General features: G+C 68.7%; 47 protein-coding genes, 1 tRNA gene and 1 pseudogene (1 of these 49 only partly in view). 15 read left to right on the forward strand and 34 right to left on the reverse strand.

Annotation, left to right across the window (positions count from 1 at the left end):
- The 6 genes and pseudogenes from C8263_RS15465 to ilvA form a co-directional block, all read right to left on the reverse strand.
- Nucleotides 1-383 (reverse strand): annotated as a pseudogene (locus tag C8263_RS15465) (recombinase RecA); the annotation flags it as partial.
- Nucleotides 380-1,051 carry an RNA 2',3'-cyclic phosphodiesterase gene (thpR, locus tag C8263_RS15470; RefSeq protein ID WP_107139038.1) on the reverse strand — a complete coding sequence of 224 codons (672 nt, stop codon included), beginning with the start codon at nt 1,049-1,051 and terminating at the stop codon, nt 380-382. The pseudogene C8263_RS15465 and the gene thpR, both read right to left, overlap by 4 nt.
- Complete coding sequence (locus tag C8263_RS15475) at nt 1,039-2,259, reverse strand: CinA family nicotinamide mononucleotide deamidase-related protein (RefSeq protein WP_107139039.1); 1,221 nt, start codon at nt 2,257-2,259, stop codon at nt 1,039-1,041. Before C8263_RS15475 ends, thpR begins: the two co-directional genes overlap by 13 nt.
- 433 nt (nt 2,260-2,692) lie before the next feature.
- Complete coding sequence (locus C8263_RS15480; RefSeq protein WP_233218849.1) at nt 2,693-3,166, reverse strand: GNAT family N-acetyltransferase; 474 nt, start codon at nt 3,164-3,166, stop codon at nt 2,693-2,695.
- Nucleotides 3,167-3,230: 64 nt separating this feature from the next.
- Nucleotides 3,231-3,551 (reverse strand): hypothetical protein, encoded by a 321-nt coding sequence (locus C8263_RS15485; RefSeq protein WP_146160720.1) that lies wholly within the window; start codon nt 3,549-3,551, stop codon nt 3,231-3,233.
- A gap of 154 nt (nt 3,552-3,705) precedes the next feature.
- Entirely contained in the window at nt 3,706-5,250 is a 1,545-nt protein-coding gene (ilvA, locus tag C8263_RS15490) for a threonine ammonia-lyase, biosynthetic (RefSeq protein ID WP_107139041.1), read from the reverse strand.
- Nucleotides 5,251-5,417: 167 nt separating this feature from the next.
- Here ilvA and C8263_RS15495 point away from each other — a divergent pair, with 167 nt between their 5' ends.
- Complete coding sequence (locus C8263_RS15495; protein WP_107139042.1) at nt 5,418-5,813, forward strand: hypothetical protein; 396 nt, start codon at nt 5,418-5,420, stop codon at nt 5,811-5,813.
- Here C8263_RS15495 and C8263_RS15500 read toward each other — a convergent pair.
- From C8263_RS15500 to C8263_RS15530, 7 genes are all read right to left on the reverse strand, one after another.
- Nucleotides 5,810-6,658: an HpcH/HpaI aldolase/citrate lyase family protein gene (locus tag C8263_RS15500; protein WP_233218850.1), complete on the reverse strand. Its 849-nt coding sequence runs from the start codon at nt 6,656-6,658 to the stop codon at nt 5,810-5,812. The two genes, C8263_RS15495 and C8263_RS15500, sit on opposite strands and share 4 nt — an antisense overlap.
- Before the next feature lie 170 nt (nt 6,659-6,828).
- The gene (locus C8263_RS15505; protein ID WP_107139043.1) at nt 6,829-7,725 is read right to left on the reverse strand and encodes an RIO1 family regulatory kinase/ATPase domain-containing protein; all 897 of its coding nucleotides are present in this window, start codon (nt 7,723-7,725) and stop codon (nt 6,829-6,831) included.
- Nucleotides 7,726-8,029: 304 nt separating this feature from the next.
- A complete protein-coding gene (locus C8263_RS15510; protein ID WP_107139044.1) occupies nt 8,030-8,977 on the reverse strand; it encodes an ABC transporter substrate-binding protein in 948 nt (315 codons plus the stop codon).
- 50 nt (nt 8,978-9,027) lie between these two features.
- Nucleotides 9,028-10,107, reverse strand: a complete 1,080-nt coding sequence (locus C8263_RS15515) for an HD domain-containing phosphohydrolase (RefSeq protein WP_107139045.1) — start codon at nt 10,105-10,107, stop codon at nt 9,028-9,030.
- Between the two features lie 98 nt (nt 10,108-10,205).
- Nucleotides 10,206-11,435: a serine hydroxymethyltransferase gene (gene glyA, locus C8263_RS15520; RefSeq protein ID WP_107139046.1), complete on the reverse strand. Its 1,230-nt coding sequence runs from the start codon at nt 11,433-11,435 to the stop codon at nt 10,206-10,208.
- Between the two features lie 188 nt (nt 11,436-11,623).
- Nucleotides 11,624-13,084, reverse strand: a complete 1,461-nt coding sequence (locus tag C8263_RS15525; RefSeq protein WP_107139047.1) for a potassium/proton antiporter — start codon at nt 13,082-13,084, stop codon at nt 11,624-11,626.
- Between the two features lie 127 nt (nt 13,085-13,211).
- Nucleotides 13,212-14,546, reverse strand: a complete 1,335-nt coding sequence (locus C8263_RS15530) for a Gldg family protein (protein ID WP_107139048.1) — start codon at nt 14,544-14,546, stop codon at nt 13,212-13,214.
- Nucleotides 14,547-14,793: 247 nt separating this feature from the next.
- Here C8263_RS15530 and pheS point away from each other — a divergent pair, with 247 nt between their 5' ends.
- The 4 genes from pheS to C8263_RS15545 all read left to right on the forward strand — a co-directional run bounded on the left by pheS (nt 14,794) and on the right by C8263_RS15545 (nt 19,415).
- A complete protein-coding gene (pheS, locus tag C8263_RS15535) occupies nt 14,794-15,813 on the forward strand; it encodes a phenylalanine--tRNA ligase subunit alpha (RefSeq protein WP_107139049.1) in 1,020 nt (339 codons plus the stop codon).
- Between the two features lie 92 nt (nt 15,814-15,905).
- On the forward strand, nt 15,906-16,268 hold the full coding sequence (locus C8263_RS19025; protein ID WP_146160721.1) for a hypothetical protein: 363 nt from the start codon (nt 15,906-15,908) through the stop codon (nt 16,266-16,268).
- Nucleotides 16,265-16,669, forward strand: coding sequence for an NUDIX domain-containing protein (locus C8263_RS15540; protein ID WP_107139050.1), 405 nt, complete (start codon nt 16,265-16,267; stop codon nt 16,667-16,669). Before C8263_RS19025 ends, C8263_RS15540 begins: the two co-directional genes overlap by 4 nt.
- Nucleotides 16,670-16,958: 289 nt before the next feature.
- Nucleotides 16,959-19,415 (forward strand): phenylalanine--tRNA ligase subunit beta, encoded by a 2,457-nt coding sequence (locus C8263_RS15545; RefSeq protein WP_107139051.1) that lies wholly within the window; start codon nt 16,959-16,961, stop codon nt 19,413-19,415.
- A 211-nt stretch (nt 19,416-19,626) separates the two neighbouring features.
- On the opposite strand, the gene C8263_RS15550 is transcribed toward C8263_RS15545, so the two are convergent.
- A complete protein-coding gene (locus C8263_RS15550) occupies nt 19,627-21,012 on the reverse strand; it encodes a nicotinate phosphoribosyltransferase (protein ID WP_107139052.1) in 1,386 nt (461 codons plus the stop codon).
- Nucleotides 21,013-21,210: 198 nt separating this feature from the next.
- Here C8263_RS15550 and C8263_RS15555 point away from each other — a divergent pair, with 198 nt between their 5' ends.
- A complete protein-coding gene (locus C8263_RS15555) occupies nt 21,211-23,727 on the forward strand; it encodes a G8 domain-containing protein (protein ID WP_107139053.1) in 2,517 nt (838 codons plus the stop codon).
- Between the two features lie 51 nt (nt 23,728-23,778).
- On the opposite strand, the gene C8263_RS15560 is transcribed toward C8263_RS15555, so the two are convergent.
- The 3 genes from C8263_RS15560 to C8263_RS15570 form a co-directional block, all read right to left on the reverse strand.
- Nucleotides 23,779-24,720, reverse strand: coding sequence for a leucine-rich repeat domain-containing protein (locus C8263_RS15560; protein ID WP_107139054.1), 942 nt, complete (start codon nt 24,718-24,720; stop codon nt 23,779-23,781).
- Nucleotides 24,721-24,789: 69 nt separating this feature from the next.
- The gene (locus tag C8263_RS15565; protein WP_107139055.1) at nt 24,790-25,632 is read right to left on the reverse strand and encodes an SDR family oxidoreductase; all 843 of its coding nucleotides are present in this window, start codon (nt 25,630-25,632) and stop codon (nt 24,790-24,792) included.
- A gap of 152 nt (nt 25,633-25,784) precedes the next feature.
- Nucleotides 25,785-26,534 (reverse strand): enoyl-CoA hydratase-related protein, encoded by a 750-nt coding sequence (locus tag C8263_RS15570; protein WP_107139056.1) that lies wholly within the window; start codon nt 26,532-26,534, stop codon nt 25,785-25,787.
- A 238-nt stretch (nt 26,535-26,772) separates the two neighbouring features.
- Between C8263_RS15570 and C8263_RS15575 the strand changes: the two genes are divergently transcribed.
- Entirely contained in the window at nt 26,773-28,299 is a 1,527-nt protein-coding gene (locus tag C8263_RS15575) for a sensor histidine kinase (protein ID WP_233218851.1), read from the forward strand.
- A 95-nt stretch (nt 28,300-28,394) separates the two neighbouring features.
- Here C8263_RS15575 and C8263_RS15580 read toward each other — a convergent pair whose 3' ends face one another.
- The 4 genes from C8263_RS15580 to C8263_RS15595 all read right to left on the reverse strand — a co-directional run bounded on the left by C8263_RS15580 (nt 28,395) and on the right by C8263_RS15595 (nt 33,023).
- Complete coding sequence (locus C8263_RS15580) at nt 28,395-28,991, reverse strand: hypothetical protein (protein WP_107139057.1); 597 nt, start codon at nt 28,989-28,991, stop codon at nt 28,395-28,397.
- Between the two features lie 300 nt (nt 28,992-29,291).
- A complete protein-coding gene (gene pdxY, locus C8263_RS15585) occupies nt 29,292-30,179 on the reverse strand; it encodes a pyridoxal kinase PdxY (RefSeq protein ID WP_107139058.1) in 888 nt (295 codons plus the stop codon).
- 154 nt (nt 30,180-30,333) lie between these two features.
- Complete coding sequence (locus tag C8263_RS15590; protein WP_107139059.1) at nt 30,334-31,857, reverse strand: Ppx/GppA phosphatase family protein; 1,524 nt, start codon at nt 31,855-31,857, stop codon at nt 30,334-30,336.
- A 134-nt stretch (nt 31,858-31,991) separates the two neighbouring features.
- Complete coding sequence (locus tag C8263_RS15595) at nt 31,992-33,023, reverse strand: GNAT family N-acetyltransferase (RefSeq protein WP_107139060.1); 1,032 nt, start codon at nt 33,021-33,023, stop codon at nt 31,992-31,994.
- Between the two features lie 123 nt (nt 33,024-33,146).
- Here C8263_RS15595 and C8263_RS15600 point away from each other — a divergent pair, with 123 nt between their 5' ends.
- Complete coding sequence (locus C8263_RS15600) at nt 33,147-33,701, forward strand: endonuclease dU (RefSeq protein ID WP_233218852.1); 555 nt, start codon at nt 33,147-33,149, stop codon at nt 33,699-33,701.
- Between the two features lie 276 nt (nt 33,702-33,977).
- Nucleotides 33,978-35,078: a DUF4384 domain-containing protein gene (locus C8263_RS15605; protein WP_107139062.1), complete on the forward strand. Its 1,101-nt coding sequence runs from the start codon at nt 33,978-33,980 to the stop codon at nt 35,076-35,078.
- Nucleotides 35,079-35,153: 75 nt separating this feature from the next.
- Here the strand turns inward: C8263_RS15605 and C8263_RS15610 are convergent, their stop codons facing one another.
- The 7 genes from C8263_RS15610 to C8263_RS15640 form a co-directional block, all read right to left on the reverse strand.
- Nucleotides 35,154-36,875: a M3 family oligoendopeptidase gene (locus tag C8263_RS15610; protein ID WP_107139063.1), complete on the reverse strand. Its 1,722-nt coding sequence runs from the start codon at nt 36,873-36,875 to the stop codon at nt 35,154-35,156.
- 244 nt (nt 36,876-37,119) lie between these two features.
- Nucleotides 37,120-37,989 (reverse strand): PSP1 domain-containing protein, encoded by an 870-nt coding sequence (locus C8263_RS15615; RefSeq protein WP_107139064.1) that lies wholly within the window; start codon nt 37,987-37,989, stop codon nt 37,120-37,122.
- A 125-nt stretch (nt 37,990-38,114) separates the two neighbouring features.
- Nucleotides 38,115-38,492: a RidA family protein gene (locus C8263_RS15620; protein ID WP_107139065.1), complete on the reverse strand. Its 378-nt coding sequence runs from the start codon at nt 38,490-38,492 to the stop codon at nt 38,115-38,117.
- A gap of 32 nt (nt 38,493-38,524) precedes the next feature.
- Complete coding sequence (locus tag C8263_RS15625; RefSeq protein WP_107139066.1) at nt 38,525-39,577, reverse strand: PP2C family protein-serine/threonine phosphatase; 1,053 nt, start codon at nt 39,575-39,577, stop codon at nt 38,525-38,527.
- Nucleotides 39,578-39,738: 161 nt separating this feature from the next.
- Nucleotides 39,739-40,146, reverse strand: coding sequence for a methylglyoxal synthase (gene mgsA, locus C8263_RS15630; protein WP_107139067.1), 408 nt, complete (start codon nt 40,144-40,146; stop codon nt 39,739-39,741).
- A 105-nt stretch (nt 40,147-40,251) separates the two neighbouring features.
- Nucleotides 40,252-41,139: a DUF1206 domain-containing protein gene (locus tag C8263_RS15635; protein WP_107139068.1), complete on the reverse strand. Its 888-nt coding sequence runs from the start codon at nt 41,137-41,139 to the stop codon at nt 40,252-40,254.
- 226 nt (nt 41,140-41,365) lie between these two features.
- Nucleotides 41,366-41,854, reverse strand: a complete 489-nt coding sequence (locus tag C8263_RS15640) for a YbjN domain-containing protein (protein WP_107139069.1) — start codon at nt 41,852-41,854, stop codon at nt 41,366-41,368.
- A gap of 98 nt (nt 41,855-41,952) precedes the next feature.
- Here C8263_RS15640 and C8263_RS15645 point away from each other — a divergent pair, with 98 nt between their 5' ends.
- Nucleotides 41,953-42,996, forward strand: a complete 1,044-nt coding sequence (locus tag C8263_RS15645; protein WP_233218853.1) for a bifunctional nicotinamide-nucleotide adenylyltransferase/Nudix hydroxylase — start codon at nt 41,953-41,955, stop codon at nt 42,994-42,996.
- 189 nt (nt 42,997-43,185) lie between these two features.
- Here the strand turns inward: C8263_RS15645 and C8263_RS19030 are convergent, their stop codons facing one another.
- On the reverse strand, nt 43,186-45,669 hold the full coding sequence (locus C8263_RS19030; protein ID WP_146160722.1) for a hypothetical protein: 2,484 nt from the start codon (nt 45,667-45,669) through the stop codon (nt 43,186-43,188).
- A gap of 205 nt (nt 45,670-45,874) precedes the next feature.
- On the opposite strand from C8263_RS19030, the gene C8263_RS15655 reads away from it, so the two are divergent.
- From C8263_RS15655 to C8263_RS15665, 3 genes are all read left to right on the forward strand, one after another.
- A complete protein-coding gene (locus C8263_RS15655; RefSeq protein WP_107139072.1) occupies nt 45,875-48,514 on the forward strand; it encodes a DEAD/DEAH box helicase in 2,640 nt (879 codons plus the stop codon).
- Between the two features lie 64 nt (nt 48,515-48,578).
- Nucleotides 48,579-48,652, forward strand: a tRNA-Gln gene (locus tag C8263_RS15660).
- 237 nt (nt 48,653-48,889) lie between these two features.
- Nucleotides 48,890-49,480 carry a DUF4384 domain-containing protein gene (locus C8263_RS15665; RefSeq protein ID WP_107139073.1) on the forward strand — a complete coding sequence of 197 codons (591 nt, stop codon included), beginning with the start codon at nt 48,890-48,892 and terminating at the stop codon, nt 49,478-49,480.
- 28 nt (nt 49,481-49,508) lie between these two features.
- Here the strand turns inward: C8263_RS15665 and C8263_RS15670 are convergent, their stop codons facing one another.
- The 3 genes from C8263_RS15670 to C8263_RS15680 are packed head-to-tail and all read right to left on the reverse strand — an operon-like array spanning nt 49,509 to nt 51,453.
- The gene (locus C8263_RS15670; protein ID WP_107139074.1) at nt 49,509-49,895 is read right to left on the reverse strand and encodes a hotdog fold thioesterase; all 387 of its coding nucleotides are present in this window, start codon (nt 49,893-49,895) and stop codon (nt 49,509-49,511) included.
- A gap of 28 nt (nt 49,896-49,923) precedes the next feature.
- The gene (locus tag C8263_RS15675; protein WP_107139075.1) at nt 49,924-50,760 is read right to left on the reverse strand and encodes a MerR family transcriptional regulator; all 837 of its coding nucleotides are present in this window, start codon (nt 50,758-50,760) and stop codon (nt 49,924-49,926) included.
- A gap of 54 nt (nt 50,761-50,814) precedes the next feature.
- Nucleotides 50,815-51,453, reverse strand: coding sequence for a DUF2268 domain-containing putative Zn-dependent protease (locus C8263_RS15680; protein WP_199188422.1), 639 nt, complete (start codon nt 51,451-51,453; stop codon nt 50,815-50,817).
- Nucleotides 51,454-51,491: 38 nt separating this feature from the next.
- Here C8263_RS15680 and C8263_RS15685 point away from each other — a divergent pair, with 38 nt between their 5' ends.
- On the forward strand, nt 51,492-52,175 hold the full coding sequence (locus tag C8263_RS15685) for a glycerophosphodiester phosphodiesterase (RefSeq protein WP_107139076.1): 684 nt from the start codon (nt 51,492-51,494) through the stop codon (nt 52,173-52,175).
- 46 nt (nt 52,176-52,221) lie between these two features.
- Nucleotides 52,222-54,447 carry an esterase-like activity of phytase family protein gene (locus C8263_RS15690; protein WP_107139077.1) on the forward strand — a complete coding sequence of 742 codons (2,226 nt, stop codon included), beginning with the start codon at nt 52,222-52,224 and terminating at the stop codon, nt 54,445-54,447.
- A gap of 199 nt (nt 54,448-54,646) precedes the next feature.
- On the opposite strand, the gene C8263_RS15695 is transcribed toward C8263_RS15690, so the two are convergent.
- Nucleotides 54,647-55,444, reverse strand: a complete 798-nt coding sequence (locus tag C8263_RS15695; protein ID WP_107139078.1) for a YDG/SRA domain-containing protein — start codon at nt 55,442-55,444, stop codon at nt 54,647-54,649.
- Between the two features lie 2 nt (nt 55,445-55,446).
- On the reverse strand, nt 55,447-56,757 hold the 3' portion of the coding sequence (locus C8263_RS15700) for a carboxypeptidase M32 (protein ID WP_107139079.1). It continues 186 nt past the right edge of the window; only the last 1,311 of its 1,497 coding nucleotides appear in the window; its start codon lies off the right edge, out of view; the stop codon is at nt 55,447-55,449.

Below are 56,757 nucleotides of genomic sequence, written 5' to 3' on the forward strand. Positions count from 1 at the left end.
ACGAGCAGTTCGTCGGTGTTGACCCCCAGGCTGCGGGCGTACACCGGGTCCAGGGCGTGCTCGGCGTCAATAAAGGCGCAGGTGCCGCCGGCCTTCTGGGACTGGGCGACGATGGAGAGAGCCAGGGTGGTCTTGCCGCCGGACTCGGGGCCGTAGATCTCGGTGATGCGGCCCTTGGGCACGCCGCCGATCCCCAGCGCGAGGTCCAGACTGAGGCTGCCGGTGGACACGGCCTGCACGTCGAGCTTGCTCTCGGCGCCCAGCTTCATGATTGAGCCCTTGCCAAAGGCCTTTTCAATCTGGCTCATCGCCGTTTCGATCGCCTTCGCCCGCTCTTTGGCGTCGGCGGGGGCAGTGGTGTTCAGCTCTTTTTCTTTGCTCATAGGGTCTCCTGGGCACGGGGGGCAGGGGCAGAGGGGGCGGCATCGGGTGCGGGCGCAGGAGCGCCGCGCAGACGGAAGGTGCTGACCGTGTCGTGAATGGGGCCGGTCTTGCGCAGAATGGAGCGGAACAGCGTGACCTGCGCAGCCTGCCAGCCCTGCGGGAACAGCAGGGGCGGCACGCGCGGCGCCGGGCCCTTCTTGCGCGCCAGGGTCACGTGGGCCTTGAAGGGCAGGTCGTCGGTCTTCACGCCCAGCTCGTTCAGGCCCTCGCGCAGGGCGGCGGCCAGCTCGTTCAGGCCCTCGCCCTCCACCTTCACAAACCACACGCGGGGGCTGCCTTCGTTGGGAAAGTAGCCGGTGCCGCGCAGCTTCAGGTGCAGTGGGGCAAGGCCCTGGGTCAGCCGGGTCCCCAGACGCTTCAGGTCATCCACGCGTTCGGGCGGCACTGCTGGCAGGTACGCCAGGGTCACATGAAACTGATCGGCGGGCACCGCGCGCCAGTTGCCGCGCAGCTTACCCTGGGCGCCTTGCAGGGCCGGGGCCAGATCGGCGGGCACCTTCAGGGCGTAGAACAGACGCAGGGTGCTGGGCTTGTGGGCGGCGGGCGGAGCAGTGTCCCGGGGGGGCGCCGGGCGGCGGGGGGCAGCTTTGACCTTCACGCCGACCATCCTCCGGGCCGCAGGCCCCGCAGGGCAAGCCCCAGGGCCCAGACTGCCGCCCGGTCGCGCACCTGCGCCGCGTCGCCGGGCCAGTTCAGGCTAAAGGTGCGCGCCTCGCCCTCGCCGGTGTCCAGCGCCGCGTGGGTCTGTCCGGTGCCCTCGCCAGCGGTGCAGGCCACCACCGCCAGCCCCACCTGGGCACCCAGGTGTTCACGGGCGCCCGCCGCCAGTTCCCGCGCGGCCTGCTCGCTGTACAGGCCCTGATCGTGCAGGGTGACCGGGGTCAGGCCCAGCGTGATCAGGCGGCGGTGGTCCTGGGTGACAGCGGCGTCCAGAAAACCGCGCTGGTCGGCCAGCAGGGTACACAGCACGCCGCCGCTGCCCGCTTCAATGACGCCCAGCGTGCGGCTGCCCAGGGCGGCCTGCACCGCGCCCGGCAGGGTCTGGTCGTCCTCGCCCCAGGTCCACTTTTTCAGCGCCGCGCGCACCTGCTCGCGCACAGGGTTCAGCAGGGCCTGGGCCTGGGCTTCGGTGGGGGCGCTGGCGGCCACGCGCACGTCCACGCCAGTGCGGCGGGCATAGGTGGCCACGCTGGGGTTGGCCTGCCGGGTCAGGTCGCCCAGCAGCTCCGCCACGTTGCTTTCGCCAATTCCCTGGGTATGAAGGGTGGTGTGCAGCAGCGCGGCGCCCGGCAGCGGCAGACGGGGCAGCACCTGCTCGCGCCACATCCTGTGCATCTCCCGGGGTGGGCCGGGCAGGGCCACGATCAGCCGGTCTTTGCCCTCCCAGACGGTGCGGACAAACCAGCCCGGCGCGGTGCCCACCGGGTTGGGCAGGGCCTCGGCCGAGGGAATCAGCCACGCCTGCTTGCGGTTGATCTCGGGCATGGCGCGGCCACGCGACTCGAACAGCCCGCGCAGCGTGGCCAGGAGGTGGGGGTCGACTTCGGGGGTTTCCTGCAGCGCGGCGGCAATCGCCTCGCGCGTCAGGTCGTCGTCGGTGGGGCCCAGGCCGCCGCCCAGCAGCAGCAGGTCAGCGCGGCCCAGGGCCGTGTGAATGGCGTCTTTGAGGCGGTGCAGGTTGTCGCCCAGCACAGACTTGCGGTGCAGGGTCACGCCGCGCCCGGCCAGTTCACGGGCCAGGAACGCCGCGTTGCTGTCAACAATTTCGCCGAACAGCAGTTCTGTTCCTACACTGATAATTTCTGCTATAGGCATAACAACCTCGGGGCAGTATAGGCGAAAGCGAAACACGAGTCCAGTGTGGATGGCTATGGTTTTGTCAATGGATTGGGGGCGCCAGGAGACTGGGCGGCCAACCTGCCGGTGCTGTCGCCACCAGGGCTGCGCTTGCCACTGGCCCCCTTCACGCACCTGAAACCTGGTGGCACAAAGGGTCTGTCCGCTGCACTCGCCAGCAGTTGTGACTGCGGTTGGCTGGGCGGCCCCTCTGCTCCACGGGTCCGGTTCATCAACGTGGCTGGCCACGGCCCCAGCCCTCAAGCTTGCGTAAGGGCCCACGCGCTTTTTATCCAGCTTCGTGCCCAAAGGCAGGTGAGCCTCTGTCACAGAGTCAAAGGGCGCGAGGGGTGCGCCCCGGAAGGTACTCCGCCTGAACAGATCAGGCGCAGGGGCGCTCAGCCAGCCTCTCTCAGGTGTCCTGCAGCGGCAGCTCGTAGCACAGGCTGTTGTCCATGCCCTCGTAGTAGCCGAAGTTGGGAATACGGCGAAAGCCCGCGCGCTCGTACAGGGCCAGTGCGGCGGCCTGCTGATCGCCAGTTTCCAGCACCAGGCGGCGGTAACCCGCCGCGCGGCCCCGGGCAATCAGTTCGTGCAGCAGCGCCCGCCCCAGGCCGCACCCCCGCGCTCCGGGCACGGTGTACATGCGTTTGACCTCGGCCGAGTCCCTGTCCCAGCGTTTCAGCGCCCCGCAGGCCAGCAGCTTTCCGCCTTCCTCGGCGGCCAGCAGCACGCAGCCCTCGCCGCTCAGGGTCAGGGGGTCAAAGGGCTCGGTGCGCTCATCGGTGTCCTGGTACAGCTCGCGCAGTTCGCGCTGCTGGGCGTTCATCAGGGCCTGCACGCGCGGGTCGGTGGGCGGAAGGTCCAGCAGGTGAGGGGTGGGCATGGGCCAGCGTAGGCGCAGCTCCCCACCGCGCGCAAGGCCAGGTCCCGCTTCAGGCCCCCCCGTTTCAGGAGGAGACGAGTTCGGCCACCCAGTCGCCGGAGGGCACGCGGTCATCGCGGCTGTGGCCCGTGGCGCTGGGGTGCTGGGTGAAACGGGCCACGGTCCAGGTGTGTTCCCCCGCACTCAGCAGGTAACTGCCGTGCTCGCCAGGGCCGCTGACCCGGCGGGCGCTGGTGTGAAAGGTGACCTCTACAGCCGTGCCCACCGGAAGCGCTTCCAGATTGGAGGTGGCAACCTCGCCCCGGAAGGTGCGCTGGGGGTCAGTGGCCTCACCCTGCCACGCGCCACTCAGGCCCAGGGTCTGCGTTGTGCGGGTCTCTGCCATGCGCTTCATCTGGCCACGCCGGCCCCTGCGCGGGGTGAGTGGGGCCGCAGCACCCCTTCATGTGTGACCGGGCGTCCAGACAGCTCCAGCGTCACTGGCCAACCACCCTAAGCCGGGCGGGGTGCCAGCGGAGCAGGCTCAAGCACACCCGCGCTCAGGTCAGAAACAGGCGGTAGGCGGGATTGGCGGTCATGTCGGTGGCGGGGTAGCCCACGCCGGCCAGGAAGGCCCCGAAGGCCGCCTCGTCGTCCGGGGGCACCTGCAGGCCCGCCAGCACCCGGCCGTGGGCGCTGCCGTGGTTGCGGTAGTGAAAGAGGCTGATGTTCCAGCGGCCGTGCAGCTGGGTCAGAAAATCCAGCAGGGCGCCGGGGCGTTCGGGAAAGGTGAACGAATAGACGCGCTCAAACGCCGCCTCGGGTGCCCGCCCGCCCACCATGTGCCGCACATGCACCTTGGCCAGTTCGTCGCCGGTGAGGTCCAGCACCGGGTAGCCGCGCGCTTCCAGGTCGCCGCGCAGGGCGGCGCGTTCGTGGGCGCCGGCCAGCTGCACCCCCACGAAAATCTGTGCCTGGGCGCGGGGCGCGTAGCGGTAGTTGAATTCGGTGATGGCCCGCTTGCCCACCACCTCAATAAAGGCCCGGAAGGCGCCGGGCTGCTCGGGAATGGTCACGGCCAGGATGGCCTCGCGCTGCTCGCCGATCTCGGCGCGCTCGGCCACGTGGCGCAGGCGGTCAAAGTTCACGTTGGCGCCGCAGGTCAGGGCCACCAGGGTGTGCCCGCGCAGTTCGTGCTGTGCGGCGAAGCGTTTGAGCCCCGCCACCGCCAGCGCCCCGGCCGGCTCCATCACAGCGCGGGTGTCGTCGAACACGTCCTTGATGGCCGCGCACACCTCGTCGGTGGTCACGCGCACCCAGTCGTGCACGTGGCGCCGCGCCAGTTCAAAGGTGTAGGCGCCCACCTGCTTGACTGCCACGCCATCCACGAAAATGCCCACCTCCGAGAGCCGCACCCGCTCGCCTGCCTGCACCGACTGGTACATGGCGTCGCTGTCTTCGGGCTCCACCCCCACCACCCGGATGTCCGGGCGCAGGGCCGCCAGCACGCCCGCCACCCCGGCAATCAAGCCGCCGCCGCCCACCGGCACAAAGACCGTCACCGGCCCCTCGGTGTCCAGCTGCCGCAGCAGTTCCAGGGCCACCGTGCCCTGGCCAGCCAGCACCAGGGGATCGTCGTAGGGGTGCACGAAGGTCAGGCCGCGCGCCGCCTGCAGGGCGTAGGCGTGGGTTTCAGCGTCGCTAAAGGAGTCTCCGAACAGCACCACCTCGGCGCCGCGGGCGCGGCAGGCGGCCACCTTGATCTCCGGCGTGGTGGCGGGCATCACGATCACCGCCCGCAGGCCCAGCTGCTGCGCGGCGTAGGCCACTCCCTGCGCGTGGTTGCCCGCCGAGGCGCAGATCACGCCCTGCTGGCGCTCGGCGGCACTCAGCTGCGCCATCTTGTTGTAGGCCCCGCGCAGCTTGAAGGAAAAGATGGGCTGCTGATCCTCACGCTTGAGCAGCACGCGGCTGCCGGTACGCGCACTCAGGCGCGGGGCCTCGCTCAGGGGGGTCTCAATGGCCGCGCCGTACACCTTGCCGGTCAGGGCGAGGCGCAGCACGTCGCTGGCGGTCAGGTCTTGGGGTTGGGGGGCTCTGGTCATGTGGTCTCCCAAAGAAAGGGCCCCCGAGTGTGAAGCTCGGGGGCCACAGGACAGCGCGCGGGCCGTCAGGTCTGAGCCCCTGACCACCGGAGAATTCGCGCCGTCTTCATGGAGCGAGCATAGGCCGGGGCTGGAATGTCCGCCTCCGCCAGGGGTAGACAAGAGCCATGACCCACCTGGGTAAAGCTCTGGCGCCCCGAGGGCTGACGGTACGACTGCTGTCGGCCCGGCGCCGCCGCCTGCGGCCGTTCGTGGATCTGGGGCCCTTTTTTCTGTTCTTCGGGATTTCCGGGGTAGACCACGGACGCGAGGCGCGGCTTGAGCGCCGCTTCGAGGAGGAATACTACCCGCATCTGGTGACGCTCAGGCCCTCTGGTTCACTGCCGCCGGGCCGCTACAGTTTTGCCGGCCTGCCCGCCGACGCCAACCGGCGCGGCTGGGCGGTGGAAGAGGGCGGCCTCGCCCAGGGCGAACTGAGTGAGGACGGCTGGGCCGCCCTGCAGGCGTGGCTGGCGCAGGGTGGGGGAGAGGGCGCGGTGCAGCCTCAGGTGCTGGACGCCTAGCGCTTTCCCTGCGCCGCCCAGAGCGCCAGCGTCTCCTGGGCCTCGTCCACATGCATCTGCTCCACCAGGGCCCCCTGAAAGGTGGCCACGCTCTGGCCGGCGGCGCGGGCCACGTTCCAGGCGGCAACAAGCGCGCGGGCGGTGTCGGCCTCGGCCTCGCCCACCCCGTAGGCGGCGTGGGCAGGCTCAATCTGGCCGGGGTGAATCACGGTTTTGCCCGCAAAGCCCAGGGCGCGGCCCTGCGCGCACTCCCGCGCGAAGCCTTCGGGGTCGCGCACGTCGTTGTACACCGCGTCCAGGGGCACCCGGCCGCAGGCGCGGGCGGCCAGCACCACCGCGCTCAGGGCGTGCAGCAGTGGCGCCCGGCCAGGGTGGGGCCGGGTGCGCAGGGCGCGGGCCAGATCATTCGCTCCGGCGATCAGGCCGGCCACCCCGGGCGCGGCGGCAATCGCGGCGGCGTTCAGCACCCCCAGGGGCGTTTCGATCATGGCCCAGACAGGGTGCAAGACAGGCTGCGGCCCGGCCAGTGTGGGCGGCGCCTCCACCTTGGGCAGCACCACGCCTCCAAGGGCCGGGTGCGCGGCCAGGGCCAGATCGTCCTCGTGCCAGGGGGTGCCAGGGGCATTCAGGCGCAGCAGCACCGGCACCGGCCAGGGCTGGGCCAGAGCGGCGCGCACGTGCTCGCGGGCGCTGGCCTTGTGTTCGGGGGCCACAGCGTCTTCCAGGTCCAGGATCACGGCGTCGGCTCCCAGGGTCCGGGCCTTGTCCAGGGCGCGCGGCTTGTCGCCCGGCACATACAGCACCGAGCGCCAGGGGCGCGCAGCGAGAGGGGCCTCAGCGCTCACGGCGCTCCGGGCGAGTGCGGCGGGCGGCGCTGCTGCCCAGCAGGAAGGGCAGCAGGACCAGCAGGAAGGTCAGGGGGCGTGGCATAGGGGCAGTATGAAACAGGGGCCTCCAGGTCAGACACAAAAAACCCACTTCACCAAGGAAGTGGGTCCGGCGCGGCGCGTGGCCTTCACGGCAGCAGCAGCCGGGGAGTCGGCGCCGGGCCCAGGGCGCGGCGCTGCACCTCGCGCAGGGTGCTCTGGGCGTCGGCCTGAATGCCGTGCTTGCGGAAGCTGGTCACGAGGCTCTGGGCGTCTCTGGCCAGCAGGTCGTGAAAATGGGGGTTCTGGCGCGTGGTGAGCTGGGGAAAATCGATGATGGTCACGGTGTCCTCCCACCAGAGAAGGTTGTAGGTGCTGTAGTCGCCGTGGGCGTACCCCAGCCGCAGCAGATCGGCCATACCACGCACGCTCTGGTCCCAGGCGCTCTGGGCTTGCTGGGGGCTCAGGGCAGCGTCACTCAGGCGCGGGGCAATCTGGTCTTCGGTGCCAATCAGACGCATCAACACGGCGGGGGTGGTCTGGGCGTACTCGAAGGGATGCGGCCCCACCAGGGGTTCGGGGACCGGCAGGCCCGCGTGCCACAGCTGCCACAGGTGGGCGTACTCGGCGTTCACCCAGCCCTCTTGCAGCATGGCCAGGCCCTTGCGGGTGCGGCCTTCCATGGCCCGCTTGGCGCGGGCGTCCAGAATCACCTGCCCGGCGCGGTACACGGCGTCGTTCTTGAAAGAGCGGGCTTCCAGGTCGCGGTAGAGCTTGAGCAGCACGCTGCCCCGGGGGCCGCGCGCCACGTAGGCGGTGGCTTCCTTGCCGCTTTTGAGCTCGGCCACCACTTCGGTGATGTGGCCCAGGTCTTTCAGGCGGCGAATGATGTCGTCTTGCAGGTCGCTGTCTTCGGCCGTCAGGTCGGCCAGGGCGCGGCGGCCCGCCGGCTTCTTGCGGGGGCGGCGAATGCGGTCTTGCGGCTCGTTGGCATCGTCCCAGAAATCATCCTGGGTCATCCACGGTGTCTGTCGCTGGGCGCTCATGGGCGCCCCCGTGGGTTACAAGGCTTGGGTGCGCCCGAAGGCAGAGGCGGCCACGGTTGGTGAAACAAAATCACTCCTGTACGCAGGGACGAAGACTCGGTGGGCAGCGGTCCAGGTGGTTGTGATGTCGGTCATAGGCAGCACCTCCTTTCGGTGATGGGGTCAGCGTAGCAGGCAAATGCGGCGCCTGTCACGAAGATCTGCGGCGCTAGGCCATCACGCCTAGGGGCCATGACAGATGCAAGGCCGGGCGCAGAACACAACAAAACCGCGCCCAGGACGGGCGCGGCTCTTCTCGGCAGGTTTACTTCAGCGTTTTGCTGATGAAGGTGTTGGTGTAGTAATCGGTGGCCCTGGCGCTGGCGGGCAGCTTGCCCTGCTTGACCAGCGCCGCCACCGCCTTGGTCCACGCCGCTGGATTCATGGCCCCAATGCCGTTGCTCTGCGTATACGGCCCGGTCATCAGCGGCACGCTGGCGCGCAGCACGTCCAGGCTGCCGCTGCTGCCAAACACCGGCTGCGCCAGCCGGAAGGCGCGCGCGGGGTCGGCCACCGTGAATTTCAGGCCACGCTGCGCGGCGCGGACCACCTTCCGGGCGAGGTCGCCCTGCAGGCTCTTGCCGCTGCCAATCAGGCCCACGCCCACCATGGGGTAGGCGCCCGTGACATCCAGGGTGTACACGCGCCGGCCGCTGGTGCGGGCCAGTTGCAGCACGTCGTTGTTGGCGTAGCCCACGGCGGCGTCTACCCGCCCGGCGCGCACGGCGTCCACCTGGGTAAAGCCGATGCTGCTCAGGCGCACGTCCCTGCCTTCCTGCAGGTCCGCGCTGTCCAGCAGGGCCTGAATGGCGTGGTAGGAACTGCCGAAGGGGCCGGGCAGGCCAACCGTCAGGCCCCTGAGGTCCTGCACCGTATTCAGCGGCTTCAGGCTGAACACCGTCACCGGGTTTTTCTGGTACATGGTCATCACGTAGCGCACGTCCGCGCCCTGGTTGCGCGCGAAGATGGCGTCTTCGGGGTCGCCCACCACGAAATCCAGCTTGCCCTGCAGCAGCAGGGGCAGTAGCTGCGAAACGTAGCCGTGTTGGTAGGTCACCTTCAGGCCCTCGGCCCCGAAATAGCCCAGTTTGTCGGCCACGTAAAAGGGCGTGAACTGCACGTCGGGGTTGTAGCCCAGCCCAATGTTCACCGTGCGCTGCGCGGCGGCAGAGCTGGCCAGCAGGCCCAGCAGCAGGAAGGCGGCGCGTCTCATGAGGGCGAGTATAGGGGCGCGGCGTGACGGGTCTGTGACGGGGAACGCCCTTACGCCTGCGCCCGGCCCAGCACGCCGGTCAGCGCGCGCACCACCCGGGGGTCAAAGTGGGTGCCGCTGGCCGCCTGAATAAAACTCAGCGCCTCGTCGGCGCGCCAGGCGGCCTTGTAGCTGCGGCTGCTGGTCAGGGCGTCAAAGACATCGCACACGGCAAAAATGCGTGCGGTCAGTGGAATAGCCTCGCCGCCCACGCCGCGGGGATAGCCGGTGCCGTCCCAGCGTTCGTGATGGGCGGCCACCACGTTCAGGGCCTCGCCGGGCAGAAACGGCAGTTGCCGGGCCAGATTCACCCCCTCGTCCACATGGCGGCGCATGCGCCCGCGCATCTCGTCGGTCAGGGGACCGGGGCAGTGCAGAATCTCGTCGGGCAGGCTCAGCTTTCCAATGTCGTGCAGGTACGCCCCCCAGCGCAGCGCGCACAGATCTGCGTCGCTGAGGTGCAGGGCTTGCCCCAGCTGCGTGGCCAGCCGGGTCACGCGGTCGGTGTGGCCGTGGGTCTCGGCGCTGCGGGCTTCCAGGCACAGCCCCAGGGCGCGCAGGGCGTGTTCGTGGGCGGCACGTTCGCGTTCCTCGGCGTCCAGGCGGGCAGCCAGCAGGGCAATCAGGCCCGTGACGCTGCGCACCAGGGCCGGGGCCCCGGCGGGCCAGGGCTGCGGGGTAAAGCCCAGCAGCAGCAGCGCGCCAATCAGGGTGCCTTCGCGGTCGTGCACGGGCGCGGCGATCATGGCGTGCAGCCCCGGCCACGCGAAGCTGCGCGCCGCCGGGTGGGCGCGCACATCGGGAATGAACAGCGGTTCGGCCGAGCCGTGCAGGGCCTGCACCAGCGGCAGCCCCGGCGCCAGCCCGCGCAGGGGCAGCGTGGAGGGCCGGGTGCCACTTTCGGCGCGCACCCGGTACACCTGATCCTGCGCCCACCACTGGTAGTAACCGGCCACCTGGGCGCCCGCGCCCGAGAGCAGCGCGTCCAGCACCGGCTGCATGGCGCTGCCCAGGTCCGGGGCCGTCAGCCCCAGTCGCGTGAGCCGCAGGGTCAGCTCAGCGAAGTTCCCGGAAACGTCTGCCATCGTCATGGTGCCTGTCCACTATGACACACCAAATGAGGAAAATCTCACAAAAAAGAAAAGGGGTGCCCGCAGCACCCCCAGTGGCTGGTGTGGCCGGGACGGGCTCAGGGCAGGGGAAAGCGCCCGGCGAAGGCGTGGACTTCCGCCTTCACATCCTCGCCCTTCAGCGCGCGGTCAATCAGGGCGGCGATGGTGGGCATATCGCTCTCCACCATGCCGCGCGTGGTGACGGCCGGCGTGCCGATCCGGATGCCGCCGCCATGCAGAATCTTTTCCGTGTCGTAGGGCAGGGTGGATTTGGAGATGGTAATAAAGTTGGCGTCCAGCCGCCGGGTGGCCTTGGTGCCGTTCAGGCCCTGGGGGCGCAGGTCCAGCACCAGCAGGTGGTTGTCGGTGCCGCCCGAAACCACGCGGTAGCCCTGCTCCTGAAAGGCGGCGGCCAGCGCCTGCGCGTTCCTGATGACCTGCGCGGCGTAGGTTTTGAATTCGGGCTGCAGCGCCTCGCCAAAGGCCACGGCCTTGGCGGCGATCACGTGCTCCAGCGGGCCGCCCTGGTAGCCGGGGAACACGGCGCGGTCAATCCTGGCGCCCAGTTCGGGGTCGTTGCTGAGAATGATGCCGCCGCGCGGACCACGCAGGGTCTTGTGGGTGGTGCTGGCCACCACATGCGCGTGGGGCAGCGCATTGGGGTGCACCCCGGCGGCGATCAGGCCCGCAATGTGGGCGATGTCGGCAAACAGAATGGCGCCCACCTCGTCGGCCACGGCGCGGAAGGCCGCGAAGTCAATGGTGCGGCTGTAGGCGCTGGCGCCCGCAATGATCATCTTGGGCTGGTGCTCGTGGGCCAGGCGGCGCACCTCGTCCATGTCAATGAGTTCGGTTTCGGGGTTCACCTTGTAGCCCACGATCTGGTAACGCAGCCCCGAGAAGTTCACCGGGTTGCCGTGCGTGAGGTGCCCGCCGTGCGAGAGGTCCATGCCCAGCACGGTGCTGCCGGGTTCAATCAGGGCGTTGTACACGGCGAGGTTGGCGCTGGACCCCGAGTGCGGCTGCACGTTGGCCCACGCGGCGCCAAACAGCGCTTTGACGCGGTCAATGGCCAATTGCTCCACCTGATCCACAACCTCGCAGCCGCCGTACCAGCGCTTGCCGGGGTAGCCCTCGGCGTACTTGTTGGTCAGCAGCGAGCCCTGGGCCTCGCGCACCGCCGCCGAGGTGAAGTTCTCCGAGGCGATCAGTTCCAGCCCCAGGCGCTGGCGCTCGCCCTCCTGGGCAATCAGGTCAAAGATGGCCGTGTCACGGGCCGGGGTGGACTGCGGGGCGATGCTGGTCATACGGTCACGGTAACACTGCTGTCTGAGGGGGCCGCGCGGCGTGTCTTTGCAGGGCAGACGTGGGGGGTGGCCGATGGCGGAGAGCAAATGGCGGATGGCACATGGGGCAGCAGGTCAAGGGGCCGGGCGGGCACAGTGCCCAGCGCTCATGGCCCATGGCCCATGGCTCGTGACTCAGCGCCCCTGGCTTATGGCCGCCCCAGCATCTGCCGCACGGCCTGCAGTTCCTCGTCACCCGCCAGCACCAGTACGCTGTCGCCGGCCAGCAGCTGGGTGGCGCCTTTGGGAATCAGGAATTCGCCGGCGCGGTGCACCAGAATCACCAGGGCCTCGGGGGGCAGGTGCAGGTCCACGATGCGGCCGCCGTCGGCGCGGCTGCCGGGCGCCACTTCCACCTCCACCATCTCGTTCTTGTTGTGGCCGGTGGGCGTGTAGGAAATGGGGTAGTTGGCGCGTTCGGGGATGGCCTCGCGCACGTGCAGCCAGCGGGCCACCAGGGTCAGGGTGGTGCCCTGCAGCAGCACACTGGTCAGCACAATAAAAAAGACGATGTTAAAGAGGGTACGCGCTTCCGGGATGCCCGCCACCAGCGGAAAGGTGGCCAGCACGATGGGCACCGCGCCGCGCAGGCCCACCCAGGCCACCATGCTTTTCTCGTTCAGCGGCATGCGGGCGTTCGCCAGCGACAGGTACACGCTGATGGGCCGGGCCACGAACACCAGCACCAGCGAGCAGGCCAGGGCCAGCCCTGCGGTGGGGAGCAGTTCATGCGGATTGACCAGCAGCCCCAGTGTCAGGAACATGCCCACCTGCATCAGCCACGACAGGCCGTCGTGAAAGTTGATCAGGGAGCGCTTGTGAATAAAGTCGGCGTTGCCCAGCAGCACGCCTGCAATGTAGATGGCCAGAAAGCCGCTGCCGCCCAGCACGGCCGTGCCCGCGAAGATAATCAGGGCCAGCGCCAGCATCAGCACCGAGTACAGTCCTTCAAACTGCAACTGCACGCGGTTGAGCAGCCACAGCGCCGCGCGCCCCAGCCCCAGGCCCAGCAGCGCGCCCAGCGCCATTTCCTTGAGAAACAGCGGCGCGATGCTCAGCACGCCCTGCCCCGGGTGCGCCATGAGTTCCAGGATGCCCACGGTCAGAAACACGGCCATGGGGTCGTTGCCGCCGGATTCGAATTCCAGTAGCGGGTCAATGTCGCCCTTCAGGCCCAGGTTGCGTTCCTTCAGTACCGAGAACACGGCGCTGGCATCCGTGCTGCTGACAATGGCCCCCAGCAGCCACGCGGTCAGCCAGGGAAAGCCAAAGGCGAAGTGGGTAAAAGCGGCCATGACGCCGGCGGTGGCCAGCACGCCCACCGTGGCCAGGCTCAGGCCCCGGCGCACCACCGGGCGGGTCATGGCCCAGTTGGTGTCCAGGCCGCCCTGAAACAGAATGAAGCACAGCGCCACGGTGCCGATGGCCTGCGCCAGTCCGTAATCCTGAAACTGAATGCCCAGGCCGTCGCTGCCAAACAGCATGCCCACGCCCAGAAACAGCAGCAGTCCCGGAATGCCCAGTCGCCCGCCCAGCCGGCTGACCAGCAGGCTGACGAGCAGCAGCACCCCGGCGGCCAGCAGGTAGCCTTCGGCGTGAACTTCACCCATGGGCGGCTCCGGGGGGCGGGAACGTGAAGACAGAGGCAACCATGCGGGCATCCTCGCATGCGTCTGGGCGACGGAAAAAGAAGCTGGCCCCTGCAGGGCAGAGGCCAGTTGCGCAGATAAAGCTTTCTTAAAGGTCGCCCGCCAGCCAGCGCACCACATTCTTGCCCAGCGCGGCGTTGCCCAGGTTGGGCCAGTTGTTGTACTGCCCGGTGCTGCCGTCGGAATAGGTGTTGTCGCCAAAGGTGGCGCTGTCGCCCCACATGGCCACGCGGCCCGTGCCGACCGTGTTCACCGCCAGATAGGTTTTGCCCCCGGTGCCCATCAGCGCTGTGCCCGAGCGCACGTCCACGCTGGTGCCCACGTAGACCCCGGCGCTGCTCACCCCGTTCAGGATGGGGTGGCTGGTCAGCGGCGTGGCCGTGTACACCGGATCGCTGAAGCTGGAATTGAACGAAGCCCCCAGGCCGAACAGCCCGTCGGTGTTCAGACTGGCTTGCAGGGTGGCACTCACGCTGGTCGGACTGCTGCCGTCCCAGCCGTTGAAGACTTCAGGACTGTCCCAGCCGTTGTTGTTGCGGTCACTGACCCGGTGGTCCGTGATGAAAAAGACCCCGCCGCCGTTCTGCACGAAGCTCTGGATGGCCGCGCGCTCGCTGTCGCTGAAGGGGTTCTGCGGCTCGGGGATCACCAGCACAGCCACGCCGGAGAGGCTGGTGGAGGTCACGGCGCTGCCGGTCAGACTGGCCACCGTATAGCCCAGGCCACGCAGGGCCGCCGCGTAGTCGCTGTACGCGCCGTCAATGCGCCAGTCGGCGTTGCCCGCGTCCTCGGCCTTGGTGAGGTCAAACAGCACCTTCTTGCCGGTGCCCCCGCCCCCGCCCGTGCCGCCCCCGTTGGCCGCGCCCGGGGTGGCCCCCTGCACCTTGAAATCGGCGCTGTTGGCGCCCGTGTCCTGGCCGTCCGGCACGCGGGCCAGGGCGCTGCCCGCGCCGGTGGTGGGGGCCGGCGTGCCCTCGCCCCGGCCCGTCGTGGGGCTGCCGTAGGCCACGGCGTCCACCAAGGCGCCCGACTTCAGCAGGTGCAGGCTGCCGCTGCCGTTGTTCAGGTCTGCGCCGCTGCTGACCAGGGTGCGGCTGGCCACAGTCGTGTCCTGCGCCACCACGTAATACCCGCTGGCCGGAATGGTGCCCGACAGGGTGACCGTGCGGTACTGGGTGCCCGCCGTGTCATAGGCCGCCAGCGTGTAGCCGCTCAGGCTTTTGCCAGCCGGGCCCTTCAGTTCGATGAAGGTGCCCGCGTCGGTGCCCGGGGCGTCGTAGTACAACTCGTTCAGGACGGGTTCGCCCGCTGCCGCCAGCGCCGCCAGCGGAGCGCTGCCCTGCGCGGTGCGGCCGCAGGCAGGCAGAAGAAGGGCAAGGGAAGCGAGCGCCATCAGGCGCCGGACCGGCAGATTGGGTTGCATCGGAGTTTTATTGTTCACGAGATTGTGATGTGTATGTCAATTTGACCCGTAGTTCATCTGGCGCGTTTCTTCATCTGGCCCTGGTCTGCTAGGCTGGGCCGCATGACACCCCAGGCCGGTTCACGTTCGCCGTTTTTCGGTTCTGGGGGTTGGCTGGCCTGAGAGCAGGTCAAGCCCTGGCCCCCGCCCGCACCCTTGCGAGGCGGGGGTTTTCTTTGTTCCAACCGGTTGTTCAACAGGAGGACACATGCAGCACGAAGCCATTCAAGAGATCGCCGCCGCCGGCAGCCTGGAGACCCTGCAGGCCGTCAAGACCAGGTATGTGGGCAAAAGCGGCCTGGTCACGAAAGAACTGGGCGCTCTGGGCAAACTGCCCCCCGAGGAGCGCCGGGCCCGGGGCGCCGAGATCAACGCGGTGCGTCAGGCCATTCAGGCGGCGCTGGACGAGCGCGAGGCGGCCCTCAGGCGCGAGGCCCTGGACGCCAAACTGGCGGGTGAGGCCATAGACGTGACCCTGCCCGGCCTGCCCCTGCCGGCCGGCGGCCTGCACCCCATCAACCGCGTGTACGAGGACCTCGTGAACATCTACGAGCGCCTGGGCTACGCGGTGGTGGAAGGCCCCGAGGTGGAAGACGAGCACCACAACTTCGAGGCCCTGAACGTGCCCTGGTACCACCCGGCGCGCGACCTGCAAGACACCTTCTGGCTGGAGGACGGCCGTCTGTTACGGACCCACACCAGCCCCATGCAGGTGCGCTACATGGTGGACCACGAGCCGGACCTGAAGGTGGTCGTGCGGGGCAAGGTGTACCGCTACGAGGCCACCGACGCCACCCACGAGAGCATGTTTCACCAGCTGGAAGGGCTGGTGGTGGGCGACGGCATCTCCATGGCCGACCTGAAGGGCACGATTGCCGAGATGGCGCGCGGCCTGTACGGCGCGGGCGCCAGGGTGCGCTTCCAGCCCAGCTACTACCCCTTCGTGGAACCCGGCGCCGACTTCGCCGTGTACTGGGACAACCCGCGCGGCGAGAGCAAATGGCTGGAGCTGGGCGGCTGCGGCATGATTCACCCCAACGTGTTCAAGGCCGTGGACGATCTGCGCGAGGCCCAGGGCAAGCCCCGCGTGTACGAGGGCAAAACCGGCTTTGCCTTTGGCCTGGGCCCCGAGCGCATTGCCATGCTGAAGTACAAGATTCCGGATATTCGCTACTTCTACGCGAATGATCCGAGGGTGATCGGGCAGTTTCGGGGGGAGTTGGGGTGACGTTCGATATATCGCTAGATCGGGATGGGACTTTTTACAAAGGCACCATACTGATTGGAGAAAATAGATTGGATGTGCATTCCTCAGGAGAGGTGTTTGACCTTGTTGACTATCAGAAGAGTTGGCTAGGCACGATAGAGGCTCTGTTTAATTGTCGCCACGCAGTGGTTTTTTTGACTTCGTTGTCACGAACACCCGACGAAGATGTTTTCGAGCTATTTGGCATTGTGGCCTCTAGAGAGCAAAGCTCTGTTCACCTCAGCTACTTTGTGACGCGACTGAGTGACCTGGGTGAACGCCCAGATATCAGGCTTATTAATGATCATATTGGCGGCTTCTATGATGAGTCATTGGGGCCTTTGGAATACTCAAAATGGGACTTGAGCCATTGGCAAATTGAACTGAGTGAAGTTCTGGACTTTGGCGAGCGTCTCAAACTCAGGATGGCGTCGTGAATCGCCCCCGTTCCGTTGGCATCCTCTTCAATGACCAGAACCAAGTCCTGCTGATGTTGCGGCGCAAGGCAGGGCGTACCTACGCCACCCTGCCCGGCGGCGGCATTGAGGGCAAGGAAACCCCGGCCGAAGCCTGCGCCCGCGAGATGCTGGAAGAAGTGAACCTGGTCGTGGAAGTCGTTCGCGAAGTCCTGACGCTGAAGAACCTCGGTCACCAGGAACATTACTTCCTGACCCGCCTCCTGTCCGGCGAGATGCGCCTGGGCGACGGCCCCGAAGGCGTGCGCCACAGCGAAGAGAACTCGTATGAGCCCGCCTGGGTGGGCGTGCAGGATCTGGACGCCGTGAATCTGGTGCCGGAGCAGGCAAGGGAAATGGTGCGGGGGCTGGTGCCGTCCTGACCTATTTCAGCCCAGGTCGGCTCAAAGGTGTGTTGGAAGCTGGCCTTGGGAGCCCAAACGTCGCTTTGGCCACGACCCTGGCTGCCTCACGGCTCTCGCACCCCGTCACCTTCTGAACCGCCCACTTCAGCACCATGGCCCCGCAGTTCAGCTGCACCCAAACCTGTCGCGCCGCAGTCAGAAGATCATCACCAGCGTCAAGTCGTCGTTGCAAGACCTGTGCCGCCTCTTCTACCGCTTGTTTCCAATTGAACATCCTTCGCAAGCTTAGACCTCTGAGGTATCCACCATGAACATCCCCTATTCCTGGCTCAAAGAACTTGTTCCGGCCTTACCGCCCCTGTCCGAACTGGAACCCGTCTTCGCCCAGCTGGGCCTGCCCCTGGAAGGCGTCGAGGACGTGCCTGCGCCGCCCGAAGGCGTGCTGCTGGTTACGGTCACCGCCGCCGAGCCCATTGAAGGCACCCAGCTGACCAGACTCACGCTGGACACGGGCGCAAACGGTGAGCGCGTCATTGCCAGCGGTGCCCCCAACGCGGTGGGGCTGCCGGCCGGCACCATGCTGGCACTGGTCTCGCCCGGCACCACCCTGGGCGGCATGACCTACGGCGTGCGGGCCCTGCAGGGCGTGGAGTCCTGGGGCATGGCCGCCAGCGCCAAGGAACTGGGCGTGGGCGAAAGCAGCGCCGGGCTGATGCTGTTTCCGGCCGGCACGGCGGCCCCTGGCACCCCCATGCGCGAGCTGTGGGCCGCCGATCAGGTGCTGGACGTGGAGGTGACCCCCAACCGCGCCGACGTGCTGAGTGCCCTGGGTCTGGCCCGCGACCTCGCGGCGTTCCTGAAGCTGGAATTGAAGCCGCCGCCCGCCGGCCCCGAGGCCAGCGGCGAGGGCGAAATCCGCGTCTCCCTCCCCGATAAGGGCCGGGTTATCGAGCGTGATCCGACCCAGAAGCTGCGGTTTGGCTGTGACCATTTCGTGGCGCGGACCGTGGGCGGCCTGCGCAACGGGCCCGCGCCCCTGTGGATGCAGCGCCGCGTGACCCTCTCGGGAATGCGCTCCATTGACCTGATCGTGGACACCAGCAACTACGTGATGCTGGAGCTGGGCCAGCCCACCGCGCTGTACGACCGCCGCGATGTGGCAGACGACACCCTGCTGGTGGCCTTTGGTCGCCGCCAGGGCGAACTCGTGCGCGACCTGATGGGCCACGAGCACACGGTGGGCCCGGAAGACCTGCTGATTCTGGACGGCCAGGAGCGGCCTATTTCCAGCGTGGCCGAAGCGTTCCAGAACGCCGGCCAGCCGCAGCCGGGCCAGGGCGTGCTGGGCATTGCGGGCATCGTGGGCGGCGATCATGGCCACGTGCGCGCCGACACCACCGACGTGGTGATTGAAGTGGCGCACTTCGATCCCGTCCTGCTGCGCCGCACCAGCACCCGCCTGGGCCTCAAGACCGACGCCGTGTACCGCTACGAACGTGGCGTGGACCCCCTGCTGCCGCCCCGCGCCGCCGCCCGGCTGGTGGGCCTGCTGGCCGAGGCAGGCGGCACCGTCCACCCCGGCGCCACGGTGGTGGGCCAGCCGGAGGTCCCGGGCCGCATTGAAGCGACGGGCGAGCAGATTCGCGCCCTGCTGGGCATGGGGGTGGACACCGCCGAGATGCGGGGCATCCTGAGCCGCCTGGGTTGCGCCGTGGCGGGCGAGGGCGACGCGCTCAGCGTGCAGCCCCCCTCGTGGCGGGTGGACCTGACCATCTGGCAGGACCTTGCCGAAGAAGTGGCCCGCCTGCACGGCTACGCCCACCTGCCCGAAACCCTGCCCACCCTGCGCGTGCACGAGAGCAACATCGGCGCCGAGAAAGAAGGCGTGGCGCGCAGCACCTTGCGCCGCACCCTGGCGGGGCTGGGTTTTCAGGAGGTCGTGACCTACACCTTCACCAGCGACGAGGAAGCGGCCAGGGCCCGCGCCGAGCGCCCCGGCGTGCGCCTGCAAAACCCCCTGAGCACCGACCGCACGGCCCTGCGCACCGCGCTGTACCCCAGCCTCCTCAAAGCGGCGGGCATGCAGACAGGCGGCGAGCGCACCCTGCTGTTCGAGCTTGGCCGCATTTTCCCCGCCAGCGGCGAAGCCGAGCGCCTGGGCCTGCTGATGCGCGGTCCCCTGGCGCCCGACACCCATGAAGACGGTCTGCCCGGTGATTTCCGCGCCTTCAAGGGGCTGGTGGAAAGCCTGGCTGCCACGTTGGGCGCCGCGCTGGAAGTGCGCCAGCTGCGGGGCAGCGCCGTGCCCGCCGCCCTGCACCCCGGCATTGCCGGCGAGGTGGTGTGGAACGGGCAGCCGGTGGGCTGGCTGGGCGCCCTGCACCCGGAAATCGCGCAGGCGTTCAGCCTGAAGGGCGAAACCTTCCTGCTGGAAGCCGCCCTGCCGCTGCCGGGCCGCGAGTGGGCCTTCCGCGACCCCAGCCGCGCGCCCGCCGCGTGGCGCGATCTGGCGGTCATTACGCCAGCCGGTGTCAGTTACGGCGAGGTGGCGGCCGTGCTGGGGCGCGAAGGCGGCGAACTGCTGCAGCGCACAGAGCCCTTCGACGTGTTCATGGGCGAACAGATTGGCGCGGGCAACCGCTCTGTGGCCGTGCGCCTGACCTACAGGGGCGACCGGACCCTGACCGAAGAGGAGATTGACGCCGTGTTCCAGCGGCAGATCGCGGCTGTCAAGGCCCAGGGCTGGAGCATCCGGGAGAAATAGAGCCCTGTCCCTGAGCAGAACCCAAGAGGAGCAGCGCGGCACCGGCTGCTCCTCCTTTCTGTTGCTGATACGGACTGCCGACTGTGGCGCCGACACATTGGAACAGAGCCGATGTGCCGGCGCCACCCCCGGAACCCGGATTTCCCCTGCTCGCGCTGCGAAGCAGCTCTCCGAGTCCGTAGGTCTTGCCTGTCGTGTGCACCTGTTCCCCTTACGCCCGGCCCCGCACCGTGTCCAGCGTGTCGCGCACCAGCAGTTCGCCGTCGCGGTACACCACGCGCATCAGGCTGCCGGGGAAGTCGGTGTCGAAGGTTTTATAAGCCTTCGTGATCATGCGCCCGCCTTCCAGCACCAGATCCAGCACGCCGTCCTTGCTGCGCTTGCCGGGGTCGGTCACGGGGTCCTTGTAGATGCCCCGGTATTCGCCGTCAATCAGCCCGGCGCTGGCCTTGTAGGCAAATTTCTGTGTGTCGCGGTCCACCTTCTGCAGCAGCGCGCCGCCCATGCCAAAGGCCACGTTCTCGGCGCTGAAGCCGTCCACCTCCAGGTTGTCCAGAATCTGGCGGATGGTCTGTTCGTCAATTCCGTCGCCCTGAATCACGCGCACGTGGCTCAGCACCTTGTAGCCCTTTGCGTTTGTCGTGGTGCCGTATTTGGCTGCCAGGGCGTTTACAGCCAGCCGCACCATGGCCGGGGGGTCCCCACTGTCCGGGCGCACCACCAGGGTGCCGCCGGAGTCAATCACCTGCTGTTTCAGCGTTTCGCCCCAGTGCACGTTGATGGCGTGCTTGAGGTCGTACGAATCGCTGACCACCGCGAACACCCCGCCGGGCTTGCCAAAGTGCGTGACCATGTTGCGGTAGGCGTCCACCTCGTGCGCCTTGCCCCAGCTGGTGACCGTACTGTGTTCGGCCGCTGGAATGGAATACCCGGCGATGTCGGCGCCGTAGTGGTTGCGCGCCACCCGCAGGGCTTCCAGGGTATCGCTGCCCATGAAGTTGATCAGGTGGGCCAGGCCGCCCAGGCCCGCGCTTTCGCGGCTGCTGACTCCCCGGCTGCCAAAGTCGTGCAGTTTGAAGGGCAGTTCCTCGGCGGCGCGGTCCGAGGTGCGGTCCAGCGCCACGCGGATGATCTCGCGGATGTGGTAGCTCTGGGTGGCCACCGTGGTGGGGTACCACACCCGCATCAGCATGGTCTCAAACCAGCCCACCAGCCAGGGCAGCTCGGGGTCGGTGTTGGTCACGCTCATCAGCACGTTGTGGATGGGCACCAGTGTGCCTTCGGGCACCGCGCGCACTTCCAGTGGCAGACGCCCGCCGTGCACGTTCACCACCCGCATCCAGCCCTCGAACGGAAAGGGCTCGCCGTGCGCCTCGATCAGGTCACGCGCTTCCTCCACCATCTCCGCTGTCACGCGCCGGGTCAGGTAGCGGTCCAGGATGTACTGCAACCCAAAAAAGCGCGTGACCGGGTAACGCCCACCTCGCGATTCCAGGTACGAGAACAGCCGCGTGGTGCCCTGCGGGTACTGCAGAAAGTGGCTGCTCTTGTACGAGTCGGTGTCGAGAATCAGGTTCTGGTCGTCAATGCGGGTCATGGGGGTCCTCCTGTAAGAACCAGTGATGACTCATCTTGTAAAATTTAATTATGAAAACTATGAGGAAATCAGGCCGATCTTGTCGGCTCTCAAAGACAGTTCCGGTGAAGAAGCGGTGGGCAAGACGCTGTTTGTCATCGGTTGCACGATGCGAGATCTTTCACCGCGACTGACCACCTGGGCATTTATCCTCCGTTCATGTCCCAAGCCCGCTGGCCGCTGGCCCTCACGCTGTCTGCCCTGCTGCTGGGCTGCGGCACCTCTGCAGGAGACCCCGCTCCTTCACCGCCGCCGGCTGCTCCCGGTCAGCCCACCCCGCCCGCCCCCACGCCCCCGGCCCCGGGCCCCACCCAGCCGGCCAGCGCCTGGAGCGATCCGGCCACCTGGGGCGGCGCCGTGCCGGCCGCCGGCACGCGGGTGACGCTGCCAGCGGGCAAGCGCGTGCTGCTGGATGTCTCTCCACCCGCACTGGCGGGCCTGACCATCCCGGCTGGCAGCGCCCTGGAATTTGCAGACAAAGACCTGACGCTGAAAAGCGAATGGCTGATGGTTCACGGCGAACTGCGCATTGGCCGCGAGGAGAAGCCCTTTGCCCACCACGCCGAGATTCTGCTGACGAACAGTACCCCCGGCGAGGACGTGATGGGCATGGGTGACCGGGTGCTGGGCGTGATGGACGGCACCCTGGAACTGCACGGCCAGCCTCGCCTGCCCTGGACCCGCCTGAGTGCTGCTGCCAGGGCCGGCAGCAGCACCCTGACCCTGGAACGCGCCCCCGACTGGACAGGCGGCGACACCCTGACCCTGACCAGCACCGATTTCAACCCCGCCCAGACCGAGCAGGTTACGGTGCAGCGGGTCAGCGGAAACACGGTTACGCTGGGCGCGCCCCTGAAATACACCCACTGGGGCGATCCCATCACGGTCTCTGGGCGCGCCGTGAACGAGCGCGCCGAGGTGGGCCTGCTGACCCGCAACATTGTGGTGGGCGCCACCGAGGACGCTGCCCAGAGCCGCGTGGGCGCCCACGTGATGATCATGGGCCAGAGCACGGCGCGCATTCAGGGCACCGAGTTCACGCGGGTGGGGCAGCTCAATACCCTGCGCCGCTACCCGGTGCATTTCCACCTGCTGGGCAGCGCCCCCACCTCGTACCTGCGGGGCAGCAGCGTCCACGCCTCTTTTAACCGCTGCGTGGTGGTGCACGGCACCAGCGATCTGCGCGTAACCGACAACGTGACCTACGACACGCTGGGTCACTGTCTTTTCCTGGAAGACGGCGACGAAACCGGCAACGTGCTGCAGGGCAACCTGGTGACCCGGGTCAAGGCCCCGGACGCCAAACAGGGGCAGACCCCGCTGCTGGACAGCGACAAGCGACCGTCTGGCTACTGGATCACCAACCCGGCCAACACGGTCAGGAACAACGTGGCGGCGGGGGTGGACGGCACCGGCTTCTGGTACGCCCTGCCCGAGCACCCCACCGGGCTGGCGGCGGCCAAAACCAACCTCTGGCCCCGGCGCACGCCGCTGGGCGAATTCAGCGGCAACGTGGCCCACAGCGGGGACCGTGGCCTGAATGTAGACAACGGCCCCAAGGCCGACGGCAGCCTGACCGAAACGGTTTATTACGACCCGGTCACCACGCCTGCAGACCCCAAGAGCGCCGCCGTGCCCGCCACGTTTGCCAGCTTCACGGCCTACAAGCACCGCGACCATGGCGTGTGGCTGCGCGGGGAAAACCACGTGCTGCAAAGTCCCGTGCTGGCCGACAACGCGGTGGGCGCCACCTTTGCCTCGCACCTGTCGGTTCTGAAAGGCGGGCTGCTGGTGGGCGAGACCCCCAACGTGGGCCAGCCCGAGAGCTGGGAGGCCAGGGGTGAGGGAGGCCGCAGCCTGCCCCGGCCCTGGGAGGCGAACTTCCCCATTCGCGGCTTTCAGTTCTACGACGGGCATGTGGCTATTCAGGACGCCGCGCTGGCTGCCTTCGTGCCCAACGCTGTGCGCAAGGCCAGCGGCCTGGGCTACCTGACCAGGAATGCCTTTTCCCTGAACCCGGGTAACAGCGCTGCCGGGCTGGTGTGGCTGGACAGCAGCCCCCGCGTGCTGCTGCAAGACCCCCAGGCCGACAAGGACGGCGACAAGTCCGCCACCTTCCTGGACAGCGACGGCAGTGTGACGGGCACGGCGGGCCGCAGCGTGACCGCCAGCGCCCTGCTCAGGGGCGCCCCCGACTGCCAGGCCCGCGCAGAGTGGAACGCCAGCGTGTGCGCCGGGGTCTACACCCGGTTCTGGCTGGACGACGTGCGGGGCGGCCAGATTGGGCCGGTGGCGGTGCACAGCAGCCGGGGCGAGACCCTGAGTCTGGTGGGGGTGCCAGACGCCCGCAAGACCTTCAGCACCACCCTGCGGGTGGGCGAGCGCTACACCCTGAACCCGGCGGGCACGTCTGCTCACCTGCGCGCAGTGATGGAAAAGCGCCAGCCCGGCGAGAGCCTGCGCCTGAGCCTGCCCCTGGCGGCCGAGCCCATCCTGTACCGCGACTGGTGGATTGACAACCGCAACCGCCTGAAGAAGGTGGCGCTGGGCAGCCTGGACGCCACCACCGGCGACAGTTACGCCTACGAGGGCGGCCAACTGCACCTGAAGCTGACGGTGCAGCCGGGGCGCGATTACGCCGCCGTGGAGATCTGCGCGGCGGATCTGTGTAAGTAGGAGCGCTGGGCCATGAGCGCTGGGCCATGCGACATGGGGCGAACCCCCACCCTACAGGTAGATCAGGCAGCCGCGCGCGGCCAGATCGGCAAAGGCGGCTGGCAGACGCGTCAGGCGGTTCCAGCGCAGGTCCAGCTTGCGCAATCGGGGGAGGGTGGCCAGGGCCCCGGGCAGGTGGGTCAGGCGGTTGGCGCGCAGATCCAGGGTTTCCAGCTGCTGCCAGCCCCCCACGGTCTCGGGCAGGGCGTCCAGGGCGTTGAATCTCAGGTTCAGGGTGCGCAGGGCGCCCAGACAGCCCAACGCATCTGGCAGGCGGCTCAGGGCGTTGCCCTGCAGGTCCAGCACCTCCAGCGCGGCGCAGTGCCCCAGCGCGGTGGGCAGCGCCGTCAAGGTGTTGTTCATGGCGTGCAGTTCGCGCAGGGCCCTCAGTGTGCCCAGGTCGCCGGGCAGACCGCTGAGCCGGTTGCCGTACACGCGCAGCTCGGTCAGGCCCCGGAGTTCACCCAGCCAGCCAGGCAGCTCGGCCAGGGCGTTGTCGGTGACATTCAGGTAGCGCAGCGCCGGCAGGGCGCGCATGGAGCCCGGCAGCGTCTGCAGGCGGTTGTGGCTGAGGTACAGAAACTGCAGCTGGCCCAGGCCCGCAAACACGTTGGGCAGGGTGGCCAGCGCGTTGTGTCCCAGGTCCAGCATGGTCAGGGTCCGCACCTCACCCAGGGCTTCAGGCAACTCGGTCAGCTGGTTGGCCGACAGGTTCAGCGTGGTGAGCGGCAGGGTCCAGACCCAGGCCGGTACGGTGTGCAGCTGGTTGTCGTAGGCGCTGAGCACCGTCGTGTGCGGCGCCGGGTGAGGATCGGCGGGCAGCGCTTCCAGCCCAAGGCCGTCCAGATTGAGCTGGCCCACCGCCGACCAGTCCGGCAGGGCCAGCAGCGCCCGGCCGCGCGCCTCCGGACCGTGCTGGTGGGCCAGGGGGGGCAGGGCAGGACTGGGCGCCATCCCACGAGCGTACCCGGGCGCCGTGCCAAAGGGGCCATGGCCTGCGGGGCGCCCCACAGCCCATGGCCCCTATTCCTTCTTCGGCAGCGCCAGTCCCATCGACTGATACATCTGGTACTGCGGGGCGCCGCCCAGCATATTCTGGCCGCCGTCTACCGGCAGAATCACGCCGGTCACGTAGCTGGCCGCGTCGCTCACCAGAAACAGGGCGGCGTTGGCAATGTCCTGCGGCACGCCAAAGCGGCCCAGCGGCACAGTGCGCATGAACTGCGTGCGGGTCTTTTCGTCGGGGGCCAGCCGCGCCATGCCCTCGGTGCCGTCAATGGGCCCGGGAATAATGGCGTTCACGCGGATGCCGCGCAGGCCCCATTCCACCGCCAGGGTGCGGGTCAGGGCGTCCACGCCCGCCTTGGCGGCCACCACATGCGCCTGCAGGGGCACCGGCACACCGTAGGCGCTGATGCTCAGCACGTTGCCGCCGGGGGTGCTCAGGTGCGGGGCCGCCGCCTTGATGGTGTTGTAGGTGCCCAGCAGGTCAATGTCCACCACCGTCTTGAAGCCGTTGGGCGAGATGCCGTCTACCGGAGCCGGAAAGTTGCCGGCGGCGCCCGCCAGCACAATGTCAAAGTTCCCAAACGCGGCCACAGCCTGCGCGGCAGCGGCCTGCAGCGCTGCAAAGTCGCGCACATCGGCGCTCACGCCCATTGCCCGGCCGCCTGCGGCCACAATCCCCTGGGCGGCGGTCTGGGCCTTCTCAAGGTTGCGCCCCAGCAGCGTCACGGCGCAGCCGTGGGCGGCGAAACTCTGGGCAATGCCCAGGTTGATGCCGCTGCCGCCGCCGGTAATCAGCGCGTGCTTGCCCGCCAGCAGATCGGGGCGGAAGGTGGGGGAGAGGGGGGAAGACTGGGTCATGGGGGCTCCTTTTGGGGTGGGTCCAAGGGTCGAAGAGTCTAAGGGTCCTAGGGAAATGCGGGCGGGTGTTGAGGGTGGGGAAGGAGCTTCAGGGCACGCCAGCAGGCGACCCGCCCAGGCAGTCTGGGGTCAACCTGGACCTGGCCTGCGCCCTACGAGCTCCGCCCGTTGAGGGCCGTCATCAGGCCCTCGGCGCTCATGTGCTGGGCGTTCCAGGCCACTGCCTGCTGCAGGCCCTGAGCGTGGGGCAGTTCGGCGTTCAGAGCCCGTTTGGTGCCTTCCAGAGCGCGGGGGGGCAGCTGGGCCAGGGCAGCGGCCAGGGCCTCGGCGCGGGCAAACAGGGCGTCCGGGGTGGGCAGCACCTCGGTCACCAGGCCCCAGCGCTCGGCGGTTTCGGCGTCAATGGGCTCGCCGGTCAGGGCCAGGTGGGCCGCGCGGCCCCGGCCCAGCAGCCCGGGCAGGCGCTGCAGGCCGCCCAGATCGGCGGTGATGCCCAGCTTCACTTCGGGCAGGCTGAAGCGGGCGCCTTCGCTGCACAGCCGCAGGTCGCAGGCACTGATGAGTTCCAGGCCCGCACCAATGCACCAGCCATGCACCGCGGCGATCACCGGGATGGGCAGGGCAGCCAGGCCCTCAATGGCGGCGTGCATCTCGGCCACCACAGCCCCAAAGGCCTGCGGGTCGCCCAGGGCCGGGGCAATCACCGGCGCGGTGGCCTTGACGTCCAGCCCCGCGCTGAACCACTCCTGGCCGCGCACGATCAGCACGCGCGCCGGGCCCAGGGTGGCCAGCAGGGGCGGGACCTCGCGCCAGAAGCCCGGCCCCAGGACGCCCTTTTTCGAGGTGATGGTCAGGGTGGCCACCTCACCCTGCTGGGTGAGCCGCACGCTCGTTTCGGTCATGGCACTCACTTTACCCCGCTTTGGTGAACTCGGTTCAAAATCTGGGGCCAGCGGGGGGAGGGAGCGCCCAGAGGCTGCACTCCGTAGCTCGCTGCCAAGCCCCCGATCAACCGAGCGGGCTGGAACAGCTGCGCAGCAGAGCAAGTGGCGAAAGCAGTGCCTCGCACCGGGAATAAAAAGGGGTCGGGGCCCCTCTGAACCGTTGGAATGGGAGGGGCGAGGCACTTAGAATGCCCCCGTGCCGGTGCCGCCCCCTGCTGCCGCTGTGCCTGCCCCCGGGGCCGGCGCCGCCGTGCCGCTGCGTGATTTTCTGCTGCGCCCTCTGCTTACGCCCTTTGTGCTGCTGCTGGGGGTGGGCGGCGCAGTTGTGTACGGCGTGGACCGCAACGACCGGGCCCTGCAGCGGGTGCTGGACGCCCAGGCCCGCACCCAGCTGCTCAGCGAATTAACCGGGCAGGTGTCGGCCATGGAAAACGGCCAGCGCGGTTTTGTGATTACCGGGCAGGCGGGGTTCCTGGCGCCGTACCAGGAAGCGCAGGCGTCGTTTCAGGCGGCTGCCTACGCCCTGCACGACCTGAGCGTGGACGACGCGCAGCGCCGCACCCTGGCGCGGGTGCAGGCGCTGGTGGGCCGCTGGCAGCAGGAGGCCGCGCAGCCGGAAATCGAGGCGCGCCTGACCTCGCTGGACCGGGCGGCGGCCCTGGTGGGGCGGGGCCGGGGCCGCGCGCTGCTGAACCAGGTGCGGGCGCAGCTGTCGGTGATGACCACACAGGAAAACAGCCGCCTGAGCGAGGCCACCCGACAGAGTCAGGCCACCCTGAGCGCGGTGCGCTGGTTCAGCGTGGGGGGGCTGCTGCTGGGTATGGCCCTGCTGGTGGTGACCGCGTCCCGGGTGGCGCGCACCGTGGGCCGGCACGTGCAGGAACTGGGCGCCGCCGCCCAGGACATGGCGCGCGGCGCCTACACCCGCCGCATGCCGGGCAGCCCGGTGCAGGAACTGGGCGTGCTGGGCGCGCAGTTTGACCGCATGGCCGGCGCGGTGCAGGAGCGCGAACACCAGCTGCGGCGCAGCAACCGCGAACTGGAACAGTTCACCTACGTGGCCAGCCACGACCTGCAAGAGCCGCTGCGCACCATCGGCAGCTACACCGAACTGCTGGCGCGGCGTTACGCAGGGCAGCTGGACGAGCGCGCCGACCAGTACATTGCCTTTACCACAGCGGCCACTCAGCGCCTGAAAACCCTGATTCAGGACCTGCTGACCTACTCGCGGGTGCGCCGTGCCGAGCGCGAGGCCGTGCCGGTGAACCTGGGCCCGCTGGTGCAGGGCCTGCTGGCCGAACTGGCCCCCCAGATTCAGGCCGCGCAGGCCGAGGTGCGCGTGGACCCTTTGCCCACCGTGACCACCACCCCGGACCTGCTGCGACAGGCGCTGCACCACCTCATCAGCAATGCCCTGAAGTTTCGCGGGGAACGGCCTGCGAGGGTGCAGGTGACGGCCGTGCGGGCCGGCGCGCGCTGGGTGCTGGCGGTGCAGGACAGCGGCATTGGCATTGCCCCGGAATACCACGAGCGCATTTTCGGTGTCTTTCAGCGCCTGCACAGCACCGATGCCTACCCGGGCAGCGGCATTGGCCTGGCCGTGGCCCGCGCGGTGGCCGAGGGCCTGGGGGCCGAACTGTGGCTGGAAAGCACCCCCGGCCAGGGCAGCACCTTTTTCCTGGGGCTGCCGGGAGGCCCGGCCGAAGGCGACGCCCCCGCGTAAGAGAGGGGGGGGCCAGCTCCTCATCACCCGTCGGCCAACGACCAGCCCCCCAGCGGGCTGCAACCGCTGGGGGGCTTTGGGGGGTCAGGGAGAGATTACAGCGAGCTGCCGGTGGGGCTGAGGGGACGGCGGTTCATGCCGCTGTCGTCCATGATCTGCCCGCCGTGGCGCGCAGCCGTGGCCTGAACAGCGTCAAAGGGCACGCTGTCTTCCACGCCCACCACGCGGCCACCACTGTTCATGGTGCTGTGCATCTGGTCGTAAGAGCCGTGGTCCACCTCGTAGGTGTCTTCCATGCTGGTGCGGCCGTCGTGGTTCTCGTCCACGCCCATGGCGCCGCCCGTGGCGCCCACAGCGGCCCCCACGCCCGAGCCCAGCGCAGTCATGCCCAGAATCACGGGCAGCGCGAGGCCGCCCGTGGCCACCACGGCGCCCGAGGCCAGGATGCCAGCGGCGGCGCCCACGGCGAGGCCCACGCCCGTACCCTTCACGGCGCCGGCTCCGGCGTCTTCAGCGCCTGCGCTGGCGTCGGTGCTGACGGTTTCGGTGGTCGTGGTGGTCGTGGCGGTGCTGGTGCCGCCGCTGCGCGTGTAGCTGGCGCGACCCAGCGTGGGGGCCACCAGGCCCTGCTGCTGCATGTCGGCAATGAAGGCGTCGGCGGCGGCCACGGTCGGGAAGATGACGTGTTTCATGCCTCCCAGTGTTCACGGCCCGCCTGCCTGCTTCCATGAGAGGCCCCGCAACGGGCATTGGGGCGACCCTGAGGCCACCCTGAGACGCGCCTCACAAAGCTCAGGGGCCGGGCCTCCGCGCCGCCTTAGACGGACGGCCGTCCATGTCCATCACATCCGGGAAGAAGGGGAATGCTCTCCGCTTTCGGCTGGGGGCGGTCCACTTCCCGGACATCGGTCTCTGTTCCTGCTCCGCCGCGCTGCGAGTCCCTCCGGTCGGAAAAACTCCGTCATGGGTGACGGCATTGTTCGGAACTCGTCTCAGCCCACCCGCTGGGCCTCGAACAGCCGGGCGGGGCGCACAAAGTCGTCCTGCGAGGCCACGAGCTGAATCTCGCGCGTGCCCGCCACATGGGTGCGCTGCAGCAGGGCGTACAGCGCGCTCATGGCCACGCTCAGGGCGCTGTCGGGACGGCCGCTGTGCAGGTAGTGCCCGAAAAACAGGGCGGCAATCGCGTCGCCAGTGCCGTTGCGCGGGGGGTCCAGCGGCAGCAGCGGCGTGCGGCACAGCCACGCGCCCTCGTCACCCACCGCCAGGGTCTCGATGCTGGCCTCGGGGGCGCCGCTGCGCACCAGACTGGTGACCAGCACCAGCCGGGGCCCGCCGGGGCGCATGCGCCCGCGCAGGGCGCGGGCCGCTTCCAGGGCGTGTTCCAGCGTGTCCACCTTGTGGCCGCTCAGCAGTTCCAGCTCGAACTGATTGGGGGTCAGCAGATCGGCCTCGGGCACCGCCTGCGCGGCAATCAGGTCGGGCAATTCGGGGCGCACGAATACGCCCCGGCCCACATCGCCCATCACGGGGTCGCAGCAGTACAGCGCCCCCGGATTGGCGGCGCGCACCCGGCGCACGGCGTCCACCACTGCGCCCACGGTGCCCTCGCTGCCCATGTAGCCGCTGAGCACGGCGTGGCACTCGGGCAGGGCGCCGCGCGCTTCCATACCGTCAATCAGTTCGGCCACCAGTTCGGGGGGAAACACGGTGCCGGTCCAGGCGCCGTAGCCGGTGTGGTTGGAAAACTGCACCGTGTGAATGGCCCAGACCTCAAAGCCCAGGCGCTGCAGGGGAAACACGGCGGCGGCGTTGCCCACATGGCCGTAACTGACCCATGACTGGATGGAGAGAATGTTTCTTGGCAGCGCTGACGTCATGCTGCCCAGGATACGGCGGGGTCACGCGGCCCTTTCACGGGGGGGCCAGCGCCACCCTGGAGGAGGGGCCCCCCACCCCTGCCGTTGGCGCCACGGGCTGGTTTGGTCCTGCCCTTCATCCCCAGAGCGCCTCCGGGCCTGGGCGCTGCAGCCCTCAGGTCAGGGTGCGCAGGGTCAGGGGACCAAAGGCGCGGGTCCAGATATCGGCCTTATCGCGCGCGCCTTCCAGGTCCAGCGGGGTGGCGCCGCTGACTGTCAGGTGCCATGCCCCGCCCCGGCGCTCCAGGGCCTTAACCTTCACCCCGCCTGCGTGGGAGCGGTCCAGGCCGTCGGCCACGCGCAGCACCGCCACCAGCCGGGTCAGCAGGGCCTGTTCGGGGCCAGAGAGCGCGGCGAAGTCCGGGTGAGTGGGCCTGGGCGCACTCTTGCGGTGATAGCGGGCCAGCAGGGCAATCCACTCGATCTCGCGCGGGGTGAAGCCGCGCAGCCCGGCGTGGCGAATCAGGTAGGCGCTGTGCTTGTGGTGGGCGCTCTGGGCCACGATCTGGCCCACCTCGTGCAGCGCTCCGGCGGCCGTGAGCAGGCTGCGGGCCTCGCCGTCGGGCCCCAGGGGCTCGCCCGCCGCCTGCAAGGCGGCCAGCAGGGCGCGGGCCAGCGCCGCCACCTGCCGGGCGTGCGACAGGTTGGCCCCGAAGCGCTCGGCGGTGCCCAGCACGCTGCGCTGCCGGGCGCTGATCGACGACTGGTAGGCCTGCAGCCGCGTGAGTTCCTCGATCAGCATGCCCTCGCGCAGCGCGCCCTCGCTGACCGTCACGTCCTGCGCCCCCAGCGTTTCGAGCGCCGCGTGTAGGGTCGCCAGGCCCGCCACCACCGTATCGGCGCGGCGTTCCAGCCCCGGAACGCGGGCGCGGGCGGCCAGTCGCAGCCCGCGCACGTGCTCCAGCAGGTCACCCAGTTCGGCCAGCGAGAAGCCGGCGCCGTTCACGCTCTGCGCCTGTTCGCCCCGGCGCGCCAGGATGGCCACGGCGGCGGCCTCGGCCGTGCCGCTGGACAGCACCACCCGGGTGCCCGCGCGCACCCGGAAGCGCGCGGCGTGCGGGGCCAGCGCCGCGTGCACCGCCGCGCGCAGGGCCGCCAGTTCGCGCCGCCCCGCTGGGTCGGTGGGCAGATGGGCCCGGGTCATGCGAATGGCGCCCAGTGGCAGGCTCAGCACGTCCCGGGCGCCGGCGGGGTCGCCGCGCACGAATTCCAGGCTGCCGCCGCCCAGGTCCAGCAGTACGTTGTCGGGGGCCAGTTCCACGGCGTGCGCGGCGCCCAGATAGGTCAGCTCGCCTTCGCGCTCTCCGCTGATGATCGCCGGGTACACCCCGGTGCGCGAGAGCATCCGCGCCGCCACCGCCGCCCCGTTCGGGGCTTCGCGCAGCGCGCTCGTGGCAGACACATGGACCTCGGGCACGCCCGCGCTGGCGGCCAGGGCCCGGAAGCGGGTCAGCGCACTGGCCAGGCGGTCCTCGCCCTCGGGGGTCACGTTGCCCGCCGAGTCCAGGCACTCGCCCAGGCGGGTGCGGTCTTTCAGGGCGTCCAGCACCCGGTAGCCGCCCGCCTCGCCCGCCGTCATCGCCTCGGCAATCAGCAGGTGGCTGGAATTGGTGCCCACATCGGCCACGGCGACCCTCATGGCTGGTGCTCCTGAACCGGCGTGCTCATGGGATGCAGGGTAGCGTGTGGGGGCAAAGGCAAGAGGCTATGGGCCGTGAGCCGTGGGGCAACCCCCCAAAGCCCATGGCCCATAGCTCATGGCTTCTTTGTCCCTCAGGCCAGCTTCAGCTGCCACTCGGTGAAGGTGGACCACGGCGCAAAGCCCAGTTTCACGTTGATGCCCAGCATGGCGGCGTTTTCGTGGGCGTTGTTGGTCTGCACCCAGCGGGCGCCGGGCACCTGCGCCAGAATGTGCTCCAGCATGGCGGCCTTGACCCATTTGCCCAGGCCCTGGCCCCGGGCGCTGGGCCGCACGGCGGTGGCGCCCTGAAACACCGGGCCCGGGCGCTCCGGGGTCCAGAAGATCTCGCTGTAGGCGTCCAGCACGCCCGTGCGGGTGTCTTCAATGGCCAGCATGGTGCGCACCTCGCCCGCTTCCTCGATCATGGCGTCCCAGGCGCGGATCATCTCGGGGGTAATGCGCCAGTCGTCCTGCTCCAGCTCGCCCCTGGGGGCCGTGTTCATCACCATCATCATGTCGGCGGCGCGCTCCAGGTAGGCGTCGGGCACGGTGGCCCACAGGTGCAGGCGGTAGGGATCGCCCCCGGGGCGAAGCTGCCACTGGGTGAGCAGTTCACGGTCCAGGCCAGACAGCGGCAGACGGCTCTGGCGCATGGGCAGCGCGGCCTGCGCACCGCTGGCCTGGGCAAACGCCTCGCCGGCCGGCACGCGGCTGGTGGTGCCAAAGGTGAGCACCGAGCGGCCCGCCTGTCCGGCCAGTTCGCGCAGCTGCCCCCCCACTGTGCGGCCCAGGCCACGGCGGCGGGCGTCCGGGGCCACCACCAGCCGGGCGTGGGCCATGTGGGTGTTCTGTTCGGTGTCGTATTCCAGGCAGCCCCAGGCCACGGCCTGTGTGCCCTGCCACACCACGAGGTGGTGCTTGCGTTCGGTGGGCAGCTGGTGGCCCAGGCCCACAGCTTCCTGTTCGGGGATCAGGGGCGGGTCTTCGGGGTTGGCCAGGGCGAAACTATCGGCCAGCAGGCGCCCAATCGCCAGTTTCTGTTCGGGTGTGGCCAGGGCAGGATCGAAGGCGGTCACGGGCCAGAGGCCAGCGTTCAGGTCGGGCAGGGGCAGCGCGGAGGTCATGGGGGCAGTGTGACCCTTGCCAGTCAGAGGAACATGCGCCGGATGGCGGAGGCTGGCGTAGGCAAAGGCGGTCTCGCTTTTCCGCTGCGCGGTCCAGACCGGGGCTGCGACATACTGCAGGGCGTGTTCGCCCACGCCATCGGCTTTGACGACGCGCCGTTTGACCGGGCCCACCGGGGCAACGTGCCGGTCCTGGGCACGGTGTACGCCCGCACCACCCTGCACGCCGTGCTGCGGGGGCAGGTGCGGCGCGACGGGCGCAACAGCACCGCCGAGCTGGCGCGGCTGGTGGCGCTGGCGCCCGACCACCTGCACCTGGTGCTGCTGCAGGGCATCGCGCTGGCGGGCTTCAACGTGGTGGACCTGCCCGCGCTGCACGCGGCCACGGGGCTGCCGGTGCTGGTGGTGGCCAGAAAGGCCCCAGACCTGGACCAGATACGCGCCGCGCTGCTCACCCGGGTGCCGGGCGGGGCGCGCAAGTGGCGCCTGATTGAAGCGGCCGGGCCCATGGAGCCCTGCGGCGGCGTGTACGTGCAGCGCGCAGGCCTGACGCTGCCCCAGGCAGAGCAGGCCTTGGGCACCTTTACCGTCACCGGCCGCGTCCCTGAACCCCTGCGCGCCGCCCACCTGATGGCCCGCGCGCTGGTGCAGGGGCACAGCCGGGGCGGCCGGGCTTGAGCAATCTCCAGGACTTCTCATACGGGTTCCGAACAATTCCGGAACACGTTACGGAATTGTTCCGACCGGAAGGACTCACAGAGCTGCGGAGCAGATCAGGAAAAGAGACGGAGTTGCGGGCATTGGCGGAATATCCGTCTCTTTCCCGGATGTGACGGAAATGGACGGCAGTCCGGATCAGCCCAGGCCAGTCGGGATTTACCATGTGCTGAACTGTGAACGTGTCCGTCAGGTGGCATCAGCACGCGGTCATGGACACAGGCCACACTGCCTGACATGAAGAAGAACTCGACCGTGACCGCCCTGCTGGCCCTCGGCACTGCCGCCACCCTCAGCGTGGCTGGTGCGCAGGCCAGGATTAGCGCGCAGAGCATCATCGTGAACCCCACCCAGCCGGACCTGTCGGTGAGCGTGCGTGTGGACAAGGACGCCAGCGGCAGCCAGAACCCCGCCTACCGTGTGGGCGAGAACATCACCGTGAGCGCCAGCGTGAACCGCGACGCCTACGTGTACCTGTTCAACGTGAACCCCGACGGTACGGTGGACCAGATTCTGCCCAACCGTCTGAGCGGCGAGAACTTCGTCAAGGCCAACACCACCAAGAGCTTCCCTGCGCCCGGTGACAACTTCACCTACTCGGTCGACGGCCCCGTGGGGCAGAACAAGGTGCTGGCTCTGGCCAGCCTGACCCCGCTGAACCTCGATCAGGTCAGCTCCTTCCGCACGGCCCAGGACCAGTTCGCCACCGTCAGCACCCAGGGCGGGCAGGCCGGTCTGGCGCAGGCCCTGAGCATTGTGGTCAACCCCCTGCCCCAGAACAGCTGGGTGAGTGACACCGCCTTTTACACCGTGGCGGCCCAGAACCCCGTGAGCACCGGCAGCCTGTTCGTGGGCACCAACGTCAACAACGCGACCGTGATCCTGAACGGCCAGCGACTGGGCGGCGCCAACGTGACCTACAGCAACCTGCGTACTGGCACCTTCCCGGTCCGCGTGCAGGCCCCCGGCTACTCGGACTTCACGACCACCGTGGCGATCCGCGCCGGTAGCACCACCAACCTGAACGTGGAATTCGCCCAGCCGCTGAGCGTGGCCCCGGCGCCCGTGAGCACCGGCAACGGCGTGCTGGACTTTATCGGCAACCTGCTGGGTGCCATTGCCGGCAACACCCTGCAGGACCCCGCCCGCAGCGCCTACGACCAGAAGGTGCGTGAACTGCAGGCCGACGGCTACGCCCTGCAGCAGAGCCGCACTACCGGCACCGGCTACAGCGGTACCCTGGTGCGCGGCAGCAGCACCGTGACCCTGACCGTGGACCGGGGCGCCAACCGCACCGTGCGCGTGAACGTGAGCGAGACGACCACTTACCGCTACTGAGGTGATGGTTGAAGGCTAAGGGTTGATGGTGAAACAGCAGGGCCCCTGGACAGTTCCGGGGGCCCTGCTCTTGACTTACGCCCGCAGTTGTTCGGTCAGGAAGGCCATCAGGCCACGAATGTGCTCGCGGTCAAAGCGGAATTCGGCGCCGGCGGCGCGGTACAGCTCGGGGACGGGCACGGTGCTGCCCAGGCGCAGGCTGGTCTTGTAGCGCTCCAGGGCGCCGGCAGGATCCTGCTGGGCGCCGCGCCAGATGCCCACCGCCGCCAGATAGCACATGGCGTATTCGATGTAGTAAAAGGGCACCTGGAAGATGTGGTAGTACTGCCAGCCCTTGGCGCGCAGCCTCTCGTCCAGGCCAGCCCAGTTCACGAAGGGGTGGAAGGTGCGGTCGAGTTCCAGCCACTTGGCGTCCAGATCGGCAATCGTGACGTCCTCGGGGGCCTCGGCGTACAGCCAGTGCTGAAAAGCGTCCATCTGGGCGGCCCAGGGCAGGAAGGCCACCACGCCCTGCAACTGCTTTTCGCGGTAGCGCGCCAGTTCGTCGGGCGAGAACACGTGGCCCAGGTGGTCCAGGGTCAGGAATTCCATGGCCATGCTGGGAATCTCCACGAATTCAATGGGGCTCCAGCGGTTCCATACCAGAGGCTGGCTTTCCCCGCTATAAAAGCCGTGGAAGGCGTGGCCCACCTCGTGAAACAGCACCCGCACGTCCTCGGCGGTGCCCACCACGTTCATCAGCACAAAGGGCTCGTTGGTGCCTGGAAAGTATGAGCAGTAGGCGTGGCTCATCTTGCCGGGGCGCGATTCCAGGTCCAGGAGGCCGCCGGTGCGCATCTGGGCGAAGCGGCCAGCCAGCCCCGAATCCAGCCCTGCAAACGCGGTCTGGGCCAGGGTTTCCAGTTCGCTGCCCCCCTGGAACGGAGTCAGCGGCGCGCGGCCCTGGGGGTCCAGCAGGGTGTTGCGGTTGTAGTCCCAGGGGCGCAGGCTCTCCAGGCCCAGTGGCCCGGCCAGCTCGGCGGTCATGGCCGAGAGCAGCGGCACCACCTCGTCGCGCACCGCCTCGTGAAAGGCGCGGCAGTCGGCGGGCGTATAGTCCACCCGGTCCAGTTCCTTCCAGCGCAGGTCGCGGTAATTGGCCTCGCCCGCGTTGCGCGCCAGCCCCCAGCGGGTGGCGATCAGGCGCGTCATCACGTCGTCGAGCTGCGGGGCCACGCCGGCGTTGCTGGCGGCCAGGGCGCGCCACGCTGCTTCGCGGGCCGGGCGGCTGGGGTCGTCTAGGCGCTGCTTGATCTGGGGAATGGTCAGCGTCTGGCCGTCCAGGGTCACAGTCTGGTTGCCGGTGATGACCGCGTATTCCTGCTTCTGCGCCTCGTGGGTGACTCCCAGCGCCACATTGGCTTCCCGGAACAGGGCGGCGGCGTCCCGCATGCGGCGCAGGGTCAGGGCGAACCCGGGAGCCGGCTCGTAGTCCGGCACCGCCAGCAGCTTCTCCTTCAGCGCCTGCTCGGCCCGGGCCCACTGCGGCTGAAGATCGGCCATGAAGCGCTGATAGCGCGCCTGCGCCTCCGGCTGATCGGTGTGCAGATCAGCGAACACCGAGAGCCTGGCCCCCACGCCCTGCAGCTCGCCGCTCAGGTCGCTCCAGGCGGCCAGCCAGCCGGGCACGTCCGCCGCACTCAGGGGCTGGGCCTGCAGCGCCTCAAAGCGCGGCGCGTACTGGGCCCACTCGGCCGCGGTGGCGGGCACCGTCAGGGTCTGGTCGGCGGCGGGCGGCTGGGAGGGAACAGGGCTCATGCCCGCGAGTGTACTGCGGGTCCCGCGCGCCCGGGCGGCTGCCCAAGGGCACACGCCCCGCGCCTGTTCGGGCCCGGCGGACGAGGCGCCGGGCTGCACGGCGGGGCAGGCCGCTCACCCTTCTGCGGCCTGCCCGCTGCTGCGCCAACCCCCTGATCCTGTTCTGGTTCGGCGGCTTTACGCCTGAACCGGGCGCTCCTTTCCTGCCGCCTCTGGGGCGCGGCTGTGCCAGTCCGAGGCCGGATTACTCGCTGCTGGCCGGGCGCGGGCCCTTGCCCGGTCGGCCGCTGCCCCGCCCCTCCGGCAACGCGCGCACCTCGGCCTCGGTCATGCGGCGCAACTCGGCCGGGGGCACGTTCTGCAGCAGGCCCTGGTCGGTGGCCACGTCCACCGTACCGCTCAGCGGGTGCAGCTTGGTCACCTTGCCGCAGGCCCCCGAGCCCTCGTGGCAGACCCGGGCGTTCTTGCGCGGCAGGTCCTTGAGGAGTTCGAGGTACTGGGTGTGCTCAAACTGCAGGCAGCACAGCAGCCGGCCGCAGGGCCCCGAGAGCTTTTCCGGATTCAGCGGCAACTGCTGGTCGCGCGCCATGCGAATGCTGACCGGCGCGAAGTCCTGCAGGTGCGTGGAGGAACAGTTCTCGCGCCCACAGGCCCCCAGCGTGCCGATCATCTGGGCCTGCTCGCGCGGGCCCACCGCCGCAAAATTCACGCGCGCGCGGGTGTGGGCGCGCACCTCGCCAATCAGGCTGCTCAGCTCAATGCGCTCGTCAGCGCTGTAGCTGACCGTGACCAGGCTCTCGTCCAGCGTGAATTCCACCGCCACCACCTTCACCGGCAGGTTCCGGCCCCGGGCGCGGGCGCGCAGCAGCCATTTCAGGTCCTCGCCGGCGCGGTGCAGTTCCTCCCAGCGGCTCAGGTCCTCGGGGGCGGCGGCGCGCAGCACGGCGCCGTAGCGCTCCTGCGCCAGCGGCTCGCGGGCCTCGCCGCGCACGGTGGCCACTTCCGGGCCGCGCTTGCCCTGCACCACCACGCGCGTGCCCACGGGATGCGGCTCCTCGCTCAGCATGGCGTGGAGACGGGGACTGCGCTCGAAGCGGATGGGCAGGACAACCATTCGCTGCAGAATGTCACGCCCGGCCGGGGGCCGTCGAGACGCCGGGCACAAAGGGCGGTGCTCGCCCGCCCGACCCGGAATGGAAACTGGCGGCGCCGGTGGCCGCCAGCTCAGGCACAGCGGGCCTAGTGCCGCTCGGCCAGCACCTCGATCTCCACCCGCACGTCGCGGGGCAACCGGGCCACCTGCACGGTGCTGCGCGCCGGGTAGGGCGCGCGGAAGTGGACCTCATACACCGCGTTCATGGCGGCAAACTCATTCATATCGGCCAGGAACACCGTGGTCTTGACCACCCGGTCCAGATCGGTGCCGGCGGCGGCCAGCACGGCTTTCAGGTTGGCGATCACCTGTTCGGTCTGCTCGGTGATGCCGCCCTGCACCAGCTCACCGGCGGGCGTCAGGGGAATCTGGCCGCTGGTCACGACCAGATTGCCAAAGGTCACGGCCTGGCTGTAGGGCCCGATGGCGGCCGGAGCCCCCGCTGTCTGCACGATCTCTTTCATGCCCCGAGCATACCCGGCCCGGCGCGGCCGGGTCAGGGCCGGGACTCGCGGACCGGCAACTCGGCCATACGGGCGGGCAGCACCGCGCTGGGGGGCCCCAGTGGCGGCGGCGCGCGCCCCACGGTGCGGTGCCCCACCATCAGCCCCAGCAGCAGCACGGTGCCCGATAGTCCGATGGGCACGCGGTTTTCTGGCACCAGCATGATGCCCAGCAGCGTGAAGTACGCGACCATCAGCAGCAGGTAGGTCACGAGGCTGTTGCCCCGCTGGGCGCTGAGCAGCGCGTCCACATACACCGGGCCGTCCTCGCGCCGTGGCGGCAGGACGTAGCCGGGCAGGCGCCCGCCCCGGTGAATGTCCACGATCAGGGCGGTGATGTTGTCCGGGCCGCCCTCGTCGTTGGCGGCGTTCACCAGCAGCCGGGCGGTGGCCTCGGGCGACAGGGGCCGCGAGAGCAGACCCAGCAGGGCCTGATCGGTGACCACGCCGCTCAGGCCGTCGGTGCACAGCAGCAGGCGGTCCCCGGCCTGAATGGCCAGCCCAAACAGCTCCAGGCGCACCCGCTCCTCGCCGCCCAGGGCGTTGCTGACCACGCTGCGCCACTGGTGGTCGCGCGCTTCGTTCTCGGTCATGTGGCCCAGGCGCACCTGCTCGGCCACCCAGGAGTGGTCTTCGGTGAGGCGGTGCAGTTCGCCGCCGCGCAGCAGGTAGGCGCGCGAATCGCCCACATGGGCCAGCAGCGCCGCGCCCCGGTCAATCAGGGCGGCCAGCAGGGTGGTGCCCATGCCCACGTATTCGCCCACGGCGTGGCGCAGCACCGCCATATTGGCCGCCTGTACCGCCGTGGCCAGGCGCACCGGCGCCGCGCCCCGGCTGTCCAGATACGCCTGACTCAGGGCGTCCAGCGCGAGGTTGGCCGCCAGTTCGCCCGCCGCGTGGCCGCCCATGCCGTCGGCCACCGCGTACAGCCCGCCCTGCGGCAGGTCCAGCGCCAGCGCCGCGTCCTGATTCACGCCGCCCTGCCGCTGACGACCCACATCGGTCAGCAGACCCGACGTAAGGGAGGGCGTCGCGGGGGCGCGCATGAGACCAATATAAGCCACGGGCCCCGGCGCCTGACCCGGCGCTGGGCCACGTCCAGAAATCGGGGTTTGCCCGAAGAGGGTACGGCGGCGCCCAGCGGTGCTGGTCGGGGTGGGAAGCACCGCCTGTGCCCCCGGGTTCTCCGGCCCCAGGCCCTTTCGCCTCAGGGCGCCGGCTGCGCCTGCAGCCAGCCCAGCAGCGCCTCGGCACTGGCGGGGTTGGTGGCCAGGGGCACGTCATGCACATCGCACAGGCGCACCAGGGCCGTCACATCCGGTTCGTGAGGCTGCGCGGTCAGCGGATCGCGGAAGAAAAAGACAGCCAGCACCTCGTTCTGGGCCAGCCGCGCGCCAATCTGCTGGTCGCCGCCCAGCGGCCCGGACAGCACCCGCTCCACCTGCAGGCCCGTCTGCTTTTCCAGAATGCCGCCGGTGGTGCCGGTGGCCACCAGAGGAAAGCGGCCCAGCACCTCCCGGTGGGCCAGGGTGAACAGGGCCAGCTCTAGCTTTTTCTTGTCGTGCGCAATCAGGGCCACCTGGCGGCGGCTGGGGGGCGGCGGGTGGGCAGTCATGCGGGAATTGTGGCACGCGGGGCCGCTTTCCTCTGGCCTGCAGGGAAGGCGGCTCTGGACGGATGGTCTGCACGCCCCCTCTGGGCAGCCTGGGTGAGGGGCGGCTTACGCCGCGTCCTCCACCCGAATGCGGCGGTACAGGGCCTGCACCCCGCACCACACGCCGTAGCACAGGGTGCCCAGCGCCACGGCCCCCAGCAGCACGTTGCCGGCCGGCTGGTCGCGCAGCCATGTCAGCGCCTCGGACACCCCCACCGCTTCCCGGGCGCGGTCACGCCACGCGGCCAGCAGGGCAAACGAGCCGATCACCAGCATCAGCAGCCCACGCGCCGTGATGCCCACCTGGCCAATCTTGACCAGCAGCCCGCACAGCCGCTCGCTGATGTCGTGAAAGGCCATGCGCTTCATGAATTTGGCGCCGTAGGCCACGTACAGCTGATTGGCCGCCACCCCCAGCAGCGCCAGGCCGGCCACCAGCAGCAGCAGGCGGCCAGCGGGCAGGTTCAGCACTGTGCCCGCCACCTGATCCTCACTGTTCTGCTGGCGCGAGGCGTACCCCAGCAGCGCCAGGCGCGCGCTGAACACTGCCAGCCCCAGGTTGGCCAGCGCGCTGAGCAGGTACCCGGCGCGCTTGCCCAGACCCTTGGGGCCGGTGCCCTGGCGCTCCGGGTCCAGTGCAGCGCGAATCAGCTGCCACAGGGCGTAGCCCAGCAGACCCAGCGCCAGCAACCACAGCAGCGGGCGCCCCGCCGGAATGTCCTGCAGTCGCAGCAGCGCGCCCTGCATGTCGGTGGTGGCGCCGCCGCGGCCCAGGGCCACGCCCAGCGCCAGCAGGCCCACGGTGCTGTACACCACGCCCTTGCTGGCGTAGCCCACCCGGGCCAGCAGGTCCAGGGTGGGCGCGGCGCGCCCGGTGACGGCGTGCGCGCCGCGTGCCGCGCCCCGTTTCAGGTCTGAGGCCACCTCCTGGCCCACGTTCTTCAGGTCTGCCATTAGACCTGTAGTGTGGGCCGCCCCTGCCTGCCCCTGGGCCAGAAGCCCCAGAAGTCCCCCTTGACCTGACGCGGCGGTTTTCTTCATGTTGCGCGGGCCCGGCGCGGCCAGGTCAGGCCAGCCAATGAAAAGCCCCCGCCGCAAGGGACGGGGGGGGCGCACAGCACGCAGCGGGTCACGCCCGCGTCGTCAGAGCATGTGCTTCATGCCAGGGCGGGGTTTAGCCTCAGGGCAGTTCCATCTCGAAGTCGGCCACGTCGCCCAGGTACTCGGTCATCCAGGCTTTCACCGCAGCCTTGGTGTAGCCCCCGGCAATGGGCATGGTGGAATCCAGGTAGTAGGCGCCTTCGTAGATGTACGCCTGGGTGTAGTAGTTGCTGTTCCAGTCGTTCACCAGTTCGGTGTCCAGGCTGTCCTCGTCGTCGCTGTAGTCCCACGACACGCTGGCGGTGGCGCGGCTACAGGTGTTGGCCTTGCAGTTGCTCAGCCACACTGTCACCTCGTAGTCGCCCGCCATGATCGTCATGCTGGGGTCGCTGTCGGGGTCGGCCGGGTTCAGGGTGACGCGGTAGCCGGCTTCACGCAGCGCGGCTGCCATGGCCGTTGGGGTCGCCGGTTGCACCTGGGACGCGGCGGGCGCCGCCGCGCCGCCCGCCAGGGCCGCGCCGGAAAGAGCAGAAAGCAGAACAGCCGCCGACAGAATTTTTTTCGTCATGCCCTACAGTACGACGCCCAGCCCCGAAATGTGAGCAACTTTAGAATGAAAGCAGTGACTCATCTGCTTCATGAAGCCTGATGCATACCATGAGGATGATGACCACACCTGCCCCGGCCCGGCGCAAGCGCACGTTCGGCGTGTACATTGGCCGCTATGAGCCGCCCCATCAGGCGCACCTGCTGGTGATGCTTGAAGCCCTGGAGAGCGTGCAGAAGCTGATCGTGGTGATTGGCAGCGCGCGGGCGGCGCGCAACGTCAAGAACCCGTTTACCGCCGACGAACGCCAGGCGCTGATTGCCGCCATGTTGCGCGGGGCCGGGATTCCCCGCACGCGCGTGCTGTTTGTGCAGGTGCGCGATTACTTCTACAACGAGGCCCTGTGGCTCTCCGAGGTGCAAAGTGGCGTGCATGCCCACACCCGGGGCAGCAGCGACGTGGCCCTGATCGGGCATATCAAGGACGAGAGCAGCTATTACCTGCGCTCCTTTCCGGCCTGGGAATTCATTCCCACCCACGTGGTGAGCCCACTGAGCGCCACGGATGTGCGCCGGGCCTACTTTGAAGACCGCCTGGACGAGGTGCAGACCATGGTGCCGGGCGCGGTGCACGCCTTTCTGGACCGCTTCCGCACCACCCCTGAGTTTCAGGAGTTGCAGGCCGAATACGTCTACCTGCAGCAGTACCGCGCCGCGTGGCAGGCCGCGCCCTATCCGCCTATCTTCGTGACCAGTGACGCTGTGGTGGTGAAAAGCGGCCATGTGCTGTTGGTGCGCCGGGGCGGGTTGCCGGGCCGGGGGCGGCTGGCCCTGCCCGGCGGCTTTCTGGAGCAGGACGAGACGCTGCTGGCCTGCTGCGTGCGCGAGGTTCACGAGGAAACGGGCCTGGGCGCGGGGCTGGACCTGCCGGCGCATCTGCGTGCCCAGGCGGTGTTCGACTACCCCGACCGCAGCCTGCGCGGGCGCACGGTCACCCACGCCTTTCACTTTGACCTGGGGATTGGGCAGTTGCCGCGCCTGAGTGGGGGAAGTGATGCCCGCGAGGCCCTGTGGCTGCCGCTGAGCGAGGCGCTGGGGCAGCCGGAGCAGTTTTTTGAGGACCACCACGCGATCATGGAGCACTTTGTGATGCGGGGGACGTAGACAGACAGCAGGCCGGCGCGATGAGCGCCGGCCCGGGTCTCTTGCCAGAAGTCATACGGATTCCCTCCATTTCCGTAACATCCGGGAAAGAGCCGGATGTTCCTCCAATTCCCGGAAATCCGTATTTGTTCCCCCTCCCTCTGGTCGGAAAAGTTCCGTAACACGTTACGGAACTTTTCGGAACCCGTATCAGGGCAGGTATTCCAGAAAATAACTGGTCGACGTCATGGTGCCATTGCGGGTCAGCAGAGTCGCGCCGCCTTGGCTGTTCAGCGCCAGCCCTTCAATAAGGCCGTGTACCGGCAGCGTGCGGTTGCTGAGTGTCTCGACGTCAATCAGCGAGGCGCCGGCGTACCCTGTTCCCCAAAGCCAGTTGGGCTGAGCATGGTCAAAGCCGATCACCTGATTGGGACGGTCTCCTGGCAGATTGAAGAGCGTAACGGCACCGTTCAGGCCCAGCCGGCGCAGGCCCAGGCCGGTGCCTATGGACCAGATATTGCCTGAGTTGTCCACGGCAATGTGCGTGTGCTGATTGTTTCCGCCCACATCTACTTTGCGGGTTGCCATAGAGGTTGTGTCAGTCAGCGTGGCCATATCCCCTTCCTGGCCCTGGAAGACCACAAAGCGCCCATTGTTGCTGATCAGGAATGTGCTGCGGTAGACGTAGCCATAGTTCACATCGCTGCCTGCAGGAACAATATCGTCTGCTCCAGGGGCCCAGTAGGCAAGCTGACTGGTGACAGCGCCTGAAGTGCTGGTGCCCTGGATCAACCAGATCCGTCCCTGGGCATCAGTGGTGGCGGTCATGGCAAATATGCTCCGGTTATAGAGAAGCGGATGGTCGAACGTGCTCACTTGGCCATGGACATCTATTTTCCAGCCGTTGCCCGTGCGCTGCGACAGAACGAGAAGATCACCCTGAGACGTGCTGACTCGGGTTACCCCGGAATCTGGAATGGTCACGGGCGCACTGGGCACTCCATTCACATAACGGGTAAAGGTTGCCGTCTCTGCGCCAGTCTGTGGATTGAATGTTGAGGCGGTGCGCACCCAGACGCCGTGAGCGGAAGGCGTCAGGGCTCCAGCTTCCTGGCCCAGCAGGAAGCTGGTGGGCAACACCCTCAGGCGGCCAGAGGCGCCTGTATCACCAGGGGCCAGATCGGGTGAGGTGGCCTTAAAGTTGAAGATCCCCAGTGCAGTCTCCGCTGTCGTGTAGACAGTTGTCTGGATATCAGCAGTGGCACCGGGCGTCAGATCAACGGTCACAGGGTCAGCTGTGACGCCAGGAGGAAGGTCCCGAAGCGTAACGGTGGTGCGGCCACCGAAACCGTGGACACTTCGCACACGAAGTTGAACAGTCCCTGATTTCCCTCGGTCGACCTGAGCGCTGCCTGTAAGAATTTCCAGCGTTGCTGCCGGCTGCGGAACGTAGAGGGAGGCAGCGGCCTCCACCAGAAGTTTTCCGCTGCGCGCCTGCACCTTCAGCGGGTACGATCCAGCCAGAAGCTGGTTGGCGCCTGTCAATTGCACCTGCGTCGCGGCTGTGTCTGTCAGATTGACTTCTGTGGCTGCGGCACTCACCCCATCAGGCAGGCCCAGGAGGCTGAGCGTCACAGGCCCTTTGAACTGATTGTGCGCTTGCAGCTGAAGGGCCAACTTGGCCGACCCGTTGCGCTCGAGGGTCACCTGGGCGTTCGGGAGCCGCATGGAGAAGGAAGGACGCTCATCGCGCAGCTGACCGAGAATAGTGTTCAGAGCAGCCCCTGACGCAGAGGTCATCCGCAGCTCAAAAGATTGTGTGTTGGCCGGGCCGCTGTAGCGGAAAGTCAGTGTGGTGTTCAGGCGCTGGGGTGCGAGGCCCAGGCCAGCCAAAAAGGGATGAACGTGTTGCTGGGCGCTCAGGGCTGAGAGGTTGATGGTCGCTGGTTCGACTGTCAGACCAGGTAAGGACGTACTGAGGCGCAGTTCACCACTGAATCCTCCTACCTGGAAGAAGGTGACAGGCACCTGCACCGGGTCATCGCTGGTCAAGGTGATATTCAACGATGACGGAGATGTCACGACAGAGGGAGTGAACCGCAAACCCCGCAACTCTGTTCTGGCCTCTGCGCTGGGCGTCCGCATAAACAGGGTAGTACTGTTGGAGGCATACTCTACGGCGTTCCAGCCCTGCTTCAACTTCAAGTCATACTCGACTCGCCCGCTCATCCCGCAAGAGGCAACGCCCTGTGCAGATGCAGCTTGCTCACTGTAAATGCGGGCCACCACACTGCCGCTCAGCGTGGCGCCAGAGAGGAAATGCTCGGTCACCGTGCCCATGGGATCACCGTCAGTGCTCACGACGTATAACCGGCTCAGGCGATAGATATTGGTGTTGCCAGAGCTGCTGCCTGTGAAGGTACACCCACTGTTCTGAGGGGGCAGCAGCGTCACAGGCGTAACCTGAGAAGGGCGTTGGGTCAGCGGGAAGCGAAGAGTTCCTGGCGCGGTGATGGTCCCCTCATTTGAGGCGCTGATCTCGTTCAGGCTGGCCAGCAGCACCTTCCCATGCGGAAAAGTGGTGCCCACAACCTCACCGCTGATGATGTCGTCCTTCAGCGTGGTCTTTACTGGTTCTGGAGAGGGCGGTGTGGGCGGCTCTGGGTTTTGTGGTCCAGTACAGGCCAGCAGCACAAAGGGCAGTATGCCTAGAGCTGCTCTTGGATAAAGCGGTTTTGGTCTACTCCTCATTTATTCTCAAGGTTACCGCCTTCATTCGCCGGACGAAGTGCAAAGATGACACGTTTGTAGGGCTTTCTCTGTGTCTACAGGCCCAGAGGGCGGACACCGTGACCCAATCCCCCCTCCCCGCCGCTGCCCCCCCTCTACACTGAACCCCGTGCTGCCCGCCCGCTCTCCCTTTGCCCGCCTGGACGGCTTTCTGCGTGACACCCTGGGCAGCGGCGCCACCCGGCTGCACGAGGAAGAGGCCCAGGCGGCCCGCACCGTGGCGGTGGGCGACCTGGGCTGGAGCGGCGCCGTGGCGCGCGGGTTTGGCTTCCCCGAGGTCTACGCCCACCAGGCCCAGACCTATAAGCTGATGCGGGCGGGCGGCCACGTGATCATCACCACGCCCACCGCCAGCGGCAAAACCGGCGCCTTTTTTCCGGGCGTCTTTGACCGGCTGGAACGCGATCCCCAGGCCACGGCCCTGTTCGTCTACCCCCTGGTGGCCCTGGGCCAGGACCAGCGCGACAAGCTGCTGGCCTTCAAGGCGCGCGGCGGCTTCCCCTGGGAGGTGGCGGCCTTTCAGGGCTCGGCGCAGGGCAGCGAGGTGTTCCGGCCCGGTGTACGCATGGTGACGGCCACGCCCGACAAGCTGCACTGGTCGCTGACCCAGCCGGGCATGCGCGAGTTTCTGAAGGGGCTGTCCTTTCTGGTGCTGGACGAAGCCCACACCTACCGGGGTGGCTTTGGCTCGGAGGTGGCTGGGATGCTGCGCCGCCTGCTGGCGCTGGCGCGCGCGCTGGGGGCGAACCCCCAGGTGGTTCTGAGCACCGCCACCATTGGCAACCCGGCCGAATTTGCCCGCGAACTGACCGGCGTAGAAGCCACAGAGGTCAGTGAATCGGGGGCGGCACGCCACGGCAAGCGCTACGTGCTGGCCGACCACAGGGGCCAGCCGCGCCGCTTCTGGAACGCGGTCATGGACGCCAGCGAGCGCTACGATCTGAAGGTGCTGGCCTTTTTCCGGGGCCGCTCGCGCGCGGCGCGGCTGTATTCCACGTACCGCGCCCAGCCGGGGTACGCCCGCCGCGCCCACCTGTACATGGCCGGCACCAGCGACCGCGAGGGCCGCCTGTCTGAATTCCGCCGCGCCCGCAGCGGGGTGATGTTCGCCACCAACGCCCTGGAAGCCGGTGTGGACATTGGCGACCTGGAAGTGGTGATTATTGACGGCTATCCCGGCAGCCGCATGGCCTTTCGCCAGATGGCCGGCCGCGCGGGGCGCATTGCGCCGGGGGTCGTGCTGTACCTGCCCGCGCTGAACGAACAGGGGGTGCCGCTGCCCGCCGACGCCTTTTACAGCAACGCGGGAAATTTTCTGGAACTGCTGACCGGCCCCATTGAAAAGGCGGTGGTGGAGGCGCAGAACCCCTATCTCTCGCCCCGGCACCAGGCCCGCGCCAACGAGGAATTCCGGCTGGCGGGTCTGGCCCTGCCCCACGAGCCCCGCATAGCCCCCCGCTACTGGAATCTGCGCGGCGAGGGCAGCCTGAAATACGCCGTGGTCGAGGCTGCTGACTGGGAGAAGCTGGGGTCAAAGGCCCTGGACGCCCCGCTGGAAAGTCCCAGCCAGCACTACGCCCTGACGGAAAAGCACGAGGGCGCGGTGTTTACCCTGGACGGCCAGGGCTACAAGGTGCTGCGCTGGGACGAGCACCCGGCGGGCACGGCGATTGTGGTGGAACGCTACGACGCCGCCAACCTGTTCACGCGCGGGCTGTCGGCCACGCTGGTGACCCCTGTGGGGATGGGCGAGTGGGTGCGCCGGGGCCCACTGGCCTACCGCTGCGGCGAGGTGAGCATTCGGCGGCGCTACGCGGGCTACCAGATGTTGCGGCAGGTGTTCGAGCGGGTATGCGTGGGCTGCGACCGTGAACCCGGCCCCACCGAGCGCAGCTGCGCCCGCTGTGGGGGCCGTATTCAGGACCGGATGCAGGACCACAAGCTCAGCGAGCACCTGTACGACCAGCCCACCGAACTGCCGGCCTTCCGCACGAGTGCCCTGGAAATTGGCCTGGACCCGCGCGCCACCGAGCGGCCCACCGCTGTGGCCCACACCCTCAAGCATCTGCTGCACAAGGTGACCCCCGAACGGATTGCCTGCGACGAGAACGACCTCGCCAGCGCCTTTCGTGAGGGCCGCGACACCTACTTTTTCCTGTACGACGACTGGCTGGGCGGCCTGGGGGTGGCGCGGCGGGCTTACGAGCAGATGGACGCCCTGCTGGAACGCGCCCTGGGGCTGGTGTCCAAGGCCTGCTGTCAGAACGCGCACGGCTGTTACGAGTGCATTGCCGCCTCCCGCTGTTTTTCGCCCACCCTGCCGGGCGGCGAGCGCCGACCCACCGACAAGCACGCCACCCGGCTGTTTCTGGAAAGCCTGCCCGGGATGCCGGTGCGCGCGGCCCTGCCCGCCGCCCCCCTGCCCGATGCCGAGCCGCTGCCCGACGAGGTTGCCCTGCCCCCCAGCTGGCCGCTGCAGGCGCGCGAACTGCTGGACCTGCACGGCCTGTCCCTGCCCGAGGTCAGCGCCCGCCTGGGGATTCCCAGCCGGGAACTCCAGCGCGCTGTCAGCACCACCGAGCCGCTGCGGCTGCAGCACGCCAAGTTTGGCACCGGGGTGTTCATGCAGGGCTTTCACCAGGGCGAGCGGCGCGAGGTGCTGGTGTATTTCCCGGGCGTGGGGCAAAAGCGCCTGCTGCTGAAGTTTGCGGGGCTGAGTGTGGTAGGCGGGGCCGCCGCCCCGGCCTGAGCCCGCGCTTGACCGGCCCCGGGGGGCGCCGCTATACTCGGGCCCGCCGAGAAACGGCAACCATAGGGATATGGTGTAATGGCAGCACAACAGATTTTGGATCTGTTTGTCTAGGTTCGAATCCTAGTATCCCTGCCAGACTGTGCGGCTCTCCGACCTACCGGGGAGCCGCTTCTGCTTGGGTTTGGCAGTGGACTTTGGGCCGGCAGCGCTCCCCTCATGAGACAAAACGTGACCGGGCTCATGTTGCGTCAGCTGGCCTTCACCGCCCGTCAGGCAGCGGGGCCTACCTTGGTGACAGAGGCACAGTTGGTTGGCCCACACGGCCCGGCCCCAGGCCGGGCGGCGGCGCCCTGTGCCCTCCGGGAGTCCATCATGAACAAACTTGCCCTGCCCGTCCTCCTGACCGCCTCCCTGCTGGGCGCCCTGTCGGCGCCCGCCGCCGCCGCGCCGCAACTGAGCGCCCAGAGCATCATCGTGAACCCGGTGCCCACCACCCTGCAGGCGCGGGTGTGGGTGGACCGCGACCGCAGCGGCAACGCGGTGCCCAGCTACCGCGTGGGCGACCGCATTACCCTGTACGCCACGGTCAACGAGAACGCCCACGTGTACCTGTTCAACGTGAACCCCGACGGCACCGTGGACCAGATTCTGCCCAACCGCTTTTCGGGCAGCACCTACCTGCGCGCCGGGCAGACCCGCGCCTTTCCCAGCAGCCGCGACCGCTTTACCTTCGACGTGGCGGGCCCCGAGGGCCTGAACCGCGTGCTGGTGGTGGCCAGCCGCCGCCCGCTGAACCTGAATGAACTCAGCTCGTACGCGGCGGGGCAGGACTTTGCCACCGTGAAGCCCACCACCACGCCCGGCTTTGCCCAGGCCCTGAGCATCGTGGTCAACCCCGTGCAGCGGCCCATACCTCAGCAGGACTGGACCAGCGACGCGGCCGCCTACAACGTGGAATACTGAAGACCAAGAGAGCCGGCCGGCCGGAACCTTATGGTGCCCGGTCGGCCGGCTCTGCTGGTTTTTCTTTGCGGCTCACCGTGCCCTGGAACAGGGCCATCAGTTCCCAGTCGGCCTCGCGGCGCACCTCCACGCGGTAGATGCCCAGGGTGCGGCCCACGCGCTCCGGGGTGGCCAGGGCCACGAGCACGTCGCCGGCGCGGGCCTGGCGCACAAAGCTCATGTGGGTATCAATGGCCACCCCCTGCGCGCCCAGGTTGCTGATGATGAACAGGGCCTCGTCGGCCAGGCCAAAGATCACGCCGTTGTGGGCGCTGCCGCGCCGGTTCAGCGCCGCGTCCCCTACCGTCACGGTCACGCGGGTCAGTTCAGGTAAAGCCTCCTGCACGGTCATGCCCAGGTGATCGGCGTAGCTCATGGCCCCAGGGTAGGGGAGAGCTCGGGGGTTAAACGTGTGGACGGTAGGGCCACGCCACCTCGCCGGCCGGGTCGTCGGGGCCGGCCCCGTCCCAGTCGTGGGGGTAGACCTCGCGGGGGCTCAGCTCGCCGCACTGGCCCCGGGCCTGCGCGGCGGCAGCGGCAGCGTCGTAGGCCGCCAGAATGGCCGGAAACTCGAACTGGGCCCGGCTGAGGGTCACATAGGCTTCCGCGTGGGCGGGTTCCACGCGCAGGGCCACCTCACCCGCCGGCTGCAGCGCGCCGCTGTAGGGCACGCAGACCTCAATGGGGCCGTCGCTGTCGGCGTTGACCTCGCCGTGGTAGATGACAAAGGGCGCACCTGCAGCCTCGGCGCCCTGCTCACGCAGGGTCTGAAACAGCGTGGCCATGCCCTGCGAGATGGCGCCGGGCAGTTCAGGCACGTACACATGGCGGGTCAGCGTGGCGACGTTCTGGGCAGGCACGGTGCGGGTCTGGGGGGCAGGGAGGGTCATGGGGGTCTCTCCTTCAAGGTGTCCAATGAGGTGGCGGGTCAGGGTGCGCCGCTGGCGGTGACTGGCCTCCAGCGCGGCGAGGTGCACCCGCAGCGCCCCGGGCCGTTCGGGCGCAGGTGTGTCTAGCAGGGCGCGAATGGTGCTCAGGGGCATATCGGTCTGGCGCAGCAGGGCAATCAGGCGGGCCTCGGCCAGTTGCGCGTGGCCGTACAGGCGGTAGCCGCTCTGAGGGTCCACCTGCGCGGGGGCCAGCAGCCCCAGTTCCGCGTACAGCCGCAGGGCCTTGGGGCTCAGACGGCTGGCCTGCGCAAAAGCGCCGATGGTCATGAGGAGTGGGGCGGGGGTGGTCATGGTCGGGTGTCCTCCGGAGGTAGACCCAGCGTGCGCCCTGCCCCTGGGGAAAGGTCAAGGGCCAGCCGACCAGCTGTGTTCAAACGCGCTGGCGGGGGTATGGGCGTGGTCGGCCGCCGTGCCGCCGTGAAGGTGCAGAAACCGGCCCACCAGTTCAAAGCCCAGGGCGTAGCCGCCCCAGCGGGGCAGGTCCTGGTCCTCAGAGCCAAAAAACCAGGCGTGGTGGGTGTAAGGCCCCTGCAGCGCTGGGCTGGCCCGCGCCCACAGGCGGTTCAGGTCGGTGGTCGGCTGCGCGTAGATGGGCGTCTCACGGCGTTCCAGCCGTTCATGGTGCTGGGCCAGCCCCTCGCTCACCAGCGCTTCGAGCAGGGTGGAGCCGTAACCGACACTGCGCCAGCGGGCGGCGTGGTGCAGTTCATGGGCCAGGGTGGCGGGCAGTTCTGTGCGCCACGAGGCCGCAAAGTTGGGGTTGCTGGGCGTTACAGAAATCAGCACACTGTGGCCGTCAGGCGCTGAACCCACCAGACCTATTTCGGGAATGGTCCACGGTGAGCAGTGAATCACGGTGTCCAGGGCGTCGAGCGCCAGGGCTTCGGCGTGCCGGTCCAGGGCGGTGCGCGCCACACGGCGCACCTCGTCGGCCAGCGCTGGGGTGAGTCGTTGCCCGGCGTCAAGCAGATAGAGCGAGAGCATGGCCGCACCCTAACGGCTCGGGGCTTACCCTGAAGCCCATGACCCCCCTCCTGTTGGGCCACCGGGGCGCGCCGGTGCGGGCGCCCGAGAACACGCTGCTGGGCTTTCAGGCGGCGCTGGACGCGGGGCTGGACGGCGTGGAGCTGGACGTGCGGCGCCTCCTGGACGGCACGCTGGTGGTGCACCACGACGAGGCGCTGCCCGGTGGGCGGCGCCTGACCGCCCTCAACCGGTCCGACCTGCCCGCGCACGTCCCCACCCTGAACGCTGCGCTGGCCTGGGCCGCCGACACGGGCGCGGTTGTGAACGTGGAGCTGAAGTTCGAGGGGCCCTGGCCCGATGACCGCGTGGCAGGCACGCTGCGGGCGATCACCGCCCATGGCCTGACGCGGCGGGTGATCGTAAGTTCGTTTCTGCCCACGCTGCTGCGGGCGGCCCGGGATCTGGCCCCGCAGATTGAACGCGGCCTGCTGATTCACCGCGCTTACCCCGCCCCGCTGTTGCGCGCCGGCATGCGCTGGACCGGCTGCGGCGCCCTGCACGCCGAGGTGGGCACAGTGAACGCGCCCCTGCTGGCCCTGGCCCGCGCGCAGGGCTGGCGGGTGCATGCCTGGACGGTGAACGACCCCGCCGAGGTGCGCCGCCTGACCGCCCTGGGCGTGGACGGCCTGATTGGAGACGAGCCGGATGTCTTGCTGCGCGCGCGGTTGACCAACCCCTGACGACCAGCGCACCCCGGCCTGACGAACACCACGCACCGTAAAGAATGTGAGAAAAGTCCTGATCGGTGTCACGGCTCTGCTGAGCCTCGCGTCATCTGCCCCGGCGGCCACCCTGGTGGGGTACGCCCAGTTGCCCGCCGATACCTTTGCCGCCGGGCCGGCCAGCGGGGCCTACAGCGGCGCCGGGCTGCGGGGCCAGCCGCGCTTTTCCTCGCAGCCGGTGCAGGGCTTTTCGGGCGTGCAGTTTGGCAAGGACGGGAGCTACCTGTTTCTCAGCGACAACGGATTTGGCAGCAAGGCCGACAGCGCCGACTACCTGCTGCGCCTGTATACCCTGAACCTGAGTGCCAGAACCGCCCCCAGCGGCGAGGGCAAGGTGGGCGTGGGCGCCTTCGTGCAGCTGCGCGACCCCGACCGCAAGGTGCCCTGGCTGATCGTGAACGAGGCCAGCTCAGAGCGCCTGCTGACCGGCGCGGACTTCGATGTAGAAGGCTTCGCCGTGGCCCCCGACGGCACCCTGTGGGTGGGCGACGAGTTTGGCCCCTACCTGCTGCACTTCAGCGCCGACGGCCGGTTGCTGGACGCCCCCATCGCCACGCCCAACCTGGCGGGCCTGCCCACCCTGCGCGGTCAGGCGCCCATCGTGATTGGACACCGGGGCAGCAGCGGCACCCGCCCCGAGCACACCCTGGAAGCCTACCGGGTCGCCATTGAGGCGGGCGCGGACTTCGTGGAACCCGACCTCGTGGTGACCAAAGACGGCGTGCTGATTGCCCGCCACGAACCTGTGATTGCCGTGGTGGACGCCGCCGGGAAGGTGCTGGAAGCCACTGCCGATGTGGCCACGCGCCCTGAATTTGCCTCGCGCCTGACCACCAAGAAGGTGGATGGGGTGGAGGTGCGCGGCTACTTTGCCGAGGACTTCACCCTGGCCGAACTGAAGACCCTGAAGGCCGTGGAGCGCCTGCCCGCCCTGCGCGGCCGGGCCTACGACGGCCAGTTTCAGATTCCCACCCTGGCTGAAGTAATTGCGCTGGTGAGGGACGTGGAAGCCAAGACCGGGCGCAAAATCGGCATCTACCCCGAGACCAAGCACCCCACCTACTTTCAGCAGATGGGCGTGAACACCTCGCAACTCTTGATTGACACGCTGAAGAAAGAAGGCTTTACCGACCCGGCGCGCGTGTTTATCCAGTCCTTTGAGACCGCCAACCTGAAGGCCCTGAAGACCGACATCATGCCGAAGGCCGGTCTGAACCTGCCCCTGGTGCAGCTGGTGAGCAGCCCCGACGAGGCCCCCTACGACTGGGCGGCGGGGGGCGACACCCGCAAATACGACGTGCTGGCCACCGACGCCGGCCTGAAAGAGATTGCCACTTACGCCAGCGGCGTTGGGGCCTACAAGCGCTGGATTATCACCGACAAGGGGCAGACCACCGACTTTGTCACGCGCGCCCACGCCGCCGGCCTGCTGGTCCACCCCTGGACCTTCCGCAACGAGGCCACGTACCTTCTGCCCGGCTACGCGGGTGACCCTGAAGCCGAGATGCGCCAGGCCCTGCGCGCCGGGGTGGACGGCTTCTTTACCGACTTTCCGGCCACGGGCGCCCGCGTGGTGGGCCAGTACACGGCCCCCGAGGTGCGCAGCCCCCAGAACCCCGCCTACGCCCTGGGGACCAGCAGCGCGGCGGCCAACGTGGGCGGGAGCGGCGGCTTTGAAGGCGTGACCCTCAGCCCCGATGGCAAGACCCTGTACGCCCTGCTGGAAAAAACGGTGACCGGCGACCTGCCCGGTCAGCTGCGCCTGCACGCCTACGACCTGGCGGGCAAGGGGTGGAGCCTGGCGGGCCGCTACGCCCTGGACGACGCCGCCAACGCCATTGGCGATCTGACCCCGGTGAATGCCGGGCAGTACCTCGTGCTGGAGCGCGACAACGCCAGCGGCGCGGCGGCGAAGGCCAAGCGCGTGTATCTGGTCAGCCTGAATGAAAAGAACGCCGACGGCACCCTGAAAAAGACGCTGGTGGCCGATCTGATGAACGTGAAAGACCCCCAGGGCCTGGCCCCCAGCACCCAGGGCGGTGTGTTCAAGTTCCCCTACGTGACCATTGAAAACGTGCTGGTGCTGGACGCCAACACCCTTCTGGTCGCCAACGACAACAATTACCCCGGCACAGGCGGACGCGGCGCCGACGTGAAGGACGCCACCGAGTTCCTGTGGCTGCGGCTGGACACGCCTCTGACCCTGGCGCCCGGCGTGGGCCGGAAGTAGTCAAGCCCCGCCCCCATACCCTCAAGACTTTCTTCTGCCCCGGCGGCGGCGCCTGCGTTCAGAGCACTGTCAGGGTCCGCCGCTCACACTGGGGGCCACACCAAGTCAGCTGGGCCGAAGTGCCCACATCGTTTCTCCCCCTTGAGAAAGGGCCGCGCCGAGGTGTTCCCCCTCCAAGCGCGGCCCTGTTGTGTGGCGCTCAGGGCTCCTCGCTGTACACGTGGGCGCGGTGGTAGGCAAGCTGAGTCGGGTCCAGATGGTGGGCGCGCGCTGTGCGCAGGGCGCCGGGGCGGCCCAGCAGGCTCAGGTCGTGGGCCACCCCCACGCCGCCCAGGTCAAACAACACGTGGCAGTTGGGGCACAGGCACAGCAGGTTCTCTGGCGTGTCCGGGCCGCAGTGTGGCTGGCCCAGCGGGCGAATGTGCGCGGCCTCGGCGTAGGGGCCGGCGGGGGTGGAAAGGCGCAGGCCGCACAGCTGGCAGGTGTGGTCGTGCCAGGCCTTTACCTGCGCGGCGTGGGCGCTGGTGCGGCTGAGGCGCGTGGTGGCCTGACGCTCAGGCCGACTGGGCACCTGCGCCTCCAGCAGGAAACGCCAGATGCGGTAGCCCGAGCGCCCCACCTCGTGCCAGAAAGACGTTACCCAGTACAGGCCGTCGTAGCGGTAGGTGGACCCCACCACGCGGCGCACCACCCGCACCGGCTGGCCCAGCAGGTGGCTGCGCGCCAGGGCGAGGTTGCCGCGCGTCAGCAACTGGTGGGCGGTCTGCGCCCCGGTGCGCGGGTCACGCCCGCCCTCGCCGGTGTACAGAATCTGCTCGCCGCTGTCCTGGTCGTCCTCATAGCCGCCGGACAGCACCACCGACACGGCGCCGCCCAGGGCCGTGCCCGCAATGCCCGCCTGCAGCGGCCGGTGGACGCCTGCCTCGCTCAGGGCGCGGCGGCCCTCAAAAGACGTGCCGGGCGCAATTCCCGGCACTTCACCCACTGGTGGGGTCATCCTCAGCCCTGAAGCTGGGCGTACTTCCCGCGCAGGTAGGCCAGATACGGCTCCACCGTCATGGGCTGGCCGGTCACGCGCTCCACCAGTTCGCCCGGGGTGTACAGCCGGCCCGGTGCGTACACGTGCTCCCGCAGCCAGCCGTGCAGGCGGGAAAAGTCACCGCGCGCAATGTCGGCCTCTAAGCCGGGGGTGGCCTGCTCGGCCGCCGCGTAGAACTGCGCGCTGAGCACGTTGCCCAGGGTATAGCCCTGAAAGGCCCCGCCGATGCCGCCGCCGTACCAGTGCACGTCCTGCAGCACGCCGTCCACGTCGCTGGGCGCGCGCAGGCCCAGGTTCTGCTCGTACGCCGCGTGCCACGCGTCCGGCAGGTCGCGCACCGCCAGTTCCCCGGCCAGCAGCCCGCGTTCCAGCTCGTAGCGGGTAATCACGTGCAGGTTGTAGGTCAGTTCGTCGGCGTCCGTGCGGATGAGGCTGCGGCGCACCACGTTCACGGCGCGGAACAACTCGTCTTCGGTCACATCCCGCAGCTGCTCGGGAAAGGCGGCCCGGAAACGCCCAAACTGCCCCGCCCAGAAGGCCCGCGAGCGGCCCACCAGGTTTTCCCACAGCCGCGACTGGCTCTCGTGGACCCCGGCGCTCACGCCGCCGCCCAGCGGGGTGTCCAGAAACTCCTCGGCCACGCCCTGCTCGTACATGGCGTGCCCGGCCTCGTGCAGGGTGGAATACAGGGCGTCGGTGGGGTCGTCCTCGCGCACGCGGGTGGTGATGCGCACGTCGTGGGCGCCCAGCCGGGTCATGAAGGGGTGGGCGGTCAGGTCCTGGCGCCCGGCTGCTGCGTCGTACCCGTAATCGCGCGCAATGGCCTCACCCAGGGCCAGCTGCGTGGGAATGGGGTAATGGCGGGCCAGAAAGTCGGTGCGCACGTCGGCCTGCGCGGCTTCGTCCACCATCGGCACCAGCGCTTCACGCAGCGCCGTGAACACGCGGTCCACCTGCGCGGCGGTCATGCCCTCGTCGGCGGCGTCAATAAAGTAGTCCATGGGCGAGGCGAACTCGGGAAAGTACGAGGCCATCTGCCGGCTCAGGTCCAGCGTCTTGTCCAGCAGCGGCGCCATCCGGGCAAAATCATTGGCCGGGCGCGCCTGCACCCAGGCCGAGTAGGTCTCGCCCGCATGGCCCGAGAAGGTCTGTACAAAGGCGCCGGGCAGCCGCGTGGCGCGGTCGAAGTTGCGCCGCGCTGCGGCCAGCATGCGCGTCTGGGCCGGGCTGAGGTCAGTCAGGGCCCCCGCGTCGTCCAGCAGGCGGCCGTA

Source organism: Deinococcus arcticus, from assembly GCF_003028415.1.
Lineage (GTDB): Bacteria > Deinococcota > Deinococci > Deinococcales > Deinococcaceae > Deinococcus > Deinococcus arcticus.

Bases quoted from the DNA above. Each gene is read 5' to 3' on its own strand.
- C8263_RS15505 (WP_107139043.1), bottom strand. From the start codon at position 7,725: ATGAGCGCCCAGCGACAGACACCGTGGATGACCCAGGATGATTTCTGG.
- C8263_RS15665 (WP_107139073.1), top strand. From the start codon at position 48,890: ATGAACAAACTTGCCCTGCCCGTCCTCCTGACCGCCTCCCTGCTGGGC.
- C8263_RS15530 (WP_107139048.1), bottom strand. From the start codon at position 14,546: ATGCAACCCAATCTGCCGGTCCGGCGCCTGATGGCGCTCGCTTCCCTT.
- C8263_RS15680 (WP_199188422.1), bottom strand. From the start codon at position 51,453: ATGCTCTCGCTCTATCTGCTTGACGCCGGGCAACGACTCACCCCAGCG.
- C8263_RS15525 (WP_107139047.1), bottom strand. From the start codon at position 13,084: ATGGGTGAAGTTCACGCCGAAGGCTACCTGCTGGCCGCCGGGGTGCTG.
- C8263_RS15620 (WP_107139065.1), bottom strand. From the start codon at position 38,492: ATGAAAGAGATCGTGCAGACAGCGGGGGCTCCGGCCGCCATCGGGCCC.
- ilvA (WP_107139041.1), bottom strand. From the start codon at position 5,250: ATGACCAGAGCCCCCCAACCCCAAGACCTGACCGCCAGCGACGTGCTG.
- C8263_RS15580 (WP_107139057.1), bottom strand. From the start codon at position 28,991: ATGAAACACGTCATCTTCCCGACCGTGGCCGCCGCCGACGCCTTCATT.
- C8263_RS15510 (WP_107139044.1), bottom strand. From the start codon at position 8,977: ATGAGACGCGCCGCCTTCCTGCTGCTGGGCCTGCTGGCCAGCTCTGCC.
- C8263_RS15555 (WP_107139053.1), top strand. From the start codon at position 21,211: ATGTCCCAAGCCCGCTGGCCGCTGGCCCTCACGCTGTCTGCCCTGCTG.
- C8263_RS15645 (WP_233218853.1), top strand. From the start codon at position 41,953: ATGACCACACCTGCCCCGGCCCGGCGCAAGCGCACGTTCGGCGTGTAC.
- pheS (WP_107139049.1), top strand. From the start codon at position 14,794: ATGCAGCACGAAGCCATTCAAGAGATCGCCGCCGCCGGCAGCCTGGAG.
- C8263_RS15515 (WP_107139045.1), bottom strand. From the start codon at position 10,107: ATGACGATGGCAGACGTTTCCGGGAACTTCGCTGAGCTGACCCTGCGG.
- C8263_RS15560 (WP_107139054.1), bottom strand. From the start codon at position 24,720: ATGGCGCCCAGTCCTGCCCTGCCCCCCCTGGCCCACCAGCACGGTCCG.
- C8263_RS15570 (WP_107139056.1), bottom strand. From the start codon at position 26,534: ATGACCGAAACGAGCGTGCGGCTCACCCAGCAGGGTGAGGTGGCCACC.
- C8263_RS15495 (WP_107139042.1), top strand. From the start codon at position 5,418: ATGACCCACCTGGGTAAAGCTCTGGCGCCCCGAGGGCTGACGGTACGA.
- glyA (WP_107139046.1), bottom strand. From the start codon at position 11,435: ATGACCAGCATCGCCCCGCAGTCCACCCCGGCCCGTGACACGGCCATC.
- C8263_RS15485 (WP_146160720.1), bottom strand. From the start codon at position 3,551: ATGGCAGAGACCCGCACAACGCAGACCCTGGGCCTGAGTGGCGCGTGG.
- C8263_RS15610 (WP_107139063.1), bottom strand. From the start codon at position 36,875: ATGAGCCCTGTTCCCTCCCAGCCGCCCGCCGCCGACCAGACCCTGACG.
- C8263_RS15595 (WP_107139060.1), bottom strand. From the start codon at position 33,023: ATGACCTCCGCGCTGCCCCTGCCCGACCTGAACGCTGGCCTCTGGCCC.
- C8263_RS15565 (WP_107139055.1), bottom strand. From the start codon at position 25,632: ATGACCCAGTCTTCCCCCCTCTCCCCCACCTTCCGCCCCGATCTGCTG.
- C8263_RS15615 (WP_107139064.1), bottom strand. From the start codon at position 37,989: ATGGTTGTCCTGCCCATCCGCTTCGAGCGCAGTCCCCGTCTCCACGCC.
- C8263_RS15625 (WP_107139066.1), bottom strand. From the start codon at position 39,577: ATGCGCGCCCCCGCGACGCCCTCCCTTACGTCGGGTCTGCTGACCGAT.
- C8263_RS15605 (WP_107139062.1), top strand. From the start codon at position 33,978: ATGAAGAAGAACTCGACCGTGACCGCCCTGCTGGCCCTCGGCACTGCC.
- pdxY (WP_107139058.1), bottom strand. From the start codon at position 30,179: ATGACGTCAGCGCTGCCAAGAAACATTCTCTCCATCCAGTCATGGGTC.
- C8263_RS15695 (WP_107139078.1), bottom strand. From the start codon at position 55,444: ATGACCCCACCAGTGGGTGAAGTGCCGGGAATTGCGCCCGGCACGTCT.
- C8263_RS15685 (WP_107139076.1), top strand. From the start codon at position 51,492: ATGACCCCCCTCCTGTTGGGCCACCGGGGCGCGCCGGTGCGGGCGCCC.
- C8263_RS15545 (WP_107139051.1), top strand. From the start codon at position 16,959: ATGAACATCCCCTATTCCTGGCTCAAAGAACTTGTTCCGGCCTTACCG.
- C8263_RS15675 (WP_107139075.1), bottom strand. From the start codon at position 50,760: ATGACCACCCCCGCCCCACTCCTCATGACCATCGGCGCTTTTGCGCAG.
- C8263_RS15550 (WP_107139052.1), bottom strand. From the start codon at position 21,012: ATGACCCGCATTGACGACCAGAACCTGATTCTCGACACCGACTCGTAC.
- C8263_RS15475 (WP_107139039.1), bottom strand. From the start codon at position 2,259: ATGCCTATAGCAGAAATTATCAGTGTAGGAACAGAACTGCTGTTCGGC.
- thpR (WP_107139038.1), bottom strand. From the start codon at position 1,051: ATGGTCGGCGTGAAGGTCAAAGCTGCCCCCCGCCGCCCGGCGCCCCCC.
- mgsA (WP_107139067.1), bottom strand. From the start codon at position 40,146: ATGACTGCCCACCCGCCGCCCCCCAGCCGCCGCCAGGTGGCCCTGATT.
- C8263_RS15640 (WP_107139069.1), bottom strand. From the start codon at position 41,854: ATGACGAAAAAAATTCTGTCGGCGGCTGTTCTGCTTTCTGCTCTTTCC.
- C8263_RS15670 (WP_107139074.1), bottom strand. From the start codon at position 49,895: ATGAGCTACGCCGATCACCTGGGCATGACCGTGCAGGAGGCTTTACCT.
- C8263_RS15590 (WP_107139059.1), bottom strand. From the start codon at position 31,857: ATGAGGGTCGCCGTGGCCGATGTGGGCACCAATTCCAGCCACCTGCTG.
- C8263_RS15635 (WP_107139068.1), bottom strand. From the start codon at position 41,139: ATGGCAGACCTGAAGAACGTGGGCCAGGAGGTGGCCTCAGACCTGAAA.
- C8263_RS15480 (WP_233218849.1), bottom strand. From the start codon at position 3,166: ATGCCCACCCCTCACCTGCTGGACCTTCCGCCCACCGACCCGCGCGTG.